Source organism: Streptomyces yamdrokensis, assembly GCF_053890455.1.
The window spans coordinates 3,869,821-3,927,491 of the sequence record NZ_CM132679.1 but is presented as its reverse complement, the minus strand read 5'-3'; the positions used below and the strand labels follow the sequence as shown (position 1 = coordinate 3,927,491).

46 protein-coding genes, 1 tRNA gene and 3 pseudogenes are annotated in these 57,671 nt (G+C 67.8%); 27 read left to right on the top strand and 23 right to left on the bottom strand.

Annotated elements, in window-relative coordinates:
* Positions 1–47: 47 nt before the first annotated feature.
* Complete coding sequence (dnaB, locus tag ACWZEH_RS17360) at positions 48–1,526, bottom strand: replicative DNA helicase (RefSeq protein WP_456192102.1); 1,479 nt, start codon at positions 1,524–1,526, stop codon at positions 48–50.
* Positions 1,527–1,986: 460 nt separating this feature from the next.
* Here dnaB and ACWZEH_RS17355 point away from each other — a divergent pair, with 460 nt between their 5' ends.
* Positions 1,987–3,324, top strand: a complete 1,338-nt coding sequence (locus tag ACWZEH_RS17355) for an MATE family efflux transporter (protein WP_456192101.1) — start codon at positions 1,987–1,989, stop codon at positions 3,322–3,324.
* Positions 3,325–3,418: 94 nt separating this feature from the next.
* Here ACWZEH_RS17355 and rplI read toward each other — a convergent pair whose 3' ends face one another.
* The 4 genes from rplI to rpsF all read right to left on the bottom strand — a co-directional run bounded on the left by rplI (position 3,419) and on the right by rpsF (position 5,148).
* On the bottom strand, positions 3,419–3,865 hold the full coding sequence (gene rplI / locus ACWZEH_RS17350; protein ID WP_456192100.1) for a 50S ribosomal protein L9: 447 nt from the start codon (positions 3,863–3,865) through the stop codon (positions 3,419–3,421).
* An 18-nt stretch (positions 3,866–3,883) separates the two neighbouring features.
* Entirely contained in the window at positions 3,884–4,120 is a 237-nt protein-coding gene (gene rpsR, locus ACWZEH_RS17345; protein WP_003949403.1) for a 30S ribosomal protein S18, read from the bottom strand.
* 42 nt (positions 4,121–4,162) lie between these two features.
* Positions 4,163–4,780, bottom strand: a complete 618-nt coding sequence (locus tag ACWZEH_RS17340; protein WP_456192099.1) for a single-stranded DNA-binding protein — start codon at positions 4,778–4,780, stop codon at positions 4,163–4,165.
* 77 nt (positions 4,781–4,857) lie between these two features.
* Positions 4,858–5,148 carry a 30S ribosomal protein S6 gene (gene rpsF / locus ACWZEH_RS17335; protein WP_062188887.1) on the bottom strand — a complete coding sequence of 97 codons (291 nt, stop codon included), beginning with the start codon at positions 5,146–5,148 and terminating at the stop codon, positions 4,858–4,860.
* 319 nt (positions 5,149–5,467) lie between these two features.
* Between rpsF and ACWZEH_RS17330 the strand changes: the two genes are divergently transcribed.
* From ACWZEH_RS17330 to ACWZEH_RS17320, 3 genes are all read left to right on the top strand, one after another.
* Positions 5,468–5,782: a hypothetical protein gene (locus tag ACWZEH_RS17330; RefSeq protein ID WP_456192098.1), complete on the top strand. Its 315-nt coding sequence runs from the start codon at positions 5,468–5,470 to the stop codon at positions 5,780–5,782.
* Positions 5,783–5,969: 187 nt separating this feature from the next.
* Positions 5,970–7,091, top strand: a complete 1,122-nt coding sequence (gene femX / locus ACWZEH_RS17325) for a peptidoglycan bridge formation glycyltransferase FemX (RefSeq protein WP_042163219.1) — start codon at positions 5,970–5,972, stop codon at positions 7,089–7,091.
* A gap of 103 nt (positions 7,092–7,194) precedes the next feature.
* Entirely contained in the window at positions 7,195–8,226 is a 1,032-nt protein-coding gene (locus ACWZEH_RS17320) for an alanine racemase (RefSeq protein ID WP_456192097.1), read from the top strand.
* Positions 8,227–8,421: 195 nt separating this feature from the next.
* On the opposite strand, the gene ACWZEH_RS17315 is transcribed toward ACWZEH_RS17320, so the two are convergent.
* Both ACWZEH_RS17315 and ACWZEH_RS17310 read right to left on the bottom strand, forming a co-directional pair.
* Complete coding sequence (locus ACWZEH_RS17315; RefSeq protein ID WP_456192096.1) at positions 8,422–9,930, bottom strand: glycosyltransferase family 87 protein; 1,509 nt, start codon at positions 9,928–9,930, stop codon at positions 8,422–8,424.
* A gap of 98 nt (positions 9,931–10,028) precedes the next feature.
* Complete coding sequence (locus ACWZEH_RS17310; protein ID WP_456192095.1) at positions 10,029–12,704, bottom strand: transglycosylase domain-containing protein; 2,676 nt, start codon at positions 12,702–12,704, stop codon at positions 10,029–10,031.
* A gap of 394 nt (positions 12,705–13,098) precedes the next feature.
* On the opposite strand from ACWZEH_RS17310, the gene ACWZEH_RS17305 reads away from it, so the two are divergent.
* From ACWZEH_RS17305 to ACWZEH_RS17290, 4 genes are all read left to right on the top strand, one after another.
* A complete protein-coding gene (locus ACWZEH_RS17305; protein WP_456192094.1) occupies positions 13,099–13,782 on the top strand; it encodes a PadR family transcriptional regulator in 684 nt (227 codons plus the stop codon).
* 43 nt (positions 13,783–13,825) lie between these two features.
* Complete coding sequence (locus ACWZEH_RS17300; RefSeq protein WP_456192093.1) at positions 13,826–14,908, top strand: inositol-3-phosphate synthase; 1,083 nt, start codon at positions 13,826–13,828, stop codon at positions 14,906–14,908.
* Between the two features lie 102 nt (positions 14,909–15,010).
* Positions 15,011–16,273 carry an MFS transporter gene (locus ACWZEH_RS17295; RefSeq protein ID WP_456192092.1) on the top strand — a complete coding sequence of 421 codons (1,263 nt, stop codon included), beginning with the start codon at positions 15,011–15,013 and terminating at the stop codon, positions 16,271–16,273.
* 123 nt (positions 16,274–16,396) lie between these two features.
* Positions 16,397–16,903 carry an LppU/SCO3897 family protein gene (locus tag ACWZEH_RS17290; RefSeq protein WP_456192091.1) on the top strand — a complete coding sequence of 169 codons (507 nt, stop codon included), beginning with the start codon at positions 16,397–16,399 and terminating at the stop codon, positions 16,901–16,903.
* 107 nt (positions 16,904–17,010) lie between these two features.
* Here ACWZEH_RS17290 and ACWZEH_RS17285 read toward each other — a convergent pair whose 3' ends face one another.
* Positions 17,011–18,474, bottom strand: coding sequence for a CCA tRNA nucleotidyltransferase (locus tag ACWZEH_RS17285; protein WP_456192090.1), 1,464 nt, complete (start codon positions 18,472–18,474; stop codon positions 17,011–17,013).
* A 251-nt stretch (positions 18,475–18,725) separates the two neighbouring features.
* Between ACWZEH_RS17285 and ACWZEH_RS17280 the strand changes: the two genes are divergently transcribed.
* The 7 genes from ACWZEH_RS17280 (at position 18,726) to trxA (ending at position 28,596) form a co-directional block, all read left to right on the top strand.
* Complete coding sequence (locus ACWZEH_RS17280) at positions 18,726–21,149, top strand: DUF6049 family protein (RefSeq protein ID WP_456192089.1); 2,424 nt, start codon at positions 18,726–18,728, stop codon at positions 21,147–21,149.
* 44 nt (positions 21,150–21,193) lie between these two features.
* Positions 21,194–23,515: a murein biosynthesis integral membrane protein MurJ gene (gene murJ, locus ACWZEH_RS17275; protein ID WP_456192088.1), complete on the top strand. Its 2,322-nt coding sequence runs from the start codon at positions 21,194–21,196 to the stop codon at positions 23,513–23,515.
* Between the two features lie 141 nt (positions 23,516–23,656).
* Positions 23,657–25,381 (top strand): protein kinase family protein, encoded by a 1,725-nt coding sequence (locus tag ACWZEH_RS17270; protein WP_456192087.1) that lies wholly within the window; start codon positions 23,657–23,659, stop codon positions 25,379–25,381.
* A 30-nt stretch (positions 25,382–25,411) separates the two neighbouring features.
* Positions 25,412–26,137 carry an RNA polymerase sigma factor SigM gene (gene sigM / locus ACWZEH_RS17265; protein ID WP_456192086.1) on the top strand — a complete coding sequence of 242 codons (726 nt, stop codon included), beginning with the start codon at positions 25,412–25,414 and terminating at the stop codon, positions 26,135–26,137.
* On the top strand, positions 26,134–27,063 hold the full coding sequence (locus tag ACWZEH_RS17260) for an anti-sigma factor family protein (RefSeq protein ID WP_456192085.1): 930 nt from the start codon (positions 26,134–26,136) through the stop codon (positions 27,061–27,063). The genes sigM and ACWZEH_RS17260 overlap by 4 nt, the downstream gene beginning before the upstream one ends.
* 190 nt (positions 27,064–27,253) lie before the next feature.
* On the top strand, positions 27,254–28,222 hold the full coding sequence (gene trxB, locus ACWZEH_RS17255) for a thioredoxin-disulfide reductase (protein WP_456192084.1): 969 nt from the start codon (positions 27,254–27,256) through the stop codon (positions 28,220–28,222).
* A 41-nt stretch (positions 28,223–28,263) separates the two neighbouring features.
* Entirely contained in the window at positions 28,264–28,596 is a 333-nt protein-coding gene (gene trxA, locus ACWZEH_RS17250) for a thioredoxin (protein WP_042163195.1), read from the top strand.
* Between the two features lie 91 nt (positions 28,597–28,687).
* On the opposite strand, the gene ACWZEH_RS17245 is transcribed toward trxA, so the two are convergent.
* From ACWZEH_RS17245 to rpmH, 9 genes are all read right to left on the bottom strand, one after another.
* On the bottom strand, positions 28,688–29,305 hold the full coding sequence (locus tag ACWZEH_RS17245; protein WP_456192083.1) for a GNAT family N-acetyltransferase: 618 nt from the start codon (positions 29,303–29,305) through the stop codon (positions 28,688–28,690).
* A 327-nt stretch (positions 29,306–29,632) separates the two neighbouring features.
* Complete coding sequence (locus tag ACWZEH_RS17240; RefSeq protein ID WP_456192081.1) at positions 29,633–30,733, bottom strand: ParB/RepB/Spo0J family partition protein; 1,101 nt, start codon at positions 30,731–30,733, stop codon at positions 29,633–29,635.
* Positions 30,730–31,806, bottom strand: coding sequence for a ParA family protein (locus ACWZEH_RS17235; RefSeq protein WP_456199646.1), 1,077 nt, complete (start codon positions 31,804–31,806; stop codon positions 30,730–30,732). The genes ACWZEH_RS17240 and ACWZEH_RS17235 overlap by 4 nt, the downstream gene beginning before the upstream one ends.
* Positions 31,807–32,150: 344 nt before the next feature.
* A complete protein-coding gene (gene rsmG, locus ACWZEH_RS17230) occupies positions 32,151–32,870 on the bottom strand; it encodes a 16S rRNA (guanine(527)-N(7))-methyltransferase RsmG (protein WP_456192080.1) in 720 nt (239 codons plus the stop codon).
* A 115-nt stretch (positions 32,871–32,985) separates the two neighbouring features.
* Positions 32,986–33,498 (bottom strand): Jag family protein, encoded by a 513-nt coding sequence (locus tag ACWZEH_RS17225; RefSeq protein ID WP_456192079.1) that lies wholly within the window; start codon positions 33,496–33,498, stop codon positions 32,986–32,988.
* Positions 33,499–33,513: 15 nt separating this feature from the next.
* Complete coding sequence (yidC, locus tag ACWZEH_RS17220) at positions 33,514–34,785, bottom strand: membrane protein insertase YidC (RefSeq protein WP_456192078.1); 1,272 nt, start codon at positions 34,783–34,785, stop codon at positions 33,514–33,516.
* Between the two features lie 3 nt (positions 34,786–34,788).
* The gene (gene yidD, locus ACWZEH_RS17215; RefSeq protein WP_456192077.1) at positions 34,789–35,160 is read right to left on the bottom strand and encodes a membrane protein insertion efficiency factor YidD; all 372 of its coding nucleotides are present in this window, start codon (positions 35,158–35,160) and stop codon (positions 34,789–34,791) included.
* On the bottom strand, positions 35,157–35,528 hold the full coding sequence (gene rnpA, locus ACWZEH_RS17210; RefSeq protein ID WP_456192076.1) for a ribonuclease P protein component: 372 nt from the start codon (positions 35,526–35,528) through the stop codon (positions 35,157–35,159). Before rnpA ends, yidD begins: the two co-directional genes overlap by 4 nt.
* Before the next feature lie 21 nt (positions 35,529–35,549).
* Positions 35,550–35,687 (bottom strand): 50S ribosomal protein L34, encoded by a 138-nt coding sequence (gene rpmH, locus ACWZEH_RS17205; RefSeq protein WP_030215407.1) that lies wholly within the window; start codon positions 35,685–35,687, stop codon positions 35,550–35,552.
* A 375-nt stretch (positions 35,688–36,062) separates the two neighbouring features.
* On the opposite strand from rpmH, the gene dnaA reads away from it, so the two are divergent.
* The 9 genes from dnaA to ACWZEH_RS17160 all read left to right on the top strand — a co-directional run bounded on the left by dnaA (position 36,063) and on the right by ACWZEH_RS17160 (position 49,275).
* The gene (gene dnaA, locus ACWZEH_RS17200) at positions 36,063–38,012 is read left to right on the top strand and encodes a chromosomal replication initiator protein DnaA (RefSeq protein WP_456192075.1); all 1,950 of its coding nucleotides are present in this window, start codon (positions 36,063–36,065) and stop codon (positions 38,010–38,012) included.
* Positions 38,013–39,061: 1,049 nt separating this feature from the next.
* Positions 39,062–40,192 carry a DNA polymerase III subunit beta gene (gene dnaN, locus ACWZEH_RS17195; protein ID WP_042163176.1) on the top strand — a complete coding sequence of 377 codons (1,131 nt, stop codon included), beginning with the start codon at positions 39,062–39,064 and terminating at the stop codon, positions 40,190–40,192.
* A 300-nt stretch (positions 40,193–40,492) separates the two neighbouring features.
* A complete protein-coding gene (gene gnd / locus ACWZEH_RS17190) occupies positions 40,493–41,368 on the top strand; it encodes a phosphogluconate dehydrogenase (NAD(+)-dependent, decarboxylating) (protein WP_456192074.1) in 876 nt (291 codons plus the stop codon).
* 134 nt (positions 41,369–41,502) lie between these two features.
* The gene (gene recF / locus ACWZEH_RS17185; RefSeq protein WP_456192073.1) at positions 41,503–42,624 is read left to right on the top strand and encodes a DNA replication/repair protein RecF; all 1,122 of its coding nucleotides are present in this window, start codon (positions 41,503–41,505) and stop codon (positions 42,622–42,624) included.
* Positions 42,621–43,175 carry a DciA family protein gene (locus tag ACWZEH_RS17180; RefSeq protein WP_456192072.1) on the top strand — a complete coding sequence of 185 codons (555 nt, stop codon included), beginning with the start codon at positions 42,621–42,623 and terminating at the stop codon, positions 43,173–43,175. The genes recF and ACWZEH_RS17180 overlap by 4 nt, the downstream gene beginning before the upstream one ends.
* Before the next feature lie 442 nt (positions 43,176–43,617).
* The gene (gyrB, locus tag ACWZEH_RS17175; RefSeq protein ID WP_456192071.1) at positions 43,618–45,678 is read left to right on the top strand and encodes a DNA topoisomerase (ATP-hydrolyzing) subunit B; all 2,061 of its coding nucleotides are present in this window, start codon (positions 43,618–43,620) and stop codon (positions 45,676–45,678) included.
* A gap of 42 nt (positions 45,679–45,720) precedes the next feature.
* Positions 45,721–48,312 (top strand): DNA gyrase subunit A, encoded by a 2,592-nt coding sequence (gyrA, locus tag ACWZEH_RS17170; protein WP_456192070.1) that lies wholly within the window; start codon positions 45,721–45,723, stop codon positions 48,310–48,312.
* 18 nt (positions 48,313–48,330) lie between these two features.
* Positions 48,331–49,077, top strand: coding sequence for a DUF3566 domain-containing protein (locus tag ACWZEH_RS17165; RefSeq protein WP_456192069.1), 747 nt, complete (start codon positions 48,331–48,333; stop codon positions 49,075–49,077).
* A 121-nt stretch (positions 49,078–49,198) separates the two neighbouring features.
* Positions 49,199–49,275, top strand: a tRNA-Ile gene (locus ACWZEH_RS17160).
* Positions 49,276–49,330: 55 nt separating this feature from the next.
* Here ACWZEH_RS17160 and ACWZEH_RS17155 read toward each other — a convergent pair.
* Together ACWZEH_RS17155 and ACWZEH_RS17150 are read right to left on the bottom strand one after the other, a co-directional pair.
* A pseudogene (locus tag ACWZEH_RS17155) lies at positions 49,331–49,614 on the bottom strand (tyrosine-type recombinase/integrase); the annotation flags it as partial.
* A gap of 281 nt (positions 49,615–49,895) precedes the next feature.
* Positions 49,896–50,477, bottom strand: a pseudogene (locus tag ACWZEH_RS17150) (FtsK/SpoIIIE domain-containing protein); the annotation flags it as partial.
* Between ACWZEH_RS17150 and ACWZEH_RS17145 the strand changes: the two are divergent.
* Positions 50,476–50,829, top strand: a pseudogene (locus tag ACWZEH_RS17145) (YdcF family protein); the annotation flags it as partial. The pseudogenes ACWZEH_RS17150 and ACWZEH_RS17145 overlap by 2 nt on opposite strands.
* A 437-nt stretch (positions 50,830–51,266) precedes the next feature.
* Here ACWZEH_RS17145 and ACWZEH_RS17140 read toward each other — a convergent pair.
* On the bottom strand, positions 51,267–51,737 hold the full coding sequence (locus ACWZEH_RS17140; protein ID WP_456192068.1) for an SPW repeat protein: 471 nt from the start codon (positions 51,735–51,737) through the stop codon (positions 51,267–51,269).
* Positions 51,738–52,667: 930 nt separating this feature from the next.
* Entirely contained in the window at positions 52,668–53,048 is a 381-nt protein-coding gene (locus ACWZEH_RS17135) for a DUF6344 domain-containing protein (RefSeq protein ID WP_456192067.1), read from the bottom strand.
* 338 nt (positions 53,049–53,386) lie between these two features.
* Between ACWZEH_RS17135 and ACWZEH_RS17130 the strand changes: the two genes are divergently transcribed.
* Together ACWZEH_RS17130 and ACWZEH_RS17125 are read left to right on the top strand one after the other, a co-directional pair.
* Entirely contained in the window at positions 53,387–53,515 is a 129-nt protein-coding gene (locus tag ACWZEH_RS17130; RefSeq protein ID WP_003999697.1) for a DLW-39 family protein, read from the top strand.
* A 240-nt stretch (positions 53,516–53,755) separates the two neighbouring features.
* Positions 53,756–55,021 carry a hypothetical protein gene (locus ACWZEH_RS17125; RefSeq protein WP_456192066.1) on the top strand — a complete coding sequence of 422 codons (1,266 nt, stop codon included), beginning with the start codon at positions 53,756–53,758 and terminating at the stop codon, positions 55,019–55,021.
* Between the two features lie 61 nt (positions 55,022–55,082).
* On the opposite strand, the gene ACWZEH_RS17120 is transcribed toward ACWZEH_RS17125, so the two are convergent.
* Entirely contained in the window at positions 55,083–56,819 is a 1,737-nt protein-coding gene (locus tag ACWZEH_RS17120) for a serine/threonine-protein kinase (RefSeq protein WP_456192065.1), read from the bottom strand.
* Positions 56,820–56,993: 174 nt separating this feature from the next.
* Entirely contained in the window at positions 56,994–57,542 is a 549-nt protein-coding gene (locus ACWZEH_RS17115) for a helix-turn-helix domain-containing protein (RefSeq protein ID WP_456192064.1), read from the bottom strand.
* Positions 57,543–57,671 lie beyond the last annotated feature (129 nt).

Below are 57,671 nucleotides of genomic sequence, written 5' to 3'. Positions count from 1 at the left end.
GGTCGACAGCCGTGCTGTTACCTGACGTTCGGCAGGAAGGAAACCGGTCAGGTCTGCGCCATGTCCACGAAGCGGGAGTAGTGGCCCTGGAAGGCGACCGTGATGGTCGCCGTCGGGCCGTTTCGGTGCTTGGCCACGATCAGGTCGGCCTCGCCCGCGCGCGGAGACTCCTTCTCGTACGCGTCCTCGCGGTGCAACAGGATGACCATGTCCGCGTCCTGCTCGATGGAACCCGACTCACGCAGGTCGGAGACCATCGGCTTCTTGTCGGTTCGCTGCTCGGGGCCACGGTTGAGCTGGGAGAGCGCGATGACCGGGAGTTCCAGTTCCTTGGCGAGCAGCTTGAGGTTACGGGACATGTCCGAGACCTCCTGCTGACGGCTCTCCGCGCGTTTGGAACCGCCGGACTGCATCAGCTGGAGGTAATCGATGACGACCAGCCTCAGGTCGTTGCGCTGCTTCAGCCGACGGCACTTGGCGCGGATCTCCATCATCGACAGGTTCGGGGAGTCGTCGATGTAGAGCGGCGCTGCCGACACGTCCGGCATCCGGCGTGCGAGGCGGGTCCAGTCCTCGTCGGTCATCGTGCCGGACCGCATGTGGTGCAGAGCGACCCTGGCCTCGGCGGACAGCAGACGCATCGCGATCTCGTTGCGTCCCATCTCGAGCGAGAAGACCACACTCGGCAGGTTGTGCTTGATGGACGCGGCACGGGCGAAGTCCAGCGCGAGCGTCGACTTTCCCATCGCGGGGCGCGCGGCAATGACGATCATCTGCCCCGGATGCAGACCATTGGTGAGCGAGTCGAAGTCCGTGAACCCCGTGGGCACACCGGTCATCTCACCGCTGCGCGAGCCGATCGCCTCGATCTCGTCGAGCGCGCCCTCCATGATGTCGCCGAGCGGGAGGTAGTCCTCACTGGTGCGCTGTTCGGTGACGGCGTAGATTTCGGCCTGCGCACGATTGACGATCTCGTCGACGTCGTCGTCGGCCGCGTATCCCATCTGGGTGATGCGCGTACCGGCTTCGACCAGGCGGCGCAGCACGGCGCGCTCGTGCACGATCTCCGCGTAGTACGCCGCGTTGGCCGCCGTGGGCACCATCTGAACGAGGGTGTGCAGATACGAGGCCCCGCCCACCTTGTTGATCTCACCGCGTTTGGTCAGCTCCGCGGCGATCGTGATGGGGTCGGCCGGCTCGCCCTTCGCATAGATGTCGAGAATGGCTGTGTAGACGGTTTCATGAGCCGGCTTGTAGAAGTCGTGGCCCTTGAGGATCTCGACGACATCGGCGATGGCGTCCTTGGACAGCAGCATGCCGCCCAGAACGGACTGCTCGGCCTCGAGGTCCTGCGGGGGCACCCGCTCGAAGGCGGAGCCCGTGCCGTCCCATCCACCGGAGTCACGGCCGCGGTCGTGCTGCTCGGCGCGGCCCCGGCCCCCGTCCTCACGACGCCGGGAGGCGGGCAGACGATCACTGGGTCCGCTGTCGGCCCACGGGTCGTCCAAGGGCTCGGAAATACTCACCGAGCCACCTCCTCCCGTCCGCCGAGCGGACCTCGCCGTGCCTCTCTTTTTCTACGGCACGGCACTGACAAATAGGACGCCCGACTCCGGTTGTCGAGCGCCGGATTTGTGGCCTTTTGGAAACCGGCGGACGGAGCATGCGCCGGACCACCGTAGGCCTCTCCGCACCGTCAGCCAATCTGGTTATCCACAGGCCATGTGGACGACCGGCCCAATGCTGTGGAGAAGTCCGCCAAACCTGTGCACGACCCGGTGGACAGCCCTGTGAACAAGACCCGCATCGACCCGCAACGAAGGCCCTGACCTGGCATTTCATCGTCCACCGCCTGTGCAGAACAAAAACTTTCCCCATCGGCCCAAGATCTCCTCAGGTGCTGTATGCAAGCACACACCCTGCGCCATCATGTAAGGGTCTATAAAGCATTGCATCTCTTACCTGTGGACGATTAGATTAGTGCACATGACACAGGCCCCCGCGCGCCCTCGAGCCGTCCGACGGCAGCACGACCGAGAGATCGTCATGCTGGCCGTACCGGCCTTCGGCGCCCTCGTCGCCGAGCCCCTCTTCGTCATGGCGGACAGCGCCATCGTCGGCCATCTCGGCACAGCACAGCTCGCCGGACTCGGCGTCGCCTCAGCCCTCCTGATGACCGCAGTCAGTGTCTTTGTCTTCCTCGCCTACGCCACCACGGCCGCCGTCGCCCGGCGGGTCGGTGCCGACGACCTCCCCTCGGCCATCCGCCAGGGCATGGACGGAATCTGGCTTGCCCTGTTCCTCGGTGTCGGTGTCGTCGCCGTGGTCCTGCCCGCGGCACCCGCCCTCGTGGATCTTTTCGGCACCTCGGACACCGCATCCCCCTACGCGATCACCTATCTGCGCGTTTCCTCACTCGGCATACCGGCCATGCTGATCGTGCTCGCCGCGACCGGTGTCCTTCGCGGGCTGCAGGACACCAGGACCCCCCTCTACGTCGCCGTCGGTGGCTTCGCCGCCAACGGCATTCTCAACGTCGCCCTCGTCTACGGCGCCGGTTTCGGTATCGCGGGCTCTGCCTGGGGCACGTTCATCGCCCAGTGGGGCATGGCCGCTGTCTATCTGATCGTGGTGCTGAGGGGCGCGCGCAAGCACGGCGCCTCGCTACGCCCGGACCTCGCGGGGATCAGAGCCTCTGCCCAGGCCGGCGCACCCTTGCTGGTACGGACCCTCTCGCTCAGGGCCATCCTGATGATCACTACCGCCGTCGCCGCCCGAATGGGGGATTCCGACATCGCGGCTCACCAGATCATCCTCTCCCTGTGGAGCCTGCTCGCCTTCGCGCTGGACGCCATCGCGATCGCCGGGCAGGCCATCATCGGCCGCTACCTGGGAGCCGGAGACGCCCAGGGTGCCCGCCAGGTATGCCGTCGCATGGTGGAATGGGGCTTCGCGGTCGGGGCCGTCCTCGGGGTACTCGTGGTGCTCGCCCGGCCGGTCTTCCTGCCTCTGTTCACCAGCGATTCCACGGTTACGGACACGGCTCTACCGGCTCTGGTGATCGTCGCGTTGTCCCAGCCGATCTCCGGCATCGTCTTCGTTCTGGACGGGGTACTGATGGGCGCGGGCGACGGGCCGTATCTGGCACGGGCGATGCTGATCACCCTGGCGGTCTTCACTCCGTTCGCCCTGCTGGTCCCGGTGTTCGGAGGTGGGCTCACCGCACTGTGGGGCACGATGGCGCTCATGATGAGCGTTCGGCTGCTGACCCTGTGGTTCCGTACCCGATCGGGCCGTTGGGTCGTCACCGGCGCCACGCGCTGACCGTTTCACATGGGGCCCCGCGTTTCACGTGAAACGGCGATGGGGCCGCACCCTGAAAGGCGCGGCCCCATCCCACTGCTACAGCGAACAGCACTTACTCCGAGACAACCTCGAGGTCGACCTTGGCGGCAACCTCGGGGTGCAGACGCACGAACGTCTCGTGGGCGCCGAGGGTCTTGATCGGCGCACCGAGCTCGATGCGACGCTTGTCGACCTGAGGACCGCCGGCGGCCTTGATCGCGGAAGCGATGTCGGCCGGCGTGACGGAACCGAAGAGACGACCGGCGTTGCCGGAGCGGACCGCGAGGCGGACCTTGACACCCTCGAGCTGGGCCTTCACCTGGCTGGCCTGCTCGATGGTCTGAATCTCGTGGATCTTGCGAGCGCGACGGATCTGCTCGACGTCCTTCTCGCCACCCTTGGTCCAGCGGATCGCGAGCTTCCGCGGAACCAGGTAGTTGCGAGCGTAACCGTCCTTGACGTCAACGACGTCGCCCGCGGCACCGAGGCCGGAGACCTCGTGGGTGAGGATGATCTTCATGAGTCGGTCACCCTTCCCTTATCGCGCGGTGGAGGTGTAGGGCAGCAGCGCCATCTCACGGCTGTTCTTGACGGCCGTGGCGACGTCACGCTGGTGCTGGGTGCAGTTGCCGGTCACGCGACGGGCACGGATCTTACCGCGGTCGGAAATGAACTTCCGCAGCATGTTCGTGTCCTTGTAGTCCACGTACGTGACCTTGTCCTTGCAGAATGCGCAGACCTTCTTCTTCGGCTTGCGCACAGGCGGCTTCGCCATGATGTATCTCCTGTGTGATCAAGAAGTGTGGTGCGGCCCCGCCTAGAAGGGGGGCTCGTCCGAGTAGCCGCCGCCGCCGCTGCCGCTGCCGCTGCCGCTGCCGCTGCTGGAGCCTCCGCCCCAGCCGCCACCGCCCTGGCCGCCGCCACCCTGCTGGCCGCCGGCAGGAGCGCCGGATGCCCAGGGGTCGTCGGCCGGAGCGCCGCCACCCTGCTGGCCGCCACCGGGGCTTCCGCCCCAGCCGCCACCACCCTGGTTGCCGCCACCGCCGCCGTAACCACCCTGGCCACCGCGGCCGGTGGTCTTGGTGATCTTGGCCGTGGCGTTGCGCAGGCTGGCGCCGACTTCCTCGACGTCCAGTTCGTAGACCGTGCGCTTGACGCCCTCACGGTCCTCGTAGGACCGCTGCTTCAGCCGGCCCTGCACGACGACGCGCATGCCTCGCTGGAGCGACTCGGCGACGTTCTCCGCCGCCTGACGCCAGACCGAGCAGGTCAGGAACAGGCTCTCGCCGTCCTTCCACTCGTTCGTCTGGCGGTCGAAGGTGCGGGGAGTCGACGCGACACGGAACTTCGCGACGGCCGCACCGGACGGGGTGAAGCGCAGCTCGGGGTCATCGACAAGGTTGCCGACGACCGTGATGACGGTCTCGCCTGCCATGGGGGAACCTCTCGGCGGGTTTGCTGCTGGCTGCTTGTACTGCTACTCGGATCCCGAGACCAGCTGAGCGAAAGGGCTCAGTGGTTCTCGGGGCGAAGGACCTTGGTCCGGAGGACCGACTCGTTCAGGTTCATCTGGCGGTCGAGCTCCTTGACGACCGCAGGCTCGGCCTGCAGGTCGATGACCGAGTAGATGCCCTCGGGCTTCTTCTTGATCTCGTACGAGAGACGACGACGGCCCCAGGTGTCGACCTTCTCGACCTTTCCGCCGCCGTCACGGACGACAGAGAGGAAGTTCTCGATCAGCGGGGAGACAGCACGCTCCTCGAGATCGGGGTCGAGGATGACCATCACCTCGTAGTGACGCATGTGGAACCCACCTCCTTTGGACTCAGCGGCCACGGTCGTTCCGTGGCAGGAGGGTCGTGATGCGTTGCGCAACGATGCCTGTCAGTAGAACAGCCGCCACTGACAATCGAGGTCGGGTGGCGGTTTCTCCAGGTCGGCCGGGGCGGGCCCGTGGCCCTGTCCTGAACGTGACTGGATCTGTCCGAACAGACACCGGTGCAGACGGTACAGAGTACCCGCACAGCGGCTTCCGGTTGAAATCCGTCCCGGAAGCCCGTCAGTCTGTACACATCGGGTGTGCATGGCACTACGATGCGCCGTCTTTCGCAGGAGGTGCCCCATGGCACAGGCATTGCGACCCAACACCGCCGGAGGCCTTTTCGCCACGGACGGCAAACCCCACCCAGTCCAAAAGGCCTTGCTCGCGGTGACCCTGGTACTGGGGGTCACGTCCCTCGTCACCGCGATGTTCCACCATCTGCACCTGCTCAGTTCCTGGGCCGGCCTGGCGGGAATCCTCACCGGCGCTTACGGCCAGTGGATCTCGGAGACGACGCGGGAGCGCTTCGGCCTGATCCTGGGACTGGGCGCCGCGGCGATCGGTTTCTTCCTCGGCATGGCGCACGGTGGCCTGTTCGGCGGGGTCTTCGACTAGGGCCTGTCCGGCGGACCGTTCCGTCGGGCGTCTCCTCCCGCATGCCGTGGAGCGCGCCCCGGCCGTGCCGGTCCGGGGCGCAGGTCCCGTGTGCCCAACCGGGGCGCCCCCACGGCGCAGTAGGCTTCGCGCGAGAGCCGGAGCCCCTGAACCCATGGGGACACACCAGCCCGAGGAGCGCCCCGAAATGAGCCTGACCCTGAGGACCATCAGCCGAGAGCAGCATCTGGCATACATCCAGAGCCTGCCGTCGGCGAGTCACATGCAGGTCCCTGCCTGGTCGGACGTCAAGGCGGAGTGGCGTGCGGAGAACCTCGGCTGGTTCGACGACCGGACCGGTGAGATCGTCGGGGCCGGCCTCGTCCTCTACCGGCAGCTCCCCAAGATCAAGCGCTATCTGGCCTATCTCCCCGAAGGCCCGGTCATCAACTGGTTCGCGCCAAATCTTCAGGAGTGGATCGAGCCGATGCTCGCGCATCTGAAGCAGCAGGGCGCGTTCTCGGTGAAGATGGGGCCGCCGGTGATCATCCGGCGCTGGGAGGCTACGACCATCAAGAAGGGGATCCAGGACCCGGACGTGAAGCGTCTGCGCGACCTGGAGGCCGACTTCATCGAGCCCCGTGCCTTCGAGGTCTCCGACAAGCTGCGCCGTATGGGATGGCAGCAGGGCGAGGACGGCGGGGCCGGATTCGGCGACGTACAGCCCCGCTACGTCTACCAGGTGCCGCTGGCGAACCGGTCCCTGGAAGAGGTCCACAAGAACTTCAACCAGCTGTGGCGCCGCAACATCAAGAAGGCCGAGAAGGCCGGTGTCGAGGTCGTCCAGGGCGGTTACGACGACCTGGCCGAGTGGCAGCGGCTGTACGAGATCACCGCCGTGCGCGACCACTTCCGGCCGCGTCCGCTGTCTTACTTCCAGCGCATGTGGACGGCCCTCAACACCGAGGACCCCAACCGCATGCGGCTGTACTTCGCCCGGCACAACGGCGTCAACCTGTCGGCGGCGACGATGTTGATCGTCGGAGGTCACGTCTGGTACTCCTACGGCGCCTCCGACAACATCGGCCGTGAGGTCCGTCCCTCGAACGCGATGCAGTGGCGGATGCTGCGCGACGCCTACGCGCTCGGCGCCACCGTCTACGACCTGCGTGGCATCTCCGACTCACTGGACGAGACCGATCACCTCTTCGGTCTGATCCAGTTCAAGGTGGGCACGGGCGGCCAGGCCGCCGAGTACCTCGGCGAGTGGGACTTCCCACTGAACAAGCTGCTCCACAAGGCGCTCGACATCTACATGTCGCGCCGCTGATCCCGGCTCTCCGCCGTACAGCTCGCCCCACCGGCTCTCACAGGCCTCACAGTTCTCATTACTCCGACACACCACAGCCACGAGAAAGGTTCCAGGTCCGGCCATGGCGCTCACGCTCTACGTCGACACCGCGCGCTGGCGGGCGCATCACAAGCACGTCCAGCAGCAGTTCCCGGGACTCGTCCCGGTCTGCAAGGGCAACGGCTACGGCTTCGGACACGAGCGGCTGGCCGAGGAGGCCACCCGGCTGGGCTCGGACGTCCTCGCCGTCGGCACGACGTACGAGGCCGCCCGGATCAAGGACTGGTTCGGTGGCGATCTGCTCGTGCTGACGCCGTACCGGCGCGGTGAGGAGCCCGTCCCCCTGCCCGACCGGGTCATCCGCTCGGTTTCGTCGATCGACGGCGTGTACGGCCTGGTCGGCGCCCGGGTGGTCATCGAGGTGATGTCCTCGATGAAGCGGCACGGCGTCGGCGAGCAGGATCTGCCCCAGCTGCACTCCGCCATAGAGAACGTCCGGCTCGAGGGTTTCGCGATCCACCTGCCCCTGGACCGCACCGACGGCTCGGACGCCGTCGAGGAGGTCATCGGCTGGATGGACCGGCTGCGGGCAGCCCGCCTCCCGCTGCACACCATGTTCGTCAGCCACCTCAAGGCCGAGGAACTCGCCCGTCTGCAGCAGCAGTTCCCGCAGACACGGTTCCGCGCCCGGATCGGCACGCGGCTGTGGCTGGGGGACCACGAGGCCACCGAGTACCGCGGCGCCGTCCTGGACGTCACGCGCATAGCCAAGGGCGAAAGGTTCGGCTACCGGCAGCAGAAGGCCGCCTCCGACGGCTTCCTGGTGGTCGTGGCGGGCGGTACGTCGCACGGGGTGGGCCTGGAGGCCCCCAAGGCCCTGCACGGCGTCATGCCGCGTGCCAAGGGCGTTGCCCGTGCCGGACTGGCCACGGTGAACAGGAACCTCTCTCCCTTCGTCTGGGCCGGGAAGCAGCGCTGGTTCGCCGAACCGCCGCACATGCAGGTGTCGATCCTGTTCGTGCCCGCGGAGGCACCGGAGCCGCAGGTCGGTGAGGAGCTGGTGGCCCACCTGCGGCACACCACCACGCAGTTCGACCGGGCCCTCGACCGCTGAGCGGCACGAGGCACGGCGAAGACGGAGCAGGCGGGGGAGACAGAGGCGGCGCTCGAGCGGGCGCCGGCACAACGAGAAGGGCCGTGCACGGTGTTCCCGTGCACGGCCCTTCCCCTGCTCCTCACCAGCATCCGGGGTGATCTGCCACCGAACCGGTCACCGGCCCGGCTGCCCGCCCGTCCGCTGGTCGTTCGCTCAGAGTGAACCACCTGTGGCGCCGGCCTTGCCCCACTCGGACTGCGGACCGTCGAAGTGGGTGGTCTCCCGAGCGGGCCGAGCAGCGGGGCCAAGCACGAAGGCGTCCTCCGCTCCGTCCAGCACTCCACCCGAGGGGTCGTCGTCACCGGACCGGCGCACCGGGTCCCGCTCCGGCATCAGGATGTCGCGCACGATCATGACGCACAGGTAGAGCGTCCCGAACAGATGCAGGCCGATGGCCCAGTGGTAGCCGTCGGCAGGCAGTCCCTTGTGGGCGTCTCCACTGGTCGTGTAGGCGAGGTGCATCCAGATGCCGAGGAAGTAGGCCACCTCGCAGGCCTGCCAGATCAGGAAGTCCCGCCACTTCGGCCGGGCCAGGACGGCCAGGGGCACCAGCCACAGGACGTACTGGGGCGAGTAGACCTTGTTGGTGAGGATGAACGCCGCGACGATCAGGAAGGCGAGCTGCGCGAAGCGCGGCCGCCGGGGGCCCGTGAGAGTCAACGCCGCGACACCCACGCAGCACAGCAGCATCAGCAGTGTGGCAAGGGTGTTGACGGTCTCGGTACTGAGCGGGTCGGACGAGTTCTGAGCGATGATCAGCCAGAAGGACCCGAAGTCGACACCCCGCTCCTGGCTGAAGGTGTAGAACTTCGACCAGCCGTCAAAGGCGAAGAACATCACCGGCCCGTTCACCACGGCCCAGGCGACGACGGCACCGCCCAGGGCCTTCCCGAACTCCCGCCAGCGTCCGGCACGCCAGCACAGGACCAGCAGCGGTCCCAGGAGGAGTACGGGATAGAGCTTGGCGGCCGTGGCCAGCCCCAGGAGGGCTCCGAAGGCGAGAGGCCGGCTACGCGACCACATGAGCATCGCGGCGGCCGTCAGCGCGACCGCCAGCAGGTCCCAGTTGATCGTCGCGGTCAGGGCGAAGGCAGGGGCCAGGGCGACCAGCAGACCGTCCCAGGGCCGCCGGGCGTGCGTGCGGGCCACACAGACGGCGATGATCGCCGCGCACACCATGAGCATCCCGGCGTTGACCATCCAGTACCACTGCTCCTGGTCCTGGACGCTCCCGCTGCCGGGTGTGAGCCAGGACGCGACCTCCATGAACACACCGGTCAGCACCGGGTACTCGAGGTACTGCATGTCGCCGGGAAGCCGGTCGAAGTACGGTACGAGGCCGTCGGCGAAGCCCCGCCCCTGGTAGAGGTGCGGGATGTCCGAGTAGCACGCGTGGGTGTACTGGGAGCCGGCGCCGAAGAACCACGCGCCGTTGTAGCAGGGCGCTTTCTGGACCAGGCCGAGGGTGAACATACCGATCGCCACGAGCGCGATCACCCGGACCGGGGTCCACCAGGACACCCCCAGCAGGGCACGCCGCCCGAGCGGGCCGCCGATCAGCTCGCTGCCGGCCCTGGCGACCTTGTCCTCCCGGGTCGGTTCCACCAGCTCCGGCTCGTGGGCGCTCGCTTGCATCGATTCTCCACTGGGCATGCCGCACATCCTGCCGTACGTGCCGGGGCCAATGCCGAGGGCCGCCGTACCCGAGGGGACGGCGGCCCGTGTTCCACGTGAAACACCCAAGCCGGGCGAAAGGGCGGCTAACCGGCCGGTCCTCCGAAGAGGCTGCCATTACCGTTGCCGTTGCCTCGGCTGTCGTCTTCCTCCTCCGATTCCGAGGCCGTCGGTGAGCTGGTCACCCCGCCGTCCGTCCCACCGGCATCCGCGCCACCCGATCCGGTACCACCTGTGTCGTCTCCCTCCTCCTCACAGTTGAAGTCGAAGGGGCCACAGGTATCGGTTTCGGTCGGAGTGGGCTCGCTGGGCTCAGGCTCCGGCTCCGAGGTGCTCGGAGACGCCGACGGAGTTTCCTCTTCGGTCTCGGTGGGCGAGGGAGTGGCAGTCGGCGACGGAGTGTCGTTGACGATCTCGCCGATGGGCTTCGGCGTCGGGAAGGACTCCGGCTTCTGGCCCTTCAGCGCGTCCTCCATGTAGTCCGCCCAGATCTCTGACGGGAACGAGGCACCGTGGATACTTTCCTGGTCGCCCGTTCCGTACATCTCCAGGAACTGGCGGTTCTTGATGGTCTCGTCATCGGGGTACCGGAACATGCTGATCGCGGTGGACAGCTGCGGGGTGTAGCCGACGAACCAGGCGGACTTGTTGCCGTCCGTGGTACCGGTCTTGCCGGCCACCTCGCGGCCCTCGAGCTGGGCGTTGGTGCCGGTTCCTTCCTCGACGACGGTCTTCAGGACGTCCGTGACGTTGTCGGCGACCAGGGCGGTGAACGCCTGTTCGGTCTGGGTCTTGTGCGTGTAGACCGTGCCGTCCTTGCTCGTCACCTTCTTGACGGAGAACGGATCGCGCTGTTCGCCACTGGCCGCGAAGGTGGCGTACGAACCCGCCATGCGGATCGCGCTGGGGTTGGAGGTGCCGAGGGAGAAGGACGGGTAGTTCGTTCCGGCGAGACTGCTCTCCAGAAGCCCGGAGTCCACCGCGGAGGCCTTCACCTTGTCGAGGCCGACATCCACGCCGAGCTGAACGAACGCGGAGTTCACCGAAAACTGCATCGCCTCGCGGAGGTCGATCTTGTAATCGGGCGGGGTGCCGCGTGACTCGTCACCGTCGTTGACCTGCTCCCACTGCTCGCCCTTCTCGTTCTGCCAGACCGAACCGTCGTATTCCTTGATCTTGAGCTTGTTCTTGCCGCTGTACAGGCTCTTCTCGGACACCTTCGTACGCTCGTCCTGGGCCTGTACCGGATCCCCGTCGGGGTCCCGGACGCCCCACTTCATGGCGGCCGCCAGCACGTACGGCTTGAACGTCGATCCCACCTGCGCACCGGTCGAGTCGGCGTTGTTGGTGAAGTGCTTGGTCGCGTCGGTACCGCCGTAGATGGCCTCGATCGCACCGGTCGCCGGGTTCACCGAAGCCCCACCGAATTGGACGTGGGTGTCCTCCGGGCGCTCCTCGGGCTTGATGTTCTTCTTGTAGACCCTCTGGACCGCCTTCTCGAGTTCCTCGACCTTCTTCCTGTCGAAGGTCGTGTGGATCGAGTAGCCGCCCTGTTCCAGCTGGTTGGCGGTGATGCCGGTTTCCTCGCTGTTGTTGACGATGTACGCCTTCGCGAGGTCCACGAGGTAACCGATCTGCCCGCTCAGCGCGGTGTTCGACCGGGGGTTCTGCACCTTGGGCAGCTTGGTGTACTTGGCCCTGGTCGCGGAATCCAGACGGTCGTACTCGACCATCTTGTCCAGAGTGTCCTGCATCTGGGTCAGGGCGCGTTTCTTGTTCGCCTCGGGAGTGGCGCCGACCGGGTCGATGGAGGTCGAGCCGGCCGGGTCGTAGTAAGTGGCGCCCTTGAGGACCGCCGACAGGAAGGCGCACTCGCCTTCGTTGAGTTCGAGTGCGTCCTTGTCGAAGTACGCGCGGGCTGCGGCCTGGATCCCGTAGGCGCCACGTCCGTAGTACGCCGAGTTCAGGTAGCCCTCGAGGATGTCGTCCTTGTCCTCGGTGGCACCCACCTTGATCGAGACGAAGATCTCCTTGAACTTGCGGGAGATCGTCTGCGACTGGTCGTCCAGCATGGCGTTCTTGACGTACTGCTGGGTGATCGTGGATCCGCCCTGCGTGTCGCCGCCCTTGGCCATGTTGAACACGGCGCGGGCGATACCCCGGGGATCGATGCCGCTGTCGTCGTAGAAGGTCTTGTTCTCCTGGGAGATGACCGCGTCCTGCATCGCCTTGGGGATCTGCTCGAGATTGACGATCTGGCGGTTGCGCTCACCACCCGTGGCGACCATCTGCTTGCCGTCGGACCAGTAGTAGACGTTGTTCTGCGCCGTGGCGGTCTCGGCGACGACGGGCACGCTCACCAGTGCGTACCCGATCCCCGCGGCGGCCACCATGCTGCCGAAGAACGCGATGCACAGCCCGGTGGCGAGCTTCCACGACGGCATCCAGCGATGCCAGCCGTACTTGTCGTGACGCGGATAGTCGATGATCCGCTTCTTACCGGGAGGCGCGGCACGGCCCCGGCCAGGGCCGGTGGAACCTGCCCGGCGGCCCCCGCCCCTCTGTGCCGCGCGTCGTGCTTCGGCGCGGCTTCCATAGGTGTGGCCCTCACCACCCGAGTCCGACCCATAGGAATCGGACGGAGACCCGGTGGCGCCTCGCGGTGCCGCGCGGCGGCCGGAGGACGAGCCGGACTGGCCGCGTCGGGCCGCGGCACGTCCGCCTCCCTGCGGCTGCGGCGGTTTGCGACGGTGCTCGCTCATCGAACGACTACTCCTCGGGCAGGCGCATCTCGCGCGCCTGGAAACGGCAGCTGGTTTCCGGTCCCCCCGAAGTACGGATGCGGTGGGTTCCGCATTCATCCCGTACTGCACCAGGGACGGGGACGCCCCCGGGCGTCACTTGGTTCCCGGTGTTGCGCATGGCGCACAGACTACGCACCGCCAAAACCCGCCGAGCACAGAAGTTCAGCTCAAATCAGGCAACTTGCTCGCATCGAATCGATGATGTGATCCCGTTCACCACACTCCCCCTTGTCCCAGCCGGAGCGCCGTTCTATCGTGCTGATGTATCGAGTCGATACATCAGCTCGGCATAAAGATGGCGATGAGCCACGCAAGGCCGTCACCGCACGACCGCGGCAGAGAGGAGGCGACGATGAGCCGGCGTTCCGGGATCCTCGAGTTCGCCGTACTCGGCCTGCTCCGCGAGTCCCCGATGCACGGCTACGAGCTGCGCAAACGACTCAACACGTCACTGGGTGTGTTCCGTGCCTTCAGCTACGGGACGCTCTACCCCTGCCTCAAGACGCTGGTCGCCAACGGCTGGTTGATCGAGGAGCCGGGGAACACCACCGAGGACGCCCTCGCCGCTCCGCTCACGGGCCGCCGCGCCAAGATCGTCTACAGGTTGACGGCCGACGGCAAGGAGCATTTCGAACAGTTGCTCTCCCAGACGGGCCCCGACGCGTACGAGGACGAGACCTTCGCCGCGCGGTTCGCCTTCTTCGGACAGACTTCACGCGACGTACGCATGCGTGTGCTGGAAGGCCGCCGCAGTCGGCTGGAGGAGCGCCTGGAGAAAATGCGCGCCTCACTGGCCCGGACCCGGGAGCGTCTGGACGACTACACGCTCGAGCTCCAGCGCCACGGAATGGAGTCCGTGGAGCGGGAAGTGCGCTGGCTGAACGAGCTCATCGAGAGCGAGCGGGCCGGGCGGGATCTGAAGGGTCCTGCCTCAGGGGCGCCCCCTCGACAGGACACCACATCTGGAGCGTCGGGCGACCTGCCCCGGTCCGGGGACATCCCCCGGACCGGTTCGCCCGACGACACCGCCACGTGAGTCCCGTTCAGGGCCTCACTCGTACACACAGGGAGCAACCGGAATGGGTTCGGTTCGCGTAGCCGTCGTCGGCGTGGGCAACTGCGCCGCGTCACTGGTGCAGGGCGTCGAGTACTACAAGGACGCCGACGCGGCGTCCAAGGTGCCGGGCCTGATGCACGTCCAGTTCGGCGACTACCACGTCAGCGACGTCGAGTTCGTCGCCGCTTTCGACGTGGACGCCAAGAAGGTCGGCCTCGACCTCGCTGACGCCATCGGCGCCTCCGAGAACAACACCATCAAGATCTGCGACGTCCCCAGCACCGGTGTGACGGTCCAGCGCGGCCACACCCTCGACGGCCTCGGAAAGTACTACCAGGCCACCATCGAGGAGTCGGCCGAGGAGCCGGTCGACGTCGTCCGGGTCCTCAAGGACAAGCAGGTCGACGTCCTGGTCTGCTATCTGCCCGTCGGTTCCGAGGACGCGGCGAAGTTCTACGCCCAGTGCGCCATCGACGCCAAGGTCGCCTTCGTCAACGCCCTCCCGGTGTTCATCGCCGGCACCAAGGAGTGGGCGGACAAGTTCACCGAGGCCGGTGTGCCGATCATCGGTGACGACATCAAGTCCCAGGTCGGCGCCACCATCACGCACCGTGTCATGGCGAAGCTGTTCGAGGACCGCGGTGTCGTCCTGGACCGCACGATGCAGCTGAACGTCGGCGGCAACATGGACTTCAAGAACATGCTCGAGCGGGAGCGCCTGGAGTCCAAGAAGATCTCCAAGACGCAGGCCGTCACCTCCCAGATCCCCGACCGGGACCTCGGCGAGAGGAACGTCCACATCGGCCCGTCCGACTACGTCCCGTGGCTGGACGACCGCAAGTGGGCCTACGTGCGCCTCGAGGGCCGCGCGTTCGGTGACGTTCCGCTGAGCCTGGAGTACAAGCTCGAGGTCTGGGACTCCCCGAACTCCGCCGGTGTCATCATCGACGCCCTGCGTGCCGCGAAGATCGCCAAGGACCGCGGCATCGGCGGTCCCATCCTGTCGGCCTCCTCGTACTTCATGAAGTCCCCTCCGGTGCAGTACTTCGACGACGAGGCCCGTGTGAACGTCGAGAAGTTCATCCAGGGCGAGGTCGAACGCTAGGACCCACCTCCTTCAGGCGAGGACCTTGCCTCCCCTGCGGGTGATCGAGGGCCCCCGGGGCGCATGTCCCGGGGGCCCTCTCCGTATGTGAGGCTGTGCCCCATGGCCGTCGTCCGTGACCTGCGCGTCCTGCTGCGTTTCCAGGGCTTCAGACGCCTGCTCGCCGTCCGGCTGCTCTCGCAGGGCGCCGACGGGGTCTTTCAGGTCGCACTCGCCTCCTACGTGGTCTTCTCACCGGAGAAGCAGACGTCGGCCGCGGCGATCGCCTCCGCGATGGCGGTCCTGCTGCTCCCCTACTCCCTGGTCGGCCCCTTCGCCGGGGCACTGCTCGACCGCTGGCGCCGCCGCCAGGTCTTCCTGTACGGCAACCTGCTGCGCGCGCTGATGGCCTCGGTGACCGCTGTCCTGGTTCTCGGCCAGGTCCCGGACCGGCTGCTCTTTGCCTCCGCCCTGTGCGTAACCGCTGTCAACCGTTTCGTCCTTGCCGGCCTCTCCGCCGCGCTGCCGCGCGTGGTGGACTCCGAGCGGCTGGTCATCGCCAATTCCCTCTCCCCGACCGCCGGAACGCTCGCCGCGACCGCGGGCGGCGGACTCGCCTTCCTCGTACGTCTGGTCGTCTCCGACTCGGACGCGGCCGTGGTGCTCGTGGGCTCGGCGCTGTACCTGTGCGCGGCTCTGGCTTCGCTGCGCATGGCGAAGGAACTGCTGGGCCCCGACCGGGCGCTGGTGCAACCGCGGCTGACCGCGGCGCTCACCGGCACCGCTCGCGACCTGCTGGCAGGTCTGCGCCATCTGGCGGCGCCCTCGCGCAGGGAGGCCGCCTGGGCGCTCGCCGCGATGTCTCTGATGAGGTTCTGCTACGGCGCCATGCTCGTCATGCTGCTGATGCTGTGCCGGTACGCCCTGACCGACACGACGGAGGAGGGACTCGCTCTGCTGGGTCTGGCGTTGGGCGTGTCCGGCGCCGGTTTCTTCGTCGCGGCCGTCATGACCCCCTGGGCGGCAGGGCGGTTCGGGCCGGGACGTTGGATCATGCTGTGTTCGGCAGCCGCCGCAGTCCTGGAGCCCGCGCTCGGTCTGCCCTTCGCAAGCGGCCCCCTGCTGCTCGGGGCATTCGTTCTGGGCCTGACCACCCAAGGCGCGAAGATCGCCACGGACACCATCGTCCAGTCCTCCGTCGACGACGCCTTCCGTGGCCGGATCTTCTCTCTCTACGACGTCATGTTCAACGTGGCCTTCGTCGGTGCCGCCGCAGTGGCCGCCCTGATGCTGCCACCGGACGGCCGATCGGTCCCTCTGGTGGTAACAATCGCTGTTATCTACGGGGCAGTAGCTGTGGCTATCAGCCGTTTTGAGCGTCAGTAAGTGTCACATCAATGCCACAGAGCCCTCTGATCGTGTGGCGTTGTCAGTGGTGCCCGGTAACTTACATGCGTCTTATCAACGCGCTATTCGCGCCACGCGCTCGTGTTCCAGGGGGACCTCCAAGTGACCACTCCGCCGCCGCCTCAGGGCAACCCGTTCACCCAGGGCCAGCAGCAGCCTCAGGGCCAGAACCCCTTCGCCCAGGGTCAGCCGGGCTTTCCCCAGCAGGCCGGTCAGCCTGGATTCCCCCCGCAGGGTGCCCCCGTTCCGCCGGAGCAGCCGCGTCGCAGGATCGGCTTCAAGACGATCAAGAACATCGTCATCGTCGTTGTGGTCGCCGCCGTGGCCATCGGCGGTTTCATCGCCAGCCGGGACGACGCCAACACCGCGGCAGTCGGCGACTGCATGCACCGCGGCAGCACCAGTGACAACAATCCCGACCTCGAGGTCGTCGACTGCAGTTCCTCGGACGCCCAGTACGAGGTGCTGGCAAAGATCGACGGCTCGTTCCTCTCCGACACTCTGGCCTCCAGCAAGTGCGAGGCCGAGGCCAAGGACTTCCAGTACGTGTACACCCAGAGCGGTGACGGCAAGGACTTCCTGCTCTGCCTGAAGGACCACAAGGAGTAAGGCGGCACAGGGGAGGGGCGGTGTTTCACGTGAAACACCGCCCCTCCGTACATCCCGAACGGGGTCATGTTTCACGTGAAACATGACCCCGTTTCGCGTTCTCAGCCTTACTGCTGCCCGGCCCACCATTCCTTGAGGGCCGCCACCGCTGCGTCGTACTCCATCGGACCGTTCTCCAGCCGCAGCTCCAGCAGGTGCTTGTACGCCTGACCGACAGCCGGCCCAGGACCGACTCCGAGGGCCTTCATGATCTGGTTCCCGTCGAGGTCCGGACGGATGGCGTCGAGCTCCTCCTGTTCCTGAAGCTTGGCGATCCGCTCCTCCAGACCGTCGTACGCGCGCGAGAGTGCTGCTGCCCGGCGACGATTGCGCGTCGTGCAGTCCGAACGGGTCAGCTTGTGGAGCCGGCTCAGGAGCGGCCCCGCGTCGCGGACATAACGGCGAACGGCGGAGTCCGTCCACTCTCCCATGCCGTAACCGTGGAACCTCAGGTGGAGTTCCACCAGGCGCGAGATGTCCCTGACCAGCTCGTTGGAGTACTTGAGGGCTGCCAGACGCTTCTTCGTCATCTTCGCCCCCACCACCTCGTGGTGGTGGAACGAGACCCGGCCGTCATTCTCGAAACGGCGCGTGCGCGGCTTCCCGATGTCGTGCAGCAGCGCCGCCAGGCGGAGAGTCAGGTCGGGGCCCTCCTCCTCCAGGGCCATCGCCTGTTCCAGAACGATCAGCGTGTGCTCGTAGACGTCCTTGTGCCGGTGGTGCTCATCGCTTTCCAGACGCAGGGCCGGCAGTTCGGGCAGCACATGGTCGGCGAGCCCGGTGTCGACGAGCAGGGTCAGTCCCTTGCGGGGGTAAGCGGACAGAACCAGCTTGTTCAGCTCGTCCCGTACCCGTTCGGCGGAGACGATCTCGATGCGTCCGGCCATCTCCTGCAAAGCCGCGACCACCTCGGGAGCCACCTCGAAATCGAGCTGGGCGGCAAAACGCGCGGCCCGCATCATCCGCAGCGGATCGTCCGAGAAGGACGCCTCGGGGGTGCCCGGCGTACGCAGCACGCCTGTCGCGAGATCGTCCAGACCGCCGTACGGATCGATGAACTCTTTCTCGGGCAGTCCGACGGCCATCGCGTTCACGGTGAAGTCACGGCGGACGAGGTCCTCCTCGATGGAGTCGCCGTACGCCACCTCGGGCTTGCGTGACGTGCGGTCGTACGCCTCCGAGCGGTAGGTCGTCACCTCGATCTGAAAGCTTCGATCAGCGTCTCCGACGCGGGCCTGCTTCTGGGCTCCGACAGTGCCGAAGGCGATGCCCACCTCCCAGACCGCGTCCGCCCACGGACGGATGATCTTCAGAACGTCCTGTGGGCGGGCGTCGGTGGTGAAGTCCAGGTCGTTCCCGAGCCGGCCGAGCAGCGCGTCCCGGACCGAGCCGCCGACCAGAGCAAGTGAGAACCCGGCCTCCCGGAAGCGGCGGGCGAGGTCGTCGGCGACCGGGGCGACTCGCAGCAGTTCGTTCACCGCTCGGTCCTGCACCTGGCTCAGGGCACTGGTTTGTTCGTTGGCATTCGGCACAACAGAAAAGGGTACGTGGCCCGGGCGGCCGAAGGCTCCCCCATTGATCTGCCCCGCCGGCTCCCACAGTCCCCGCACGGGACCGGTGTCCACTCGCGGCAAGCGCTCCCCTTATACGGCCACATACAGGACAGTGCGACGGCCGGCCCGATCTTGCGGACCGGTCCGCGGCACTCAGCCTCACGAGGCATCGTTACCATGCGTGGACGCACATCCGACGACCACTGACGACGATAGGGACGGGCGAGCGCGTGGCCGAGGCGGCAGACTTCCAGGGGATGAGTCCCTCACCTGCCCGCCGCTGGCTGCGGCGCACCGGCACCCTGTTCGCCGGAGTACCCCTGCTGGCGGGTCTGCTTCAGATGCCCGCCGTGGCACCTGCGGCCGCCGCCGCGGGGAGCGCCGCGCGGTCTGCCACCGACGCGGGCTCGGTCGCCGTCTCCGTGAACTCGCTCACGCCCAGTGTCCCCGGCGAGGACGACACCGTCACGGTGTCCGGCACGGTGACCAACAAGGGCAAGCAAGCGGTCACCGACGCCCACGTCGGTCTTCGGGTGGGCCCTCTGCTGAACACGCGTTCCGGGATCGACAGCGTCGCCCGGAACAGCGACGACGTCCAGGGCGCCATCGGCCCGGAGATCGACGACAAATACGCCCAGAAGTACGCCGAGCTCATGCCCGGCGTCTCGCAACGCTTCAGCGTCTCCGTCCCGGTGGACGAGCTGGACCTCGGGAAGAACGGCGTCTACCAGGTGGCCGTGGCCCTCTCCGGGCAGACCGCCGCGCAGCCCTGGGAACAGACCCTCGGCGTCCGGCGGACGCTCCTGCCATGGCAGCCCGACGAAGACGGCACGAAGACGAGCACGACGTTTCTGTGGCCTCTGATCTCCACGGTCCACACAACGGCGGAGACAGGCTCCAACGAGCAGCAGACCCCGGTCCTCCGTGACGACGCCCTGGCCAAGGAGATCTCCCCGGGCGGCCGCCTGGACCGGATGGTGGCGCTGGGCAAGAACCTCGACGTCACCTGGGTGGTCGATCCGGATCTGCTGGCATCCGTCGACGCCATGACCGAGAGCTACGAGGTCCAGGGCGAGGGCCACACCACCACGCCCGGCGGCCATCAGGCCACCGCCAAACGGTGGCTCGCCGACGTACAGAGCGCGGTGAAGGGCAAGGAGGTCGTCGCACTGCCCTTCGGCGACCCGGACCTGGCCTCCCTCGCCCACAACGGCACCTCGGTCACCAACTCCCTGAGTCATCTCAAGGAGGCCACGGACGTCGTCGTCAACACAGTGGAGCCGATCCTCCACGTGAAACCGACCACGGACTTCGCCTGGCCCGTCAACGGCGCGGTGGACCCTCCCATCGTCAAGGTCGCCACCTCCGCCGGCGCCGACAAGGTGATCGCCCGCAGCGACAGCTTCCGGGAGACCGGGGATCTGTCGTACACGCCCTCGGCCGCCCGCCCCATCGGCGGCGGCACCACGGCGGTCGTGGCGGACTCCCGGCTGTCCACCGTGTTCCAGGGCGACATGACCGAGGCCTCCACGTCCACGCTCGCCGTCCAGCGGTTCCTGGCCCAGAGCCTGACGCTGGGCCTCCAGACCAGCCGACAGCGCAGCGTGGTCATCGCTCCCCAGCGCACCCCCACGGCCAGCCAGGCCCAGACGATGGCCGAGGCCCTGAAGGCCGTCCAGGACGGGAACTGGTCGGAGTCCGAGGATCTCACCGCTGCAGCGAAGGCCGAGCCGGACCCTGCCGCCACCACCGAGGTCCCCGCGGCCTCCTCCTACCCCTCCTCGCTGCGCAAGCAGGAGCTGCCACGGTCCGCGTTCGAGCAGGTCGCGAGGACACAGGACAAGCTCGGCAAGTTCAAGGTGATCCTCTCGGACCCGTCCCGGGTCGTGACCCCGTTCGGCCGGGCCCTGAACCGCGGGATGTCCGTCTCCTGGCGTGGCCGGATCGCCGAGGCCGCCACCTACCGCAGCGGCGTCGAGGCGTACCTCGACGGGCTCCTCGACCAGGTGAAGCTGATCGAAAAATCGGAGACGAAGCTTTCCGGCCGCAGCGCCACGATCCCCGTAACCGTCCAGAACAACCTGGTGCAGGGTGTGGAGAACCTGACGCTGCGGCTCACCTCGACCAACCCGACCCGCCTCGAGATCGGCGGGGACGCCTACGAGGAACAGCCGGTCGCCGTCTCCGGCGGGCACAGCCAGTCAGTGAAGTTCACCACGTCCGCCAACGCCAACGGCCGCGCGACGGTGATCGCCCAGTTGTACACGCAGGACGGCCAGAAGTACGGCGAGCCGGTCACCTTCGACGTCAAGGTCACCGAGATCACCGCCACGGTGATGCTGGTCATCGGCGGCGGTGTGCTGCTGCTCGTCCTCGCCGGTTTCCGGATGTACACGCAGCGCAAGCGTGCCGCGGCCCGCGAGGCCCAGGAGGTCCGGGAACAGAACCACACGGAGGACGAGGGCGACGCCGACCCGCAGAACCCGGACACCCCTGCGGAACGTCCTATCGAGAAGCCGGAGAACGGCCCGGAGACGAAGGAGCCGGAAGCCGGCTCCGGGACGGACGACCCAAAGCAGCCGAGTGACCCGGTACCGGACACCGAACCGGAAAACGCAGGCCCGTCCGGCACGGGTGAGAGAGTGGACCGTTGAGGATGCCGTGGCCGGTGGGCCCGGGACGATGAGGTGGGGTAACCATGAACGCGCCGTACGACGGTGACCGCGGCCATGCCGCGGGCAACTCGGGCCATCCCGAGTCGGGCCCCCAGGGGAGTCCGCCGCCCGGTCACGACCAGGCGCCGCAGCCGCCCGCCGACATGTACCTCCAGGACGCCTACGACCAGGACCCTTACCGGGCGCAGGACATCGCCGCCCAGGACCCGGTCTCCGAGGCCCTGTACGACCGCGCGGCACACCCCCCGCCCCCGCCGGGCACATACCCCCCTCAGCAGCCGTTGTACGGGCAGCCGCCCCGGTCGCCGTACGCACCCGATCCACGGATCTGGGCCCAGGCCCCCGCTCCCGAGCCGGACGGCCCGACCCAGCACCTCCCGTACGGGGACGATCCGCGCACGACGCAGTTCGTGGGCGTGGACGACCTGATCGGTCAAGCCGGGGACCAGCGCCACGAGCCGGACGCCTTCGCCCACCTCTTCCGGGACCAGCAGCAGGGCAGTGGGCACGCCGGACCGTACGACGGGGGGTATCCCGGACAGCAGGGCAGCGCGCACCCCGGCCACCAGCCGGTGGCCGGCGGGCAGCCCTACGAGTCCGCTTCCGTGCCCGGCCCGGCCTCTGCCACCCCCGGTCACTACGCGGGCGCCACGCCTCCTTCGGTCGCCAAGGCGCCCGTGCCGGAACCGGCTCCCGCAGCCTCCTCGAAGAAGGGCGGCCGGGCCGGAGGGCTGCTGAAGTCCAGCGCCGTGATGGCGGCGGGCACGATGGTGTCCCGTCTCACAGGCTTCATCCGGTCCGCACTGATCGTCTCGGCTCTCGGTCTGGGCCTCCTCGGCGACTCGTTCCAAGTCGCGTACCAGTTGCCGACCATGATCTACATCCTCACCGTCGGCGGTGGCCTCAACTCCGTCTTCGTGCCGCAGCTCGTCCGTTCCATGAAGGACGACGCCGACGGGGGCGTCGCGTACGCCAACCGCCTGCTCACCCTCGTGATGGCGGCCCTGGCCGCACTGACCGCCGTCGCGTGGCTCGCCGCACCGCTCCTCGTAAGGGCGCTGTCGAACCCGGTCGCCTCCGACCCCGGGGCCAACGAGGTCGCCGTCACCTTCACCCGCTACTTCCTGCCCTCGATCTTCTTCATGGGCGTGCACGTGGTGATGGGGCAGATCCTCAACGCGCGCGGCCGGTTCGGCGCGATGATGTGGACCCCGGTCCTCAACAACATCGTCATCATCGTGACCCTCGGTACGTTCATCTACGTCTACGGCACCGCAGCCGACTCACGAATGACCGTCACGAGCATCCCGCCGGAGGGCCAGCGGCTCCTCGGCATCGGTATCCTGCTCGGCCTCGTCGTCCAGGCCCTGGCCATGATTCCGTACCTGCGCGAGACGGGATTCCGCATCCGTCTGCGCTTCGACTGGAAGGGCCACGGGCTGGGCAAGGCGGCGATGCTCGCCAAGTGGACCATCCTGTTCGTGCTCGCCAACCAGGCGGGCGCGCTGGTCGTGACCCAGTTGTCCACCTCTGCCGGTCTGGACTCCGACGTCCAGGGCACCGGTTTCGCCGCCTACGCAAACGCCCAGCTGATCTGGGGTCTGCCGCAGGCCATCATCACCGTCTCCCTGATGGCCGCCCTGCTGCCCCGTATCTCCCGCTCGGCGGCAGAGGACGACGGCGGCGCCGTCCGGGACGACATCTCCCAGGGCCTGCGCACCACTGCCGTCGCGATCGTGCCGATCGCCTTCGGCTTCATCGCGCTCGGCATCCCGATGTGCACCCTGATCTTCGGCTCCTCGGGCATCAGCGAAGCGACCAACATGGGCTACATGCTGATGGCCTTCGGCCTCGGCCTGATTCCCTACTCCGTGCAGTACGTCGTCCTGCGTGCCTTCTACGCCTACGAGGACACCCGCACTCCCTTCTACAACACGGTCATCGTCGCCGCGGTCAACGCGGTCGCCTCGGCGGTCTGCTTCTTCGTCCTCCCGGCCCGTTGGGCCGTGGTCGGCATGGCCGCCTCGTACGGCGTGGCCTACGCGACCGGCGTCGGTATCGCCTGGCGGCGGCTGCGCACGAAGCTGGGCGGAGACCTGGACGGCGCCCGGGTCCTGCGGACGTACGCCCGGCTGTGCATCGCCTCGGTTCCTGCCGCGCTGCTCGCCGGCGCGGTCTGCTACGGGATCGGACACACCCTCGGTCAGGGCGTCGTCGGTTCCTTCACCGCGCTGGTGGCCGGTGGAGCCGTGCTGCTCGGTGTCTTCTTCGTCGCCGCGCGCCGGATGCGCATCGTGGAGGTCAACTCGTTGGTCGGTATGGTCCGCGGACGCCTGGGACGCTGAGGCGCGGGTACGCGCACAACCATCGTCGGCCCTTGTGTGTCGTGCATACCGGCGGACTGTGGGCACAATTGGTTTCGGCGTCGGACGGCGCGCACGGGCCGTCGCCCGACGCGTACATGGATGGGGAGGCAGGGAACGACGGTGGCGGAACGGAGCACAGCTGCCGTCGACGTGGCAGACAACAGCGGCGACCAGTCGCTGACCGCGCAGGCGGACCAGTCCACGGCCGACGGGGTGGCCAAGAACCGGGAGCAGGACACGGACAGCGACGCGGCACAGGAGAACGCCGGGACCGACGGTTCCGGGAAGACACCGCCGCTCGAACTGCACAGCGGTCACAAGCTCGCCAGACGCTACCGCCTCGAAGAGTGCGTCACCCGTCTGGACGGGTTCAGCAGTTGGCGTGCCGTGGACGAGAAACTCCGCCGCGCCGTCGGCGTGCACATCCTGCCCGCGGATCACTCGCGTGCCCGCTCCGTCCTGGCCGCGGCCCGTTCCTCCGCCCTGCTGGGCGACCCGCGTTTCGTTCAGGTCCTGGACGCCGTGGAGGAGGACGACGTCGTCTACGTCGTCCACGAATGGCTTCCCGACGCCACCGAGTTGACCGCCCTCCTGGCAGCCGGTCCGCTGGAGGCGTACGACGCCTACCAGATGACCAGTCAGGTCTCCTCCGCCATGGCCGCCGCCCACCGGGAGGGACTCTCCCATCTGCGCCTGAACCCCAACGCGGTACTGCGCACCTCGACCGGTCAATGGCGCATCCGGGGCCTCGCGGTGAACGCGGCGCTGCGCGGCATCGACTCCGACACCCCGCAACGCGCGGACACCGAGTCCATCGGTGCCCTGCTGTACGCGGCACTCACCCAGCGCTGGCCGTACGAGAGTGACGCCTACGGTCTGTCCGGGCTCCCGAAGGACATCGGTCTGATCCCACCCGACCAGGTGCGAGCCGGTGTCCACCGCGGCCTGTCCGAGCTCGCCATGCGCGCCCTGGTCAACGACGGGGCCACCGCGTCCCGCCACGAGTCCCCCTGCACCTCGCCGGAGGAACTGGTGAAGGCGATCGGGGAGATGCCCCGCATCCGCCCGCCGGAGCCCGCGTTCACCAGTCCACCGGACTACCAGCGCACGACCTACCAGCAGGGTTCCTACGGTCGTCCGGCACCCCATCCGGGTGCGCGTGTCACACAGTCGGTGCCCGTCCCGCCGCCTCCGTTGCAGAGCCGTACGGGCAAGGCCCTGAAGTGGGCTGTGTCGGCACTGCTGATCGCCGCGCTCGGTCTGGGCAGTTGGCAGCTCGCCGACGCCCTCATCGACCAGGGCGGCAACGCGGACGACACCAACAAGACGCAGACGACGGACGGGGACGACAAGACCGGCGGCAAGACCAAGCCGGCCGGGCCGATCACGATCCAGGGTGCTCAGGAGTACGTTGCGACGGGCGGGGCCCAAGCCCCGGGGGACGTCGCCAAGACGTACGACAACGACAGTGAGACCTACTGGCGGACCAAGAAGTACAACCAGGGCCCGACGCTCGCGCCGTACAAGCCCGGCGTGGGGATCGTCTACGACCTCGGCTCGGCCAAGAAGATCTCGTCGGCGTCGATAGGACTCCGCTACACCGGTGACCACACAACGGTGCATCTCTACGCCACGGATTCACTGACGCCGTCGACCGGAGTCGACGGCATGAAGGAGATCGGAACCGGCACGACCAGTGGTGGGTCACTGGACGTGAAGGCGTCGGAAGCAGTGAAGTCGCGGTACGTGCTGCTGTGGATCACGGCGGTACCGAACGCGCCTGCCGACGGCTACAGCACTGCCGGCTACAAGCAGGCCATCACCGACCTGAAGTTCACCGGCTGACGTCTCGTCGAGCGAGGGGAGGGGGTCCCTATGCCGGATGGCACCGCGCACCACGACACAAGCGATCAGGACCTCCTCACCCGCCATGTGGAAGGCGACCCCGAAGCCTTCGGTGAGCTCGTCCGCCGGCATCGGGACCGTCTCTGGGCGGTCGCCCTGCGGACGTCAGGGGACCGAGAGGAGGCCGCTGACGCGGTCCAGGACGCCCTCGTATCCGCCTACCGGGCCGCCCACACCTTCCGGGGCCAGTCGGCCGTCACGACGTGGCTGCACCGGATCACGGTGAATGCCTGCCTGGACCGTGCGCGCAAGGCGGCATCCCGGAAGACCTCTCCCGTCGACGACACGGAGCGCCTGGAGCAACTGCTGGAGCCCCACGAGTCCGCTTCGGCTCCCGCCGAACGGAACGACCTGCACCGCCAGCTCATCGAAGCGATGGGAACGCTCCCGCCCGATCAGCGGGCAGCGCTCGTCCTCGTGGACATGCAGGGCTACCCGGTGGCCGAGGCCGCCCGCATCCTCGAGGTGCCCACCGGCACGGTGAAGAGCCGCTGCGCCCGGGGCAGAGCCAGACTCCTGCCCCTTCTGCATCATCTACGACCGGACGGCAGCGGTGACGGTGGGAAACGGGGCGAGGAGCGGAACCGGACGCAGGGGGCATCCGTCCCACCCGCAGCGGGCCCGCGTCGAGCGGATCCGCCGGATACCGGACCGAGTGACCCAGCGGCAGTAAAGGGCGGAGGTGGGCGAGCGTGACCTCGACGACAGACATGACGGAGCACCCGGGCATCGAGGAGATCTCCGACCTCACCGAAGGACTTCTGCCACCCGCCCGGGGCACCGCTGTGCGCCGGCACCTGGACGAGTGCGAGATCTGTGCGGACGTCCACGCCTCACTGGCGGAGATCCGAGGGCTGCTCGGCACAATGCCGGGTCCACCGCGTATGCCGGCCGAGGCTGCGAGCCGTATCGACGCCGCGCTCGCCGCAGAGGCTCTGCTCCACGCCACAGTGACAGAGCCCCAGAGCATCACCGAACCGGTCGACGCTTCCTCTGCCCTGTCCGACGAAAATCGCGCGCATGTTTCACGTGAAACATCGGTATCGCGTGAAACATCGGCGGCGGCGGATCGTCCCGCTGGACGTCCTCGGCCCTCCAGCACCGGTCCGGGCCGTAAGGGCCGCATGCACCGTGAACGCCGCCGGGCCGCTGTGCTGGGAACGGTGTTCACCGTTGCGGCTCTGGGACTCGGCACAGTATTCCTGTCGTCCCAGAACGAGGCCCCGGGGGGCGGTCGGCAGACGGCCACCGCGGACACCTTCTCCGAGGGAAAGCTGGAGAAGCGGGTCTCCGACCTCCTCGCACAGGGCCGGATGAAGACCAACTCCTCCGACAGCCCGCAGACCTTCGACCTCGAGTCGGCGCCCGGTTCGGCCACCAGTCCCAGGGTGCTCAAGTCTGCGGTTCCGGAATGCATCCGCAGGGGCATCGGTCACGATGACGCCGCCCTCGCCACGGAGGAAGGCACCTACAAGGGGCGAGAGGTCCTGCTGGTGGTGCTTGCCGATCCCTCCGACGACACCCGGGTGACCGCCTACATCGTCGATACCGCCTGTGTTTCCCATCCCTCCTCCGCCTCCGCGGCGAAGGTTCTGCTGAAGCACGCCTATACACGCGCCTGACGGCCGACGCTTCACCCGCACCCTGTGGTATCCCCTACCGTGTGCGCCTCCCGCGCCCGCCCGCGGACCGCGTCCGTGTGCTCGGGCACAGCGGGAATGCGCGCCCCATAGGATCCGTTGGGTGAGGTGAGAGTTCAGACAGAAACTTTCACCGGTCGGATGACACAGACCAGAGACGAGGAATCAAGCCGTGAGCGACGTCCGTAACGTGATCATCATCGGTTCGGGGCCGGCCGGCTATACCGCGGCCCTCTACACCGCCCGTGCGTCGCTGAAGCCTCTGGTGTTCGAGGGCGCCGTCACCGCCGGTGGCGCGCTGATGAACACGACGGATGTCGAAAACTTCCCAGGTTTCCAGGACGGCATCATGGGCCCCGAGCTCATGGACAACATGCGCGCCCAGGCAGAACGCTTTGGTGCCGAGCTCATTCCGGACGACGTGGTCTCCGTCGACCTGACCGGCGAGATCAAGACTGTCACGGACACCGCGGGCACGGTCCACAAGGCGAAGGCCGTCATCGTCACCACCGGCTCACAGCACCGCAAGCTCGGTCTGCCGAACGAGGATGCCCTCTCCGGCCGCGGCGTCTCCTGGTGTGCGACATGTGATGGCTTCTTCTTCAAGGACCAGGACATCGCCGTCATCGGTGGCGGTGACACCGCGATGGAGGAAGCCACTTTCCTCTCCCGGTTCGCCAAGTCCGTCACGATCGTCCACCGCCGCGACACCCTGCGGGCCTCGAAGGCGATGCAGGAACGCGCCATCGCCGACCCGAAGATCTCGTTCGTCTGGGACAGCGAGGTCGCTGAGGTCCAGGGTGACCAGAAGCTCTCGGGTCTGAAACTGCGGAACGTCAAGACCGGTGAACTTTCGGACCTGGCGGTGACCGGTCTGTTCATCGCCATCGGGCACGACCCTCGCACGGAGCTCTTCAAGAGCCAGCTCGAGCTGGACGACGAGGGCTACCTGAAGGTCGAAGCGCCGTCGACACGTACGAACCTCACCGGCGTGTTCGGCGCCGGTGACGTGGTGGACCACACATACCGCCAGGCGATCACCGCGGCCGGTACGGGCTGTGCCGCCGCCCTCGACGCCGAGAGGTTCCTGGCCGCTCTCTCCGACGAGAAGCAGGCCGAACCCGAGAAGACCACTGTCTGACCCCCACCCGCCCCACGCATCAACCAGTTAAGGAGCCCGCCGTGGCCGGCACCCTGAAGAACGTGACGGACGATTCCTTCGACGAGGACGTCCTCAAGAACGACAAGCCTGTCCTGGTGGACTTCTGGGCCGCCTGGTGCGGTCCGTGCCGCCAGATCGCTCCTTCCCTCGAGGCGATTGCTGCGGAGTACGGGGACAAGATCGAGGTCGTCAAGCTGAACATCGACGAGAACCCGGGTACGGCCGCCAAGTACGGCGTCATGTCCATCCCGACCCTGAACGTCTACCAGGGTGGCGAGGTCGCCAAGACCATCGTCGGCGCCAAGCCGAAGGCCGCGATCGTTCGCGACCTCGAGGACTTCATCGCTGAATGATCGTCGATCGCCTCACCGGCGGCGCATGTTTCACGTGAAACACGAAGGGGCCGACCCACTGTGGGTCGGCCCCTTCTCATGACCAGCTCCGTCAGAGGGGGCGCAACGCCGGTTCCTTCTGGACAGCTCCGAGCAGGCGATCCAACGCCATCTCGACGTCGTCCTTCCACGAGAGGGTCGTCCGCAGTTCCAGCCTGAGCCGGGGGTACGTGGGGTGCTGACGGACCGTCTTGAATCCCACTGCCAGGAGATGGTCAGCGGGCAGCACACAGGCCGGCGCCTTCCAACGCGCGTCACCGAAGGCTTCGATCGCTTTGAACCCCCGACGCAACAAGTCCTTCGCCACCGTCTGCACCATCACCCTCCCCAGCCCTTGACCTTGATAGCCCGGCACGATGAACGCGGTCATCAACTGCACCGCATCGGGCGACACCGGGCTCGTGGGAAAGGCCGTGGCACGCGGCACATAGGCGGGCGGGGCATAGAGAACGAAACCCACAGGGACGTCATCCACATAGACGACTCTTCCGCATGATCCCCAGTCCAGCAGAACAGCAGAAATCCACGACTCCTTCTCGACCGCCGACGTGCCCGCCTTTACCGCTGCCTCACCGCTGACGGGGTCGAGCTCCCAGAAGACACACGAGCGACAGGTCTGTGGAAGGTCCTGAAGGTTGTCCAGCGTGAGCGGTACGAGCCGACGCCCCATGAAGCCTGTGCCTCGCTTCCTTCGCCTGCTGCCTCGCGGACGGTTCTCAGAGCATGCCGCTCTTTGAGCAGGCTGCCGATGAACCCACCGAAGACGGCAACCACCAGCCCTGTTCTCACCAATCCAGTGCGGCTCATCATTCGCATGGCTCCTGCCTTGCGCTCAGAGATTCAGAGGTTGGGCCGGCGGATCACCCCTCATGTGAATGCATCGTATCCACGAAGCGATTCCGTCGATACCGGCAAAAAGCAAAGGGCGGACCATGATCCGGTACATACCGGACATGATCCGCCTCTGGTCGACTGTTCGGCTGACCGAGCCGATGCCTCAGGAATCGCCCTCTGCGTCGTCGTCCACGAGACTTTTCTGCAAAACCGGCCCCTCATCGGGAGCAAGCGTGCCGAGGATGCGCTCGAGATCCTCCATGGAGGCGAACTCGACGGTGATCTTCCCCTTCTTCTGCCCCAGGTCGACCTTCACTCGCGTCTCGAAGCGATCCGAAAGACGCGTGGCCAGATCCGACAGCGCCGGTGACACCAGAGCGCCAGCCCTCGGCCCCTTGGAACGTGGTGCCTTCTGCGGGCCCGCCCCCATCAGGGTGACGATCTCCTCGACGGCCCGCACCGAGAGCCCTTCGGCCACGATCCGATGGGCCAGCCTGTCCTGCTCCTCGGAATCCTCGACGGAGAGCAGGGCCCGCGCATGCCCGGCGGAGAGCACTCCGGCAGCCACCCGGCTCTGGACCCTTGGCGAGAGCTTCAGCAGACGCAGAGTGTTGGACACCTGCGGGCGGGAGCGGCCGATGCGGTCCGCCAGCTGATCGTGGGTGCAGTTGAAATCCTTGAGCAACTGGTCGTAAGCGGCTGCTTCTTCCAGCGGGTTCAACTGGGCCCGGTGCAGGTTCTCCAGAAGGGCGTCCAGAAGAAGCTTCTCGTCCTCGGTGGCCCGCACGATCGCCGGGATGGCTTCGAGCCCCGCCAGACGGCAGGCTCGCCAGCGGCGCTCACCCATGATGAGCTCGTAGTGCGCCGGCCCGACCTGCCGTACGACGACGGGCTGGAGGAGACCGACCTCCTTGATGGACGTGACAAGCTCGGCCAGCGCATCCTCATCGAAGACCGCTCGAGGCTGACGCGGGTTCGGTTTGATGGACTCGAGGGGGATCTCAGCGAAGTGTGCCCCCAGGGGAGGAGACATGAGGGTATCCGCTGCGCCCTGGGTCGAGGACTCCTCTGTTTCACGTGAAACAGAAGACAGCGCGGCCAGCTTCGTAGCGGCCGCCCCGCGCTCGTTCGGCACCATCGGTGAGCCGGCGGGGGGCGCGGACGCAGCGCCTCCCGTCACGGTCGAAGCGACCGTCCTCTCTGTCGGGGCAGCAGGGATCAGTGCGCCAAGACCACGACCCAACCCTCTCCGTCGCTCACTCACTGGACGCCCTCCACCATGCTCGGATCATTCTGCTGCGCACCGGTGTGCGCGTTCGATGCGTCATAGCTGACGCCTACGCCCCTCAACGCGATCTCTCGTGCCGCCTCAAGGTAGGAGAGGGCACCGCTCGATCCAGGATCGTAGGTCAGTACCGTCTGCCCGTAGCTCGGTGCCTCCGAGATGCGTACGGAACGGGGAATGCTCGTCCGCAGCACCTCCTCCCCGAAGTGACTGCGCACCTCGTCCGCGACCTGGGACGCGAGCCGCGTCCGACCGTCGTACATGGTGAGCAGAATCGTCGATACATGCAGGGAGGGGTTGAGGTGCCCCCGCACCAGATCGACGTTGCGAAGCAGCTGCCCCAGGCCTTCCAGCGCGTAGTACTCGCACTGAATCGGGATCAGAACCTCCTGCCCCGCCACCAGCGCATTGACTGTCAGCAGGCCGAGCGACGGAGGGCAGTCGATGAGGACGTAGTCCAGAGGCTGCTCATAGGCCTGGATCGCACGCTGCAACCTGCTCTCCCGTGCCACCAGGGACACCAGCTCGATCTCCGCACCGGCAAGATCGATCGTGGCAGGTGCGCAGAAAAGACCCTCCACATCAGGGACCGGCTGGACCACTTCTGCCAGCGGCCTGCTCTCGACCAACACGTCGTAGATGGAAGGAACCTCGGCGTGGTGGTCGATCCCCAGGGCGGTGGATGCGTTGCCCTGAGGGTCGAGGTCGATCACCAGGACCCGAGCGCCATGGAGCGCGAGTGACGCAGCAAGGTTGACGGTCGTCGTCGTCTTGCCGACACCGCCCTTCTGGTTGGCGACCACCATGAGACGTGTCTGTTCGGGCCGTGGCAGGCCCTCGCCCGCGCGGCCCAGCGCGTCCACAGCCAGCTGGGCAGCACGACCGATAGGAGTGTCGTCCATCGGAGGCGGTGTTTCACGTGAAACATCCGCCCCCATCGATTCGGTACGGGGACCGGGGACCGGGTCGGTCATCGGTCCCGCGATGTTGGCGTCGGACCGCAAGGATTCACTCTCCTCGACTTCAGGCTCGCAATGAACAGAGCCTCCCATGCCTTCGGGGTCGCGAACCACTGAGGCTCTACGTTCTGTGGAGAAATCCACCTCTGTGGACAACTCCACACCCCCCAAGGGGGATGAACTCTCGTCGGGAACAGGACCCTCTCCGAGTGAACCGAGAGGCTTACGGCCGCGGGGTTCGGCCGCGGCGCGACCGCGACTGATGATGCCGTGCAGCAGGGAGCGACGTTTCACGTGAAACACGATGCACAGCAGCCGGGGCCGCACTGCCGCGACACTCCGGTACACAGAGGTTCGGCAGCTTGTGTGGAGTACGTCTGACCCCTCAGAGCGTATGCCTGGCAGTCAGTCGTCCTGCCACAGGACATGTGCACCCATTATCCGCGCCGGCGCCGCACACGTCCCGTGCGGGCGGCCTTCGCGCGCTTCGCTGCGAAGCGCACACCTCCAGGGCTTTCCCCGACCTCGACCCGCACCACTGTGGACATCGGATCCACCACGCCCTCACCCACATGCACGACCGATGTCGCCACTGCGCCGAGCTTGTTCAAAGCAGCGGTCGCGCTTTTCAGCTCCTCCTCGGCAGCATCGCCCTTGAGTGCGAGCATCTCTCCGTAGGGCCGCAACAAGGGAATGCCCCATGTGGCGAGACGGTCGAGCGGCGCCACAGCCCGTGCGGTCACCACATGCACCGGAGGCAGCGTTCCCATGACCTCCTCGGCCCGCCCACGGACGACCGTCACATGGTCCAGCCCCAGCAGCTCCACGACTTCGGTCAGGAAGGTGGTACGCCTCAGCAGCGGTTCCAGTAGCGTGATCTTGAGGTCCTCCCGGACCAGAGCCAGAGGAATGCCGGGCAGGCCGGCGCCTGAACCGACATCACACACCGTCACGCCCTCGGGAACGACCTCCGAAAGCACCGCGCAGTTCAACAGATGCCGCTCCCACAGCCGGGGCACCTCCCGCGGACCGATCAGACCACGCTGCACGCCCGCTTCAGCGAGCAGCTCCGCGTAACGCACCGCGTCCGCAAAGCGATCACCGAACACTTCACGAGCCTGCTCGGGCGCGGGGGGAAGCTCTGCTGCCTCCGTCACGGTGGACCGTCCTTCCGTATTGTGCCGACGCACGGGCCGGCACCACAGAACTATCAGGCTGACAAAATTCGGCCCCGTCTGCGCAACAGACGGGGCCGGTGGAGCTTGGAACCGCTCAGGCGGGAAGCACGACAACGAAGCGCTGCGGCTCCTCGCCCTCGGACTCACTGCTCAGGCCGGCGGTCTTGACCGCGTCGTGCACGACCTTGCGCTCGAACGGCGTCATCGGGTCGAGCTTCACGGGCTCACCGCTGCTCCTGGCCTCGGCGGCCGCCTTCGCGCCGAGCTCGGACAGCTCGGCCCGCTTCTTGGCGCGGTATTCCGCGATGTCGAGCATCAACCGACTACGGTCACCGGTCTCGCGATGCACGGCCAGGCGCGTGAGCTCCTGGAGCGCTTCGAGTACCTCGCCGTCACGACCGACCAGCTTCTGCAGGTCACGGCCGGACGAGTCGCTGATGATCGAGACAGAGGCACGGTCGGCCTCGACGTCCATGTCGATGTCACCGTCGAGGTCGGCGATGTCGAGCAGACCCTCCAGGTAGTCCGCTGCGATCTCGCCCTCCTGCTCCAAGCGGGTCAGGGTGTCTGCGCCCTCGGCAGCGGCGGAGGTGGTGCCTTCCGTCACGGGATGGACTCCTTCTTACTTCTTGGACGGGGACTTGGGCCGCTGCGGACCCTTGCGCTGTCCGGACTGGGCCTTGCTGCGGGTGCTTCCGCCGGGCTTCGCGTTGCCCTTCTTGGCAGCGGCGGCGGGCTTGACGTCGTCCTTGGGTTCCTCGGCCTTGGTCAGCGAGAGGGACTCACCGGCTGCTTTCGCCGCACCACCCTGGCGCTGGGACTTGCTCTGCCGCCTGGGCTGCTGCCGCTTCGCGACCTGGGCCGTGGCCGGGGCACCATCCTCCGCCTGGGCGGCGGCCGTGGCGTCGCTCTTGATCACCGCGCCGTCGTTCTGGGCCGCGAGACCCGCCTTGTTCAGCCCGTTGATGAACTTGCGCTCGTACTCGTTACGGTCCCGGCCCTTGGCGACGATGGCCTTGACGATGGCACGCTCACGGCGGTTACGGGTCTTGCCGTGCCGGGTGACGGTCTTGGAGAAGCGCTCCAGGTACGCGGCCTGCGCCTTGGAACCCGGCGTCGGGTTGTTGTGGATGACGTACATCTGCTGGCCCATGGTCCACACGTTGGTGGTCAGCCAGTAGACGAGGACACCGACGGGGAAGTTGATACCGAAGACGGCGAAGATGACGGGGAAGACGTACATCAGCATCTTCTGCTGCTGCATGAACGGCGTCTTCACCGTGGTGTCGACGTTCTTCGTCATCAGCTGACGCTGCGTGTAGAACTGCGACAGCGACATCAACACGATCATGAGCGCCGTGACGACACGCACATCGGTCAGGGAGGCGTTGAGGGCCTCGACCTTGTCCGCGTTGTCCGTGAACTTCGCCGCGAGCGGGGCACCGAAAATGTGCGCCTTCTGCGCACTTTCCAGCAGACGCTCGTTGATCACGCCGACGGTGTCGTTGGACGCGATGCTGTTGAGCACGTGGTAAAGGGCGAAGAAGAACGGGGACTGCGCCAGGATGGGAAGGCACGAGGAGAGCGGGTTGGTGCCCGCGTCCTTGTACAGCTTCATCATCTCTTCGGACTGGCGCTGCTTGTCGTTCTTGTAGCGCTCCTGGATCTTCTTCATCTCCGGCTGGAGCGTCTGCATCGCGCGTGTCGCCTTGATCTGCTTCACGAAGAGCGGGATCAGGCAGATACGGATCAGAATCACCAGGGACACGATGGACAGGCCCCAGGCCCATCCGGTGTCCGGGCCGAAGATGGCCCCGTACACGCTGTGGAACTGGACGATGACCCAGGAGACAGGTGTCGTGATGAAGCTGAAGAGGCTGGCAATCGTGTCCACTAATCATGCTCCTTGGGCATGGGGCGAGGTCTCTGCGGCCGGACTCGAAGAACTCGGCCTCACAGGAGGAATCCGTCCTTCGGTGGCCGGTTCGGCGAAGGCGGGCCCGCCCTTGCGTGCACGCCAGGCGGTGCGCAGCATTTCGTGCCACCGCGGGCGCTTGCGCGGCGGGACATGGTCCACGCCGCCCAACGACCACGGATTGCACCGCAGGATGCGCCAGGCCGTGAGTGCTGTGCCCTTGACGGCACCGTGCCGGTCGATGGCCGTGTAGCCGTAGTGGGAACACGACGGGTAGTACTTGCATACAGGCCCGAGCAGAGGACTGATCGTCCACTGATAGAGCTTGATCAGAACCAGCAGCGGGTACTTCATCGCGCGCCCCCTCCCAGCAACCGCTGAAGAGCGGCATCCAGGTCTTGGGCCAGTTGTGCATGGTCGGCGTCACCCGCTCCGGGCAGCGCTCGTACGACTACCAGGCTACCGGGGGGCAGCAGGGCGACTCGATCGCGCATCAGATGGCGAAGCCTGCGCTTCACCTTGTTCCGCACGACCGCGCCACCCACCGCCTTGCTTACGACGAAACCCGCACGCGTCGGGGCAGTGTTCTCCCCAGGCGCATGCGGGTCCGTGACACCGCTGCGTAGATGCACGACGAGGTGCTGACGTCCGGCCCGGCGCCCTCGTCGTACCGCGGTCGCGAAGTCCTCGCGCCGCCTCAGCCGGTTCTCGGTGGGCAGCACGACGTCATGACCTGATCAGGATCAGGCGGACAGACGGGTGCGACCCTTGCCACGGCGGGACGCGAGAATCGCGCGGCCGGCACGGGTGCGCATACGCAGCCGGAAGCCGTGGGTCTTGGCGCGACGACGGTTGTTCGGCTGGAAGGTGCGCTTGCTCACTCGGGGGCTCCAGAAAGGGTTCGTAGATTGCGGGGTGCCGTCCTGGCTGTCACCGTGCGCCCACGAGTAGCTCGCGTTACGCCCGAGTGCACCGCTGACCGATCATCTTGCGCGATCTGTGCCCATCGGAGGCAGGCGGCAGCAGCCATCGACAACTCGACCTCGTCACGGTACGCGCGGCTGCGCCGTTCGGTCAAACCAGCCGCCGCCGGGAGACACTTGTCCACAGGCTGGGGACAACAACTTGAACCGTACCGGCCGCCCTGACTACCGTGGCTGAACTCCGATTCGTTCCTTTGTCCCTCCAGCACCCCCTTTAGAACCCAACCCGTCCCTGAACCACACGTTCGAGGGACCTGTGAGAGAGCGTGCCCTGTGGCTGACGTACCTGCCGATCTTGCCGCAGTGTGGCCACGCGTATTGGAGCAGCTCCTCGGGGAGGGCCGGGGCCAGGGAGTGGAGGGAAAGGACGAGCACTGGATCCGGCGCTGCCAGCCGTTGGCGCTGGTCGCCGACACCGCCCTGCTCGCCGTGCCGAACGAGTTCGCCAAGGGTGTGCTCGAAGGCCGTCTGGCACCGGTCGTCAGCGAGAGTCTGAGCCGCGAGTGCGGGCGCCCCATCCGCATCGCCATCACCGTCGACGACTCCGCGGGAGAGCCTCCAGCCCCGCTCGCCCCTCGCCCTCAGCCGCGCTACGAGGAACCCGAGCTCCGGCAGGACCGTCCGGACAGGCAGGAGCGCCAGGAGCGCCAGGAGCGCCAGGAGCGCGAACAGTACGACAGCTATGAGGGCTACGGCCGACGCCGCGCCGACCACCGTCCCGGGCCGCCGGGCGACCAGCTCCCCACCGCCCGCCCGGCCTACCCCTCGGAGTACCAGCGCCCGGAACCCGGCTCCTGGCCTCGCCCAGCACAGGACGAATACAGCTGGCAGCAGCAGCGCCTCGGCTTCCCTGACGGCGATCCGTACGCCTCACCGCCCCAGGAGACGTACGGCTCCCAGGACGGCTACAGTGGCGCGCCCTCGCAGGACTACCGGCCGCAGCCGATGGAACGCCCATCCTACGACCAGCAGCGCTCCGACTACGAGACATCACGCGCGGAGTACGACCGCAAGGACTACGACCGTGGCGACTACGACCAGCGCGACGCGGTCCGTCGCGAGCTGCCGAAGCCTCCCTCCGGCACGGGGCACGTCCATCGTGGCGGCCCCGTCGGCCCGAACCTGCCCACCAGTGGTGCCCCCGGCCCCTTGGCCGCGCAGCCCGCGCCGGCAACCGGTCCCGGTGAACCGACCGCGCGGCTGAACCCGAAGTACCTCTTCGACACGTTCGTCATCGGCGCCTCCAACCGCTTCGCGCACGCGGCGGCGGTGGCGGTGGCCGAAGCACCCGCGAAGGCGTACAACCCTCTCTTCATCTACGGGGAGTCCGGGCTCGGCAAGACGCACCTGCTGCACGCGATCGGGCACTACGCGCGCAGTCTCTATCCCGGCACCCGGGTGCGGTACGTGAGCTCGGAGGAGTTCACCAACGAGTTCATCAACTCCATCCGCGACGGCAAGGGCGACAGCTTCCGCAAGCGGTACCGGGAGATGGACATCCTGCTGGTCGACGACATCCAGTTCCTCGCGGACAAGGAGTCGACGCAGGAGGAGTTCTTCCACACCTTCAACACACTGCACAACGCCAACAAGCAGATCGTGCTCTCCAGTGACCGGCCGCCCAAGCAGCTGGTGACGCTGGAGGACCGGCTGCGCAACCGTTTCGAGTGGGGTCTGATCACCGACGTCCAGCCGCCGGAGCTGGAGACGCGGATCGCGATCCTGCGCAAGAAGGCGGTGCAGGAGCAGCTCAACGCCCCGCCGGAGGTACTGGAGTTCATCGCCTCCCGGATCTCGCGGAACATCCGTGAGCTGGAGGGCGCGCTGATCCGGGTGACGGCCTTCGCCTCGCTCAACCGGCAGCCGGTGGACCTCGGACTGACCGAGATCGTTCTGAAGGACCTGATGCCCGGCGGGGACGACTCCGCGCCGGAGATCACCTCGACGGCCATCATGGGTGCGACCGCCGACTACTTCGGACTCACGGTCGAAGACCTCTGCGGCACTTCGCGCGGACGCGCGCTGGTGACCGCGCGGCAGATCGCGATGTACCTGTGCCGTGAACTGACCGACCTGTCGCTGCCGAAGATCGGCGCGCTGTTCGGCGGCCGTGACCACACGACGGTGATGCACGCGGACCGGAAGATCCGCAATCTGATGGCCGAGCGGCGCTCCATCTACAACCAGGTCACCGAACTCACCAACCGCATCAAGGCCGGCTAGGCACTCACAGAGTGCCTGTCGCGGCACGAGGGAGTCCAGCGGCCCGTTCACAGCGGCCGGCGGCTCCCTCCCCTCCCAGTCGTGCTTGGCCTCTTCAGGGGCATTCAGGTGTACGAGAAGGGCGTCCCCGGCCACACCCGGGGACGCCCTTCTCGTACACCCGCAGCCGAGCCCCTCCAGCCATTCCCCCTGAGCCGTCCCCGCGTCCCCGCGTCGAGTCTTGGTCAGGCCGTCGTCGGCCGCGACGTCGTCGGGGTGCCGTCCGCTGTTCGATTTCGGCGCCGGGTTACGGCCTTCCTCCACAGATTCGTCAAGTTTTCCCCGTCCACATCCTGGGGACCGCAGAGTTGTCCCGATCCTGTCCACAGGGCCGCCAAATGGGGGACGATCAAGCCAGGTCAACCGGCTGTGGATTCGTGGACAAGCGATCCCCACAGGCTGTGGACAGAATGATGATCCACAGCCTGTGTACAAAGTTGTCCACAGGTGATCCACAGGGCGAGCCCACTTGTCCCCAGCGATCATGCGCTTCTCCACACGCCTGTCCACTGTTCGGCAACGCGACGCGGCCCCTCACCGGGTCGAGTGAAAGGCGTCACACCAAGATGCCGAGGGGGCCTGTGGGAAAGACCGGCAAATCTGGGGACGGAGCTGGGGACAACTCGGCCCGACCTGTGCACGGAGTGTGCAGAACTTTCTGTTCTCCACAGAAACCCCGAGTTGTCCACCGGCTCCGCCCACAGGGCCAGTGGACAAAATCTTGGCTCTGAGCTGGGAAAACGAGGTTATCCACTGTATCCACAGGCCCTACTACTACTCCCAACTAGAGAGAGTGAGGAATCCGCTTCGAAGAGGGCCCTGTGCACAACTCACCGCTTCGCCGCCGACTGCCCCTCGTCGCGACTTGACCCCGAGGGGCACCTACTGTCAGTGCGGTGCGTCAGACTGTTCCCGGTGTCCTTCCCCTCACAGAGGCCGACGACACCGAGTCAGATGACGAAGGCGAAGCAGGGCGCGAGAACGCCGGCAACAGCAGGAGGCGGCTTACGGTGAAGATCCGGGTGGAACGCGACGTACTCGCGGAGGCAGTGGCCTGGGCGGCGCGCAGCCTCCCGGCCCGTCCGCCGGCGCCGGTCCTCGCAGGCCTGCTGCTGAAGGCCGAGGCGGGACAGCTGAGTCTGTCCAGCTTCGACTACGAGGTCTCCGCGCGGGTCTCGGTGGAGGCGGAGGTCGAGGAGGAGGGCACGGTCCTCGTCTCGGGCCGGCTGCTCGCCGACATCTCCCGAGCCCTCCCGAACCGGCCGGTGGAGATTTCCACAGACGGTGTACGGGCGACGGTGGTCTGCGGTTCCTCGCGGTTCACGCTCCACACGCTGCCGGTGGAGGAGTACCCGGCCCTGCCGCAGATGCCGAACGCGACGGGCACGGTCCCCGGCGAGGTCTTCGCGTCCGCCGTCCAGCAGGTCGCCATCGCGGCAGGCCGCGACGACACGCTGCCCGTCCTGACCGGTGTCCGCATCGAGATCGAGGGCGACACGGTGACGCTGGCCTCCACCGACCGCTACCGCTTCGCGGTCCGAGAGTTCCTGTGGAAACCGGAGAACCCGGAGGCTTCGGCCGTCGCCCTCGTGCCCGCCAAGACGCTTCTGGACACCGCCAAGGCGCTGACCAGCGGCGACCAGGTGATCCTGGCGCTTTCCGGCTCGGGTGCGGGGGAGGGCCTGATCGGATTCGAAGGCGCGGGCCGACGCACGACCACGCGGCTGCTGGAGGGCGACCTCCCGAAGTACCGCACGCTGTTCCCGACCGAGTTCAACAGCGTCGCCGTCATCGAGACCGCCCCCTTCGTGGAGGCCGTCAAGCGTGTGGCCCTGGTCGCCGAGCGCAACACCCCGGTGCGGCTGAGCTTCGAGCAGGGTGTGCTCATCCTGGAGGCCGGTTCCAGCGACGACGCACAGGCTGTGGAAAGGGTCGACGCCCAGCTGGAGGGCGACGACATCTCGATCGCCTTCAACCCCACATTCCTGCTGGACGGCCTGAGCGCCATCGACTCCCCGGTGGCCCAGCTGTCGTTCACCACGTCCACCAAGCCCGCGCTGCTCAGCGGCAGGCCCGCGGTGGACGCGGAGGCGGACGACGCCTACAAGTACCTGATCATGCCGGTGCGGCTCAGCGGCTGAGCTCGTCCCGCCTGTCCGCGGCCGCCCGCATCGGTCCACAGGTGTGCACAGCCCTTCCGGGCCCGGTGGACACCGGACCGTGAGCGTGGACAACCGGATCGCGCCGGACCCGGGAGGGGCAGGAAACAGCAGGAAGACGGCTGGTCGGCCGGCGCAGGTGAAACCGCAGGTGAGGGCGTACGCCTGAGCGCGTATGCCCACAGATGTGCGTGAGCGCCCGGGTTTAGGGTCGGGGCGGTACGTAAGTGCCGCGGCACGCTCGTGCCGCCACGCCACGTCGCAACCTAAGGAACACAACTGATGGAGCTCGGTCTCGTCGGCCTCGGCAAGATGGGCGGCAACATGCGCGAGCGGATTCGTCGCGCGGGCCACACCGTCCTCGGATACGACCGCAACCCGGACCTCGCCGATGTCCACAGCCTGAAAGAACTCGTGGGCAAGCTCGAGGGCCCGCGTGTGGTCTGGGTGATGGTCCCGGCAGGCGAGGCCACCCAGTCGACCATCGACGAACTCGCGGTGCTGCTGCAGCCCGGCGATGTCGTCGTGGACGGCGGCAACTCCCGCTGGACCGACGACGAGAAGCACGCCGAGGAGCTGGCGGCCAAGGGCATAGGCTTCGTCGACTGCGGTGTCTCCGGCGGCGTCTGGGGCCTGGAGAACGGCTACGCGCTGATGTACGGCGGCGACAAGGAACACGTCGCCAAGGTGCAGCCGGTTTTCGACGCCCTGAAGCCGGAGGGCGACTTCGGCTCGGTGCACGCCGGCAAGGTAGGCGCCGGCCACTTCGCCAAGATGGTCCACAACGGCATCGAGTACGCGATGATGCAGGCCTATGCCGAGGGCTGGGAGCTGCTGGAGAAGGTCGACTCGGTGACCGATGTCCGGGAGGTCTTCCGCTCCTGGCAGGAGGGCACGGTCATCCGCTCGTGGCTGCTCGACCTCGCGGTGAACGCACTGCACGAGGACGAGCACCTGGAGAACCTCCGGGGATACGCGCAGGACTCCGGTGAGGGACGCTGGACCGTGGAGGCCGCGATCGACAACGCGGTCCCGCTGCCGGCGATCACCGCGTCGCTGTTCGCACGGTTCTCCTCCCGTCAGGAGGACTCGCCGCAGATGAAGATGATCGCGGCGCTGCGCAACCAGTTCGGCGGCCACGCGGTGGAGAAGAAGTAACCCGCAGAGAAGTAGTCCACAGAGCAGCCGGAACGGCCACGGGCTGAGCGGTCGGGGCCGTTCCGGGGCTGCCGTCCACAGGACCACAGGACCGCACGACGGTCCACAACGCCGGGGGAGGTCGGCGAACTATCATGCACGTCACGCATCTGTCGCTGGCCGATTTCCGGTCCTATCCCCGGGTCGAGGTCCCGCTCGACCCGGGGGTCACGGCCTTCGTCGGCCCCAATGGGCAGGGCAAGACGAACCTCGTCGAGGCGGTCGGCTATCTCGCCACCCTCGGCAGCCACCGTGTCTCCTCCGACACCCCGCTGGTCCGCATGGGTGCCGACCGCGCGATCATCCGGGCCCAGGTCCGGCAGGGCGAGCGGCGGCAACTCGTCGAGCTGGAGCTGAACCCGGGCCGCGCCAACCGCGCCCGGATCAACAGGTCCTCGCAGGTCAGGCCTCGGGACGTGCTGGGGATCGTCCGCACGGTCCTGTTCGCGCCCGAGGACCTCGCCCTGGTCAAGGGCGATCCAGGTGAGCGGCGTCGGTTCCTGGACGAGCTGATCACCGCCCGCTCCCCGCGCATGGCCGGCGTCCGCTCCGACTACGACCGTGTCCTCAAACAGCGCAACACGCTGCTGAAATCGGCCGCGCTGGCCCGCCGCCACGGCGGGCGCAGCATGGACCTGTCCACCCTCGACGTCTGGGACCAGCACCTCGCGCGTGTGGGTGCCGAACTGCTGGCCCAGCGGCTGGATCTGATCGCCGCGATCCAGCCCCTCGCCGACAAGGCGTACGAACAGCTCGCGCCGGGCGGTGGTCCCGTCGCGCTGGAGTACAAGCCGTCGGCACCCGGTGAGGCGCACACGCGCGAGGACCTGTTCGAGCAGATGTCGGCCGCGCTCGCCGAGGCGCGCAAGCAGGAGGTCGAGCGGGGCGTCACCCTGGTCGGCCCGCACCGCGACGATCTGCTGCTCAATCTGGGCCGGTTGCCGGCCAAGGGCTATGCCTCCCACGGCGAGTCCTGGTCCTACGCGCTGGCCCTGCGCCTGGCCTCCTACGACCTGCTGCGTGCCGAGGGCAACGAGCCGGTGCTGGTCCTCGACGACGTCTTCGCCGAACTGGACACCCGCCGCCGTGAGCGCCTCGCCGAGCTGGTCGCGCCCGGCGAGCAGGTGCTGGTGACCGCGGCCGTCGACGACGACGTCCCCCATGTGCTGTCGGGGACGCGGTTCGCGGTGGCCGAGGGGACGGTGGAACGGGTATGAGTGAGCCCGACGGGCCCGGGGGCCCCGCAGCGGGAGCTCAGAAAGCGACCTCCGAGCCCTCGGGTGTCGACCTCGCGCGCGTGGCGTTGCGTGCGGCGAGGGATGCGGCACGCGCGCGTGGGGACGTGGCGCAGCAGAAGAAGCAGGCACGGCGCGGTGGTCTGCGTTCGGGCGCGCGCGGGGACCGGCGCGATCCCATGGCGCTCGGCGCGGCGATCAACCGGCTGCTCACCGAGCGCGGCTGGGAGGCTCCGGCCGCGGTGGGCGGTGTGATGGGGCGCTGGCCGGAGATCGTCGGTGAGGACGTGGCCAAGCACTGCGAGCCGGAGCGTTACGACGAGGACGAGCGGGTGCTGGTCGTGCGCTGCGACTCCACCGCGTGGGCGACGAATCTGCGGCTGCTCGCTCCGACCCTGGTCGCCCGGCTGAACGAGGACCTGGGCCACGGCACGGTGAGGTTGATCAAGGTCAACGGACCGGGTGGTCCGGCTCGCCGTTACGGCCCGTTGCGCGCCCCCGGGAGCACCGGTCCGGGCGACACGTACGGGTGACCAGGACCCGTTCAGGGCTGTTTTCCGGGCCTTCCACGACGTGGTGACTGACGTCACATCGTGGGCTTTCGGGGGTGTGCCGGGTCCGGGGGCACCCCTTTCGTCGCGCCCCCGGGCGGGGTGCCGGATCGCCACCTGACTCGTAAGTGGCCAAGGGTGGACGGTCGGAAGCGCTGGGTGCCCTCGTGAGCCTCTTGGAGCCCCCGTCCGCATATCGGGAGTCGGACGAGACCGGTTGAGGGCGGCACATGCGGACTCAGGTACCGGCAAACCCCCATCGATGTCCGCGCTACCGGTAGACTGGAGCAATCCCGCCCCGATCGTGGGGACCGCCCGGGAAAAGCTGAGCAACGCTGATCAAGGCTTATCAACGCAACATGCCGCAGCCGCTCCGGCAACCCGCCGCCGAGCTTGGCTCGTGGTGTGCCAGAAAGGGCGCTTCGTGGCCGATTCCGGCAACCCCAACGAGAACATCCCGTCCACCGATACCGGCGCGCAGAACGAGGCGACCGCCCTCAACGGCGAGATCACCGCTTCGTACGACGCCAGCGCCATCACCGTCCTCGAGGGTCTGGACGCGGTCCGCAAGCGACCCGGCATGTACATCGGCTCGACCGGTGAACGAGGGCTGCACCACTTGGTGCAGGAGGTTGTCGACAACTCCGTCGACGAGGCGCTGGCCGGGCACGCGGACACGATCGATGTGACGGTCCTGGCCGACGGCGGTGTCCGGGTCGTCGACAACGGCCGGGGCATCCCGGTGGGCATCGTCGCTTCGGAGAACAAGCCGGCCGTCGAGGTCGTACTGACCGTGCTGCACGCGGGCGGCAAGTTCGGCGGCGGCGGATACGCGGTCTCCGGCGGCCTGCACGGCGTCGGCGTCTCCGTGGTGAACGCCCTGTCGAGCAGGCTCTCCGTCGAGATCAAGTGTGACGGCCACCGCTGGACGCAGGACTACAAGATGGGGGTCCCCACGGCCCCGCTGGCCCGGCACGAGGCCACGGAGGAGACCGGAACCACGGTCACCTTCTGGGCCGACCCGGACATCTTCGAGACCACCGAGTACTCCTTCGAGACGCTGTCGCGGCGTTTCCAGGAGATGGCGTTCCTCAACAAGGGCCTGCGGATCAACCTCACCGACGAGCGCGAGTCGGCGAAGGCGACCGCCGGGGCGGACGAGGCGGGCGAGGACGAGAAGTACGAGGTGAAGGCCGTCTCGTACCACTACGAGGGCGGCATCGTCGACTTCGTGAAGTACCTCAACTCGCGCAAGGGCGACGTGGTGCACCCCACCGTGATCGACCTCGAGGCCGAGGACAGGGAGAAGCTCCTGTCCCTCGAGGTCGCCATGCAGTGGAACAGCGGCTACACCGAGGGCGTCTACTCCTTCGCCAACATCATCCACACCCATGAGGGCGGTACGCACGAAGAGGGCTTCCGCGCGGCGCTCACCTCGCTCATCAACAAGTACGCGCGCGACAAGAGGCTGCTGCGCGAGAAGGACGACAACCTCACGGGCGACGACATCCGCGAGGGTCTGACCGCGATCATCTCGGTCAAGCTGAGCGAGCCCCAGTTCGAGGGCCAGACCAAGACCAAGCTCGGCAACACCGAGGTGAAGACCTTCGTCCAGAAGGTCGTTTACGAGCACCTGGCGGACTGGCTGGACCGCAACCCCAACGAGGCCGCGGACATCATCCGCAAGGGCATCGCGGCGGCCACCGCGCGTGTGGCGGCCCGCAAGGCCCGCGACCTGACCCGTCGCAAGGGCCTGCTGGAGTCGGCCTCCCTGCCGGGCAAGCTCTCGGACTGTCAGTCGAACGACCCCATCAAGTGCGAGATCTTCATCGTCGAGGGCGACTCCGCCGGCGGTTCGGCCAAGTCCGGCCGGAACCCGCAGTACCAGGCGATCCTCCCGATCCGGGGCAAGATCCTCAACGTCGAGAAGGCGCGCATCGACCGGATCCTGCAGAACCAGGAGATCCAGGCGATGATCTCCGCGTTCGGCACCGGTGTGCACGAGGACTTCGACATCGAGAAGCTCCGCTATCACAAGATCATCCTGATGGCGGACGCCGACGTCGACGGCCAGCACATCAACACCCTGCTGCTGACGTTCCTGTTCCGCTTCATGCGGCCGCTGGTCGAGGCCGGGCACGTGTTCCTCTCCCGTCCTCCGCTCTACAAGATCAAGTGGGGCCGGGACGACTTCGAGTACGCGTACTCCGACCGCGAGCGCGACGCGCTGATCGAGCTGGGCCGTCAGGCCGGCAAGCGCATCCGTGAGGACTCCGTCCAGCGCTTCAAGGGACTCGGTGAGATGAACGCCGAGGAACTGCGCATCACCACGATGGACCAGGAGCACCGCGTCCTCGGCCAGGTCACCCTGGACGACGCCGCGCAGGCCGACGACCTGTTCTCCGTCCTCATGGGCGAGGACGTGGAGGCCCGCCGCCAGTTCATCCAGCGCAATGCCAAGGACGTCCGCTTCCTCGACATCTGAGTCGGTCTCAGCTGACCGCACCAGGAAGGATCTTCACCAGCAATGACCGACGAGAACACTCCCGTCACGCCCGAAGAGGACGGCCTCGCCCTGCGCGTCGAGCCCGTCGGGCTCGAGACGGAGATGCAGCGTTCGTACCTCGACTACGCGATGTCCGTCATCGTCTCGCGCGCGCTGCCGGACGTCCGTGACGGCCTCAAGCCCGTACACCGCCGCGTGCTGTACGCCATGTACGACGGCGGATACCGGCCCGAGCGCGGCTTCTACAAGTGCGCGCGCGTCGTCGGCGACGTCATGGGCAACTACCACCCGCACGGCGACTCCTCGATCTACGACGCGCTGGTCCGCCTCGCGCAGCCGTGGTCGATGCGGATGCCTCTGGTGGACTCCAACGGCAACTTCGGCTCCCCGGGCAACGACCCCGCCGCGGCCATGCGGTACACCGAGTGCAAGATGGCGCCGCTGTCGATGGAGATGGTCCGCGACATCGACGAGGAGACCGTCGACTTCACGGACAACTACGACGGCCGCTCCCAGGAGCCGACCGTCCTGCCGGCTCGCTTCCCGAACCTGCTGATCAACGGATCGGCCGGTATCGCGGTCGGCATGGCGACCAACATCCCGCCGCACAACCTGCGCGAGGTCGCGGCCGGCGCCCAGTGGTACCTGGCGCACCACGAGGCGTCGAACGAGGAGCTGCTCGACGCGCTCATCGAGCGGATCAAGGGCCCCGACTTCCCCACCGGGGCCCTGGTGGTGGGCCGCAAGGGCATCGAGGAGGCGTACCGGACGGGCCGCGGCTCGATCACCATGCGCGCGGTGGTCGCGGTCGAGGAGATCCAGAACCGTCAGTGCCTGGTGGTCACCGAGCTGCCGTACCAGACCAACCCCGACAACCTCGCGCAGAAGATCGCCGACCTGGTGAAGGACGGCAAGGTCGGCGGCATCGCGGACGTCCGCGACGAGACGTCGTCCCGTACCGGCCAGCGCCTGGTCATCGTGCTCAAGCGGGACGCGGTCGCCAAGGTCGTCCTGAACAACCTCTACAAGCACACCGACCTGCAGACCAACTTCGGCGCCAACATGCTGGCCCTGGTCGACGGCGTGCCCCGTACGCTCTCCCTGGACGCGTTCATCCGCCACTGGGTGAACCACCAGATCGAGGTCATCGTCCGCCGTACGCGCTTCAGGCTGCGCAAGGCCGAGGAGCGCGCCCACATCCTGCGGGGCCTGCTGAAGGCCCTGGACGCCATCGACGAGGTCATCGCGCTGATCCGGCGCAGCGACACCGCCGAGATCGCGCGCGGAGGCCTGATGGGCCTCCTGGAGATCGACGAGATCCAGGCCAACGCGATCCTGGAGATGCAGCTCCGCCGACTGGCGGCACTGGAACGCCAGAAGATCGTCCAGGAGCACGACGAACTCCAGACGAAGATCAACGAGTACAACGAGATCCTCGCCTCCCCGGCCCGCCAGCGCGGGATCGTCAGCGCGGAACTGGCCGCACTGGTCGAGAAGTACGGTGACGACCGCAAGACGAAGCTGATCCCCTATGAGGGCGACATGTCCATCGAGGACCTGATCGCCGAGGAGGACATCGTCGTCACGGTCACGCGCGGGGGCTACATCAAGCGCACCAAGACCGACGACTACCGGGCCCAGAAGCGGGGCGGCAAGGGCGTACGGGGCGCGAAGCTCAAGGAAGACGACATCGTCAACCACTTCTTCGTGTCCACCACGCACCACTGGCTGCTGTTCTTCACCAACAAGGGCCGGGTCTACCGGGCGAAGGCGTATGAGCTGCCCGACGCCGGCCGGGACGCGCGCGGCCAGCACGTGGCGAACCTGCTGGCCTTCCAGCCGGACGAGGCGATCGCCCAGATCCTCGCGATCCGCGACTACGAGGCGGTGCCCTACCTGGTCCTTGCCACGAAGGCGGGCCTGGTGAAGAAGACGCCGCTGAAGGACTACGACTCGCCGCGCTCGGGCGGTGTGATCGCGATCAACCTGCGGGAGCAGGAAGACGGTTCGGACGATGAACTGATCGGGGCCGAACTCGTCTCGTCGGATGATGATCTACTACTGATCAGCAGGAAGGCGCAGTCGATCCGGTTCACCGCGACCGACGAAACTTTGCGGCCCATGGGCCGTGCGACTTCGGGTGTAAAGGGCATGAGTTTCCGCGAAGGGGACGAACTGCTCTCGATGAATGTTGTTCGACCCGGTACGTTCGTGTTCACTGCCACAGACGGCGGGTACGCGAAGCGGACCGCTGTCGACGAGTACCGCGTCCAGGGTCGCGGCGGCCTCGGAATCAAGGCCGCCAAGATCGTCGAGGATCGTGGAACTCTCGTCGGTGCGCTGGTGGTCGAGGAGACCGACGAGATCCTCGCCATCACGCTGTCGGGCGGTGTGATTCGTACGCGAGTCAGCGGGGTCAGGGAGACGGGCCGTGACACCATGGGCGTCCAACTGATCAATCTGGGCAAGCGCGATGCCGTGGTCGGCATCGCCCGTAACGCCGAGGCGGGACGCGAGGCGGAGGAAGTCGACGGCGACGTGGCCGTGGACGAGACCGATGAAGATGCCGTGACCACCGGCACGGACGAGGGTGAGGCGCCCTCGGCCGAGTAGCACGAGGAGTGAGTCAGCGTGAGCGGAGCCACGGGCGCCGGACCGACCGGTACCAGCACGGGCGCGGACGGCGGTGGCCGTGGCTCTGCCGCGCGGGCGACAGATCCGCACACGACCAACCTGAAAGCGATCAAGTCGCCCGGCAAGGAATCGCCTTCGTCCGACAGACATGGATCCCAGGGGGGGACTGTGACGGACACCCGAGGCCAGCAGCAGAACGCGCCCGGACAGGGCGCCGCTGCTCACGCGGCCTCACCGCTGCCGGGGGAACGGCAGCCGCAGCAGCAGGCGGGGCCGTACCACCCGCCGCAGGCCTACTCGGCGCAGGCGGGCACGGCAGAGGGCCAGACCGGCGCGGTACGCCGTCCGCGTACCGGGGCGCGCACCACGCCGCGCGTACGCAAGGCGCGCCTGCGGGTGGCCAAGGCCGACCCCTGGTCGGTGATGAAGGTCAGCTTCCTGCTCTCCATCGCCCTGGGCATCTGCACGATCGTCGCGTCCGCGGTGCTGTGGATGGTCATGGACGCGATGGGTGTCTTCTCCACCGTCGGCGGCACCATCTCCGAGGCGACCGGCTCCAACGAGTCGAACGGCTTCGACCTCCAGTCGTTCCTGTCGCTGCCCAACGTGCTGCTGTTCACGACGGTCATCGCGGTCGTCGACGTCGTCCTGGCGACGGCCCTGGCGACACTCGGCGCGTTCATCTACAACCTCTCCGCGGGTTTCGTGGGTGGCGTCGAGCTGACGCTGGCCGAGGACGAGTGAGCGGCGCTCAGCGCCTTCCCGGCCTGCTCTGACGGCCTCCCGGCAATCGATTTTGGGACTGCCCCGGTCGTGCGCTAATCTTCAGGAGTCAGCGCGCGGGACACACACCGCAGAGCGCGGCGGGGCTATAGCTCAGTTGGTTAGAGCGCATCCCTGATAAGGATGAGGCCACAGGTTCAAATCCTGTTAGCCCCACCAGACAAAAGACCCCCAGCCGGTTTCGGTTGGGGGTCTTTGACGTCCACGGGTGACATCAGCCGATGAGCGGATCCTCCAGAAGCTCGGCGAGCATGCCGACCGCTTCCCGCTCGCTGTCGCCGGCCACGTGCGTGTACATGTCCATGGTCATGCTGATCTGACTGTGCCGGAGGATCGCCTGAGCCACCTTGGGGTGCAAGGACCCCTAAGGAAGGCGAGCAGGGTCCCACAGGTGTGCCGGGCGAGGCGGACCGTGATCCGACGGACGCCGGCCCGCTTGACGAGCCGATCGAAGGTACGGGAGAAGCCCACCGGATCGATCATTCCGCCGTGCGCGGACTCGATCGACGGGCGCATGGGTGGTTCTCCTTCGCGGGTCAGGTGAGCTGGAGTTGGGCGGCGATCGCGTTGGTCATCGGTGCGGGCAGGCCGAGCCGGGCCGAGAGCGTGGCGACGGGCATCGGGGCGCCGGTGGGACGCCTGACGTGCGTCGGCGAGCTTCCGGGCGTGGTCCAGCAGCGCGGCCGGGACCGTGGGCACCTCGGTGGGCTGAGGCGGTGCCGGTGTCGGTTCCGGTGCGGCGGGGGCCGGGGTCGGCTCGGAGGTGTCGGTGCGGGTCACACCGCGTCCGGTGCCACGTCGGCCAGGCCCATTTCGGCGGTCTGCTTGTCGTTGACCCGGTGCACGACACGGCCGGTGAGCTGGGCGCGGAGCATGGTGACGCCCTTGCCCGGGTCGGAGCCGAAGCGCTGGCCGCAGATCTCCAGGTAGATGCCGGTCGCGCGGGCCATCCGCGCCAGGCGGATCAACGCGGTCACGATCTTCTCGCGGCGTTCCTCGTCCTTCCGGGAGGGGATCGGGAACAGTTCCGCCACCTCGTCGACCAGGACGACGACCGGCACCGGCCGGAGGTCCTCGGGCAGCTCCCCCACGTCGGAGACGCCGTGCCGGCTCAGCTGGCCGAAGCGGTCTTCCATCTCCGCCACCAGGACGGCGAGCAGTGAGGCGGCATGGTCGGGGGTGGTGACCAGCGCCGACAGCCGCGGAGCGAACGCGGACTGCTCCACCCCGCGCTTGCAGTCGATGCCGACCAGTGCCACCGGCAACTGCGCCAACCCCTTGATCAGGTTGCGCTGATACATCGACTTGCCCGAGTGGTTCGCACCCAGCGTGAGCGCCATGGGGGCCTTGCGGTAGCCCCGCTCCTCCCGGGACCTGTTGGAAGAGGCCGGCGTCGACGTGTCCCCTGTCCCCCTGATCAGCAAGCGGTACGAGGAGCGGCGAGCGCACGCCACAGCCCGCAGGCCGTGGCCCGAAGTTGAGTTCGTGAGCGCTTCCACTCCGGTGACGTTGGGCGAGTAAGCCGACTCCACCGGTGACGCTCGCTTGGTGATCGACATGCTGGTGGGCGTGCTTCAGCGGCTGATGATCTATCCGGCGCAGGGGTTCATGGTCAGCCGGCCGGCACCGGGCGACGTCATCAAGGCATACGAGCGACTGTGCCAAAGCGGCTTCACGAGCCGGCTCCTCACTACGGGCACGCCTTCCGCCTGACGCTCGAAGGCACGAGATCCCACGACCGCCGAGCCAGTTGTTACAGGTTTCTCCACCTCATCAGGGCCGGCTGCCCTCCGCTTGGCCGGCGCGCTCCCGGCTCCGCCGCGGGCGCCGCTCCTGCCTTCGGCCCGCTCCGCCCGCGCTGCGCCTACGCGCGCCACAGGTGGACCGGGCCGAGGCCATGAGGGGGGCACCGTTGCCGACTGCGGGCTCGTAGTGGTGTGCGTGGGGTGCTCCCGTCCCGTCCACCGTCGACGCAGGCGGAGCCGAGCAGACGCGGCCCAGGGGCGTCAAGGTCGTTCGTACAGCGGTGCGCTCCACCTTGACGCCCCTGAACCACGCCCGCTCCACGGTGTGTGGGTCGACGGCGGACGGGATGGGAGCGGGGGAGAGTGGTGGGTCGAGGCCGGTTGCGGCCCTCGGATTGGGATTGATCACTTACGCGCAGAAGAGCGGTCGCCGGACGACTGATCTACCGGGCGGGCGGCTGCGGCGGCCATGAGGGCCAGCATCAGGGCGACCAGGCCGACGATGATGTTGTTGACTATGGTCCTGGTGGTGCTGACGTCACCTGCCACAACCCACGGCGCAAAGATCGTCCACACGCTCAGCACGCAAGCGCCCCACGCCATGCTGTGCGAACGCTCGTATGCCCGGCCGAAGCCGCCGCTCATGAGGAGGGCGTAGGCGATGCCGACGATCAGATTGTTGACCGCGAGGGTGGAGAAGTCGTTGAATCCCGCGATCCACGGTGAGGCTGCGAGGTAGAGCCCTGTGATCAGGGCCATGGCCTCGACGGCTTGCGCCCTTGGGGTGGTCGCGACGCGTTCGGCCATCTCGTGTCGGTTGCGCATTGCGACGATGTCGGGATGGGTTTCCATGTCCGACCGGGGTTGAGTTGCCATTGCATTTCCTCCGTTTTGTCCGCTATGTGACCTACCTGAGGGCGAGTACCCCATAGGAGTGGGATAATCGTCCTGAGCTGCTGAGTCCGAGGGCACCGCTGCAAGAGGTGGTCTGTCGGGCCGGGCAAGTCGCCGAGCGCCGGCCTGAGTGCGGCAGCCGCGCATCGCAACCGCGGTAAGCCCTGGCGCCCGGCAGCGCACCCCACCAGTGTTCCGAGTGCCTCGTTGTGGTGCGGGCCCGGGTGAGATCACTTGTCAAGACCGCGTGCAGCGACTGACATCAGCGGCTGACACCAGCAAACACGAACGGGGGTGGTCGGCGCCGGACCTCAGCGGACGATCGACCGAGGTGCAGGGCCGGTTGGCCGACGTCGACAAGCTCGCATGATCGACCTGATAAGGATGAGGCCACAGGTTCAAATCCTGTTGGCCCCACACGTTGTTGCGAGACCCCCGGTGGATACGGCCGGGGGGTCTCTGCGTCTTTGGGGGTTGTCGTGTCCGGGGCTGCCGTGTCCGGTGCCGTGTTCGGTGTGGCTGGAGGGGCGTGTTCGGCGGCGGGTGTGGGGCATGTGCGGTCGGCATCGGCCGGTGTGGCCGTGAGGGCGCGACGGTGATTCTGTCCTGCCTGGGTTGGTTCCCACCGGCCCGTTCCGCCGGGGGACGCGGCTCGGGCCCCTTGCTTCGTGCCGTTCGCTGCGGGGCCGGGGGCCGGGGGTCCGAGGGCCGAGGGCCGGGGGCCGGGGGCGTGCTGGTGCCTTCGGCTCTGAGGAATCCGGTGGGTGTGAGCGTGAGGGCATGAGGAAGGCCCGGCTGCTCGGGTTCGAGCGGCCGGGCTGCCCTTCGCGTGCCGTTGGGGCTGTACGCGAGTTCGCCGGTACTTCGGGGGAGCCGGAACGGCACGGAAGGGGTGCTGTGGGGCTCCGGGGCTCAGCGCTGGAGCGGGAGGTGGCCCCTGGGGGGTTCTGCGGGGGACGTGGTGTCGTCGTCGTCGGAGCATTTCGTGGAGGCGGCCGGGTCGGGGGCCGGGGCCGGGTTCGTGAGACGGCGGCTGCGGCAGCTGGGGGATGCGCCGTGGGCCTCCGCGCGGATGCGCTGTTTCATCGTGGGAGGCAGGGCCGCCGCATGGGACCAGGGCCGGGTGGACGCCGCCGGCGCCGTCACGTCCGGGGCGCTCTCGCTGTTGCGAGTCGTCTCGGTCCGGGGTACGGCGGCCGAGGCGGTCGTGGTGACGAGTCCGAGCGCCGTGCACAGCGCGAGGAAGGCGGTGACGATGGCGGTCCACAGCTTCATGACCTTGTTCCGGGCCATTGGCCTCTCACTTTCGGATCGGGCGATTTGCGTACTTTCCTCATGATGTGTATGCGGGCCCCGAAGTGGTGGACCTACGTCCGTGGCGCGTCGATGTTCAGATGAACACCACCCGGATGGGCGCAAAGGGGGTGAAAAGCGGAAGATCGCGGAGGGAGATGGCGAAAGTCACCGACCGTGCGGAGGTGACCACCCTCCGGTCGGGCCGGAATTGTCCACTTCTACTGCGCGGTACAGGAGGGGAGTTGGCGGGCCGACGCAGGTCACCGATCGGTCTCGGCCGGTGTGTATAGTCGGGCGCCAGAGGTCCCCTACGTCAAGAAAGACGAGGTAGCGCGGTGAAGAAGCTTCTCCTGGTCGCACTGGCCGCCATCGGCGGGCTCCTCGTGTACCGCCAGATCCAGGCGGATCGCGCCGAGCAGGATCTGTGGACGGAGGCGACTGACTCCGTGCCCACGGGTTCGTGAGTACCGACATACGACGCTGAACAGACCCCGGCCGCGCTCGCGGTCGGGGTTTTGTGTGCCGCGGGGCCTTGCCGACGCCCCTTGTCCGCGGGGCAGGATGGTCACGGTGCGACATCCGGCGACGACGAGGAGTGGCGCGTGAGGGCACGGCGGTGTACTGCGTGGGGGCGGCGTGCACGGGCGGGGAGGAGCGGCCGGGCCTCGACCGTCGGGCGCGCCGGAACGACCACGCTCGCGGCAGTGCTGCTGACGGGGATGCCGGGCCTGCCCACGGGGCAGGAGGCGGTTGCCGCCGGGGCTCCTGGGGCGTATGCCTTCGACGAGGGCGCGCCGCGGGTCGAAGGAGCCCTGAGCACCGCGGACGCCGTACGGCTGGAGGCCGGCCGCACCTACCGGAGCACCCTCCCGGCGAGCGGCCCGGTCCACTACCGTCTGGAACTCGACGACACCTCGAACGTCTACGTTTCCGCCACCGCCGTCCCGCCGGGGGGCGGCACCGCCGCCGTCATCGACGGCGTCAAAGTGTCCGTACAGGACGGTGACGGACGCTCCTGCGATGTGGACACGGCGACCTTCGGAGCCGCCGCCAGTCCGCACCCGGTCGCCGCGTGGGCCGCGCGCGAGATCTCCCCCAGGCGGTCCCTCTGCGAGGACGCCGGCACGTACTACGTGGCCGTCGAACGCGCGGATCCGGACGGGAAGGGTGCCTCCCCCGACGCCTGGGAGCTGGAGCTCACCACCGCCTCGGAACCGCGGCCGGCGCAGGCCGGGGCGACGACCGCGCCGGACGCGTGGAACTCCGCCTCGCCCGAGCCCGTCGCCGGAGAGGCCCGACGGCGCGTCGGTGGCGCCGGTTTCACCGAGGCCGCCCCACTCGGAGAGGGAGCCTGGCGGGACGACATCCGGCCCGGCCAAACGCTCTTCTACAAGGTTCCGGTCGGCTGGGGCCGACAGCTCGACGCCACCGCCGAACTGGGAAGTTCGCGCTCGGACGGCACCGGATTCGTTCCCGCCGCCCTGGACCTGGACCTCTACAACCCCGTACGCGGGCATGTCGCGGACGTGGGCGTCGGATACGACGGCAGGCAGAAGTCGGACAGCCTCGCCCCGCTGCCCCCCGTCGCGTACGCCAATCGCCACGCTCCCAACAGCCAGGTCGCGGCGATGCGCTTCGCCGGCTCGTACTACCTCGTCGCGCACCTCACGGAGAAGGTCGCGGACGACTTCGGCGACGGGCCCGTGCCGCTGACGCTACGGGTACGCGTGAGCGGGACGGCACAGGGCGGGCCCGGGTACGCGGGGGAGCCCGTACCGTCGGACGTCTTCGCGGTGGGCGAGGAGGGCCGCGAGGCAGTGGCGGACGGGCAGGCAGCGGGCCCGGGGCCGGAGGGCGACACCGCGATGACGGCGCTCGCGGTGGGTGGTATCGGCACCGGCAGCGCACTACTGGTGGGCCTCGGCGTGTGGACGGTGGTGGCTCGAAGGAGGACGGTCTCCCCGCATTAGGTCCTGTCGCCGCATTCCCGTCGTCCGCCCGCAGGGCGGGCACCGGGACGACTGCGAGGGGTCAGATCCTGGTGAGCGCCCAGAACCCCACGGCGTAGCAGGCCAGGGCCAGGAACAGGAGAGGGACGGCTACCCGCGCGGGCGGACCGGGGCGGCGCCGGCGTCGACTGCCCGCTCCGTGCCGTGGGCCCGCCCTGCCCGGCAACGGAGCCTCGGTGACCCCGGTGGTGTATTCGGCCGTGGAGGGGTCGGCCCGATGTGATGCGGGGCGGGGGCGCGCCGAGGGCTGGGGGCGGGGGGAGCGCAGCGGGTGAGTGGGGTCGTGAGGGGACGCGTGGGACCTGTGGCCGAGCCGGCCGACGTGGGAGACCTGGGGCTGCGCGTGGTACGGCGGCTGGGGCTGCCCAGGTGTCTGGGACTGCGCCGGTGATGGTGCCTGCACCGGTGGCGGTGGCGTGTGTGCGTGGTGCGACGAAGCGGGTGCGGGGGACGGTGTGACCGTGGCCTGTGGCGGTGGGAGGTGGAAACTTCCGGTGTCCGACATGGAGGGTGGCTGCGGCGGGACGGACGGTGCCGGAGGGGAGGCGGCGCTGGAACCGGAGGCGGGTGTCGGGGGGGTGCGGGAGGCGGAACGTGGTTCCGGGGAGATGCCCCGGCGTGGGTCGGTGGGGGCGGTGCCGCGGTCAATGGAGGACGAATCCGGTGACGCCGGGGCGCTGTCGCCTCCGCCGAAGGGCCGGAGCATCGAGCCTGCGGGCCCGGCGTCCGCCGACCTGACGTCTGCCGACCTGACGTCTGCCGGTCCGGGCCCGACTGGCCCGGCGTCCCCCGGGCGACCCGTCTCCTCGTCCTGCGGATGGAGCCCTTCCGCTCCGGGACGGCCCCCGCCCCCGCCCGAGCGCACGCCCGATGTCGCTTTCAGCGGGCCGTCGGGGCCGAAACCCGGGGGAAGAGGGCCGAGTTGGTCGAAGATCTCGATCATTTCGTCATCGGGACCGGGCTCCGCGAGCAGTTCCCTGGCCGCTGCCAGGGCCTTGCGCGCCCCCGTGGCCGTACGGAACCGCGCCTGCGGGTCCGGCTGCAGCAGTGTGGCCACGACCTGCCACAGCGGCTCGGGGATGCCCTGGGGCGCCCCGGGCGTCCCGTGTTCGGCGAAATACTGGATGAGGGCCTTGGCGTCCGGTTTGGCGCCCTCCAGCAGATACAGCGCGACCAGACCCACGGCGAACAGGTCCGCGGGAAAGTCCGGTTCGGATCCCATGATCTGCTCCGGCGCGAGATAGCCGGGCGTGCCCACCACCAGGTCGGTCTCGGTCAGGCGGGGCTCTCCGAGCCGCATGGCGATGCCGAAGTCGGACAGCCGCAACCGTGGCGCGCCCGTACCGGTGGCCTCCAGGAGGATGTTGGCGGGCTTGATGTCGCGGTGCACGACGCCTTCCGTGTGCACCGCGGTGAGTCCCGCCAGGAGCTGGTCGAGCAGGGTGCTGACGAACACCGGCGGCAGGGGACCGTAGTCGCCGACGAGGTGGACCAGCGAACCGCCGGCGACCAGATCCATGGTGAACAGGACCTTGTCGTCGTCGGCGGCCCAGCTGGTCGGGGCGAGTACATGGGGATGGTCGATCCGCAGAGCCTGCTCGCGCACGAAACGGAGCAGGGAGTGGGCGTCGCTCTGCAGCAGGACCTTGGCGGCCGCGTAGCGACGGCGACGGTGGTCCCAGGCACGCCAGACGGCACCCACACCTCCGCGCCCGATCGGGTCGACCAGTTCGTACCGGCCCGCAAAGACCTCACCCATGGCTGTGCGTCGCTCCTCCCCCAGCGGTGCCGTGCCTGGCCCTGCCCTGCCCCTTCTGCCTCACCCCGATCATTCCCCCCCCTCGACTGCCTCCCCCGTGACGAGCGGTTCGACTCCCCCCCCCCGGCGCCCTGCGTGTCCTCGGCCGCCGGACCCCCTCCGGCGGCCGGGCCATCAGCTCTGGTGGGACTGGTAGTGCGTGACCGCGTCGGAGGTCCGGCCGGCGCCGTAGACCCGGAGGAACTCTGCCAGTTCGGGGTGGGTCGGGGCGAGGGAGTCGGCGGCGTCGATGATGTCACCGGCGGCCGCCACCGAGCGCAGCAGCGACTGGATCTCACGTACCACCCGCTTGACCGTGGGAGCCCCCGAACCACTCGTCGTCTGCGTGGTGTTGCTGAGCACCGAGCCGCCCTGCGACTTCTTGATCTCCTCCATACGGTCGGCGGCCTCGGCCGCGCTGACGCTTCCGTCCGCGACCTGTCCCGCCAGGTCCTGCAGCAACTGCACCCGCTGAACCACCGCGGGGTTGCCGATCTTCGCCCGCTGACCACTCATCAGCTGCGACAGCATCGGAGCGGACAGTCCCAGTACCCCCGCGAGACGAGCCTGGTTGAGACCGAGATCGTCTATGAGCTTACGGAAGAGCGCCCCCAGTGGCTCCCCGTACCAGTTCCGCTGCAGTTCCCGCGCTCTTGCGGTGGCTTCCTGCTGTGCGGCGTCCATTGCGTCTCCCCATCGCTTCCCCAAGAACCGTGCTTCGCTTCAGCGAACCACGCCGAGCATCTTACGGAGAGTGGTCGGTCACGGGGACCCCAATCCTTTTTGCGGAACCCCCCGGGTGACCCGGTACTC

Excerpts from the sequence above, each read along its gene's own strand:
- ACWZEH_RS17355 (WP_456192101.1), top strand. The coding sequence starts at position 1,987 with ATGACACAGGCCCCCGCGCGCCCTCGAGCCGTCCGACGGCAGCACGAC.
- rplI (WP_456192100.1), bottom strand. The coding sequence starts at position 3,865 with ATGAAGATCATCCTCACCCACGAGGTCTCCGGCCTCGGTGCCGCGGGC.
- rpsR (WP_003949403.1), bottom strand. The coding sequence starts at position 4,120 with ATGGCGAAGCCGCCTGTGCGCAAGCCGAAGAAGAAGGTCTGCGCATTC.
- ACWZEH_RS17340 (WP_456192099.1), bottom strand. The coding sequence starts at position 4,780 with ATGGCAGGCGAGACCGTCATCACGGTCGTCGGCAACCTTGTCGATGAC.
- rpsF (WP_062188887.1), bottom strand. The coding sequence starts at position 5,148 with ATGCGTCACTACGAGGTGATGGTCATCCTCGACCCCGATCTCGAGGAG.
- ACWZEH_RS17330 (WP_456192098.1), top strand. The coding sequence starts at position 5,468 with ATGGCACAGGCATTGCGACCCAACACCGCCGGAGGCCTTTTCGCCACG.
- femX (WP_042163219.1), top strand. The coding sequence starts at position 5,970 with ATGAGCCTGACCCTGAGGACCATCAGCCGAGAGCAGCATCTGGCATAC.
- ACWZEH_RS17320 (WP_456192097.1), top strand. The coding sequence starts at position 7,195 with ATGGCGCTCACGCTCTACGTCGACACCGCGCGCTGGCGGGCGCATCAC.
- ACWZEH_RS17315 (WP_456192096.1), bottom strand. The coding sequence starts at position 9,930 with ATGTGCGGCATGCCCAGTGGAGAATCGATGCAAGCGAGCGCCCACGAG.
- ACWZEH_RS17310 (WP_456192095.1), bottom strand. The coding sequence starts at position 12,704 with ATGAGCGAGCACCGTCGCAAACCGCCGCAGCCGCAGGGAGGCGGACGT.
- ACWZEH_RS17305 (WP_456192094.1), top strand. The coding sequence starts at position 13,099 with ATGAGCCGGCGTTCCGGGATCCTCGAGTTCGCCGTACTCGGCCTGCTC.
- ACWZEH_RS17300 (WP_456192093.1), top strand. The coding sequence starts at position 13,826 with ATGGGTTCGGTTCGCGTAGCCGTCGTCGGCGTGGGCAACTGCGCCGCG.
- ACWZEH_RS17295 (WP_456192092.1), top strand. The coding sequence starts at position 15,011 with ATGGCCGTCGTCCGTGACCTGCGCGTCCTGCTGCGTTTCCAGGGCTTC.
- murJ (WP_456192088.1), top strand. The coding sequence starts at position 21,194 with ATGAACGCGCCGTACGACGGTGACCGCGGCCATGCCGCGGGCAACTCG.
- sigM (WP_456192086.1), top strand. The coding sequence starts at position 25,412 with ATGCCGGATGGCACCGCGCACCACGACACAAGCGATCAGGACCTCCTC.
- ACWZEH_RS17245 (WP_456192083.1), bottom strand. The coding sequence starts at position 29,305 with ATGGGGCGTCGGCTCGTACCGCTCACGCTGGACAACCTTCAGGACCTT.
- ACWZEH_RS17235 (WP_456199646.1), bottom strand. The coding sequence starts at position 31,806 with ATGGGAGGCTCTGTTCATTGCGAGCCTGAAGTCGAGGAGAGTGAATCC.
- yidD (WP_456192077.1), bottom strand. The coding sequence starts at position 35,160 with ATGAAGTACCCGCTGCTGGTTCTGATCAAGCTCTATCAGTGGACGATC.
- gnd (WP_456192074.1), top strand. The coding sequence starts at position 40,493 with ATGGAGCTCGGTCTCGTCGGCCTCGGCAAGATGGGCGGCAACATGCGC.
- recF (WP_456192073.1), top strand. The coding sequence starts at position 41,503 with ATGCACGTCACGCATCTGTCGCTGGCCGATTTCCGGTCCTATCCCCGG.
- ACWZEH_RS17180 (WP_456192072.1), top strand. The coding sequence starts at position 42,621 with ATGAGTGAGCCCGACGGGCCCGGGGGCCCCGCAGCGGGAGCTCAGAAA.
- gyrA (WP_456192070.1), top strand. The coding sequence starts at position 45,721 with ATGACCGACGAGAACACTCCCGTCACGCCCGAAGAGGACGGCCTCGCC.
- ACWZEH_RS17140 (WP_456192068.1), bottom strand. The coding sequence starts at position 51,737 with ATGGCAACTCAACCCCGGTCGGACATGGAAACCCATCCCGACATCGTC.
- ACWZEH_RS17135 (WP_456192067.1), bottom strand. The coding sequence starts at position 53,048 with ATGGCCCGGAACAAGGTCATGAAGCTGTGGACCGCCATCGTCACCGCC.
- ACWZEH_RS17120 (WP_456192065.1), bottom strand. The coding sequence starts at position 56,819 with ATGGGTGAGGTCTTTGCGGGCCGGTACGAACTGGTCGACCCGATCGGG.
- ACWZEH_RS17115 (WP_456192064.1), bottom strand. The coding sequence starts at position 57,542 with ATGGACGCCGCACAGCAGGAAGCCACCGCAAGAGCGCGGGAACTGCAG.